Raw genomic sequence first — 57,671 nt, 5'->3', positions numbered from 1 at the left:
ATTGAAGCCGCGCCCGATAGTAATATTATTGAATCTGTTGATTATGAGGATTTTATTACCACCATTCATAACAATAATGATCCGGCTACGCTAACGGTGGTAAAATGTAACGGCTGCGGTTCACAAACCATTTTAGATGAATTTGTTACTGCCGAAAAATGCCCGTTTTGCACCGCGCCGCTGGTGCTTGAATCGGCAGCGGGGCAGCAATATCTTACGCCGCATTATATTTTACCCTTTGCAGTTACCCAGCAGCAGGCCATTAAATTTTTTGAACAATGGCTCAAGGGTTTGTGGTGGGCACCTAATAACCTGGCTAAAACGGCCAATAGTAATTCATCGGCATTAAAGGGAGTTTACATTCCGCATTGGACGTATGATACCGATACCTTAACTGATTATACCGGCGAACGTGGCGATTATTACTACACCACCGAAACCTACACCACTACGGTTGATGGTAAAACGCAAACTCAAACCCGGCAGGTAAGACACACGGCTTGGTCAAACGCGGGAGGAACGGTTCACGTTTCCTTTGAGGATTTGATGGTACCAGCCAGTAAATCGCTGCCCGACAAAACACTAAACACGCTTGGTCCCTGGGATTTTGAGATGCTGGTAAAGTTTGATGAGCGCTATATGAGCGGTTTCCGGTCCGAAACATACCAGGTAACCCCGCAGGATGGGCTTGTACTCGCCGAAGCACAAACAGTCGCTCCAATAAATGACGCCATAAGGAATGACATTGGAGGCGATGAACAAAGGATTGACAGCACTGATACCGAATACCGAAACAAGGCCATTAAATATATGATGCTGCCGGTATGGGTAAGCTCGTACAGTTATAACAACAAAATTTATCAGTTTACCATAAACGCCAGTACCGGCGAAGTTATTGGCCAGCGCCCTATAAGTGCCATAAAGATAATCCTGGCGGTGCTGTTGGTGCTGGTAATTATAGCGGCAATTATATTATACGCCCGTAGCGCCCATTAACACAATTGCCAATTATTTAACCGCCGATTTACTACGTACAGTCATCAATATTTTAGTTAATGCGAAGTATTCACTCAAGCCTTCATCAGACAGGCCGGGTGTGGCTTTCATCCGTGCTGTGCGAATAGCGTCAATATCTTCTTTACGTAACTGCGTGCAAGCGGCACAAATCGTCTCGTCGTTTCCGGCAAAGCCAAAATAATTTATGCGGCTGTCGGTTCGGGAGCGTTGTAAATCGCCAAGTATTTCTTCCCTGCTTATATTTCCTTTGCACGAGGCATTTTGGGTAAATGTTTTACGATCGTTTAAAATGAATGTTATAGTCGAGTCGGCAAGTTGTTTGCTTGCTATCAAGCTGTTCAACAAGCTATCTCCTTTGGTAGTGGCAATTATATTTAACGCCACTGCCCCATTATGCCTGGCGGTGGCGTTACCTTGTGTTACCGCCTTTATTAAATATCCTTCGGCTTTTTCGGTACTCATAGTATTGTACAAAAACAAACTGGCATCAATGGCGCTAAGGGTAACTACATGAATGGTTAAATAAACCGAAGCCTGGGGTTTGCTGATCAGTTTTTCTGCAAGGCTGCCTACATCTTTACCCATATGCCCAAGATAAAAACACATTTGAAGATAAGGCTCCAGTTGTAAATCGTCGATGTTGCTTTTTTGTACACCCGCTAAAGCAACATCTGTATACTGATGCCGGTTATCCATCTTCAATAGTAATGATGACGCATCAAAACAAAAATAAGAATCATTTTTCTCCGCCAGGATCATCTCCTTTAAACAAGGTGCAGCCTGTAAAGTATCGCTCATTGCCAGGTTCCAGAACCTGTCAAGCGCAGCAGACTTTGCCTCCCTCTGCTCATCAGTAAGTCCCTCTGGTTTAAATCCATAGCATTCCTGCTTTAACTGCGCCAGCTTATCACAAAGTGACTGGGCCGAGCATGAAACGGTAATTAACGACAGGAATAACAGCGTAATAATACGATACATGTGAAAGGTTTAAGCAGTAAATATAATATTATAAATTACGCTAAAGCCAATTAACACCAGCTATGGTTTAAAAGATATCGTAAACGTTGTGCCTTTATTGGGTTTGCTATCAATCACTATGTTGCCGCCTAAACTTGTTATATGGTTATACACTAAGTAAAGTCCTATCCCTTTGCTATCGGCGCTTCCATGAAAGCGTTGATTGAAGCCAAATACTTTATCTTTCACTTTATCCATATCAAAACCCAGCCCGCTATCGGTAAATATAAGCTGATCTATGCCGTTAGCTTTTCTGGAATAGATTGATATTGTTGGGATACTATCGGGGTTAGCGTATTTTATGGAATTGGTTAGCAGGTTAAGAAAAATGCTTTCCAGGTAAGCCTTATTAAACTTAACCGTTTTAACCTCACTAAAATCGGCAGTGATAATTGCCTGAGAATTTTTTACAAGCGAACTTAATGAATGCAATACCGAGTTCAGTGATTCCTCCATATCTAAATCACCAATCTCTACATTTAAGCCTCCTTTTCCACTTAAGGCATCTACATAATTATTTAGGGTATCCTGCAAATTTTCCGTGGCTTGCTTTAGCATATCTATAAACTCAAGCGTTTCTTCATCCTGAATTTTAGAAACATCTAACAGGCTGAAAACAGAAAGCAAGTTACTAACCGGCGACCGCAGATCATGCGAAGTGGTATAATTCAGCTGCTTTAAATCGTTATTTACATTGGTAAGATTGGCAATAAATGCTATCCTGTCCTCTTCCAGTTTCTTTTTATGGGTAATATTTTTTGCAATGGCAAAAACAAGTTTATCGGCATCCACGGGCATGGATGTCCATGAAAGCCAAACTATTTCTCCGCTTTTTGTTACGTACCTGTTCTCGAAGTTTAGCAGCGGGATGGAGTGTGTAAGATTCTCGCGACTTTTGGAGGTAACCTGCTGGTCATCAACATAAACAAAATCATTTATCGGCCTTGAAAACAGCTCTTCCATAGTGTAACCCAGCACCTTTGATACCGTTGGATTTATTCTTTTAAAATAACCATCGTATCCGGCAATGCATAGCAAGTCGGGCGATATTTCGAAGAAAAGCTCAAAGTTAAAGCCAGTATCCGAATTTACATTGTGGGGGTTAAATACGGTCCTCATAACTTTTGAACCACTGTTAGGGCGATCCATTATATGTTTAAACGCAAGATACTTAATAAAGATGCGTTTAAAACAACAATCATTTACATAACTGGAAAATATTTAACCCTTATATAACGGGTACCCCAGCCATATCATTGCCAAAGGCATCAGCAAAAACGGAATTTCTATTAGTGCAGCCTTCATATTACCTGCCCTCAATTGCAGGATAAGGATAAGCAATATCAAAGCCGCGTTTATAACACTACCCGCAACAAATGTGGCCGGAAATAACACCAGTACACCAACCGCCAGCGTTAATAAACCGATAACGTACAAAACAGGCCTGCTGATACCCAATGCCGTCATCATGTTTTCTTCACCAGGTTTTGGTTTCATGGTTAAAGCACCCCAACCATGTTTAAAACTAAAGAAAACGGTAATAAGGATAAGTACTGCGCTTATAATTTTCATGATTATTTTAATTTACTGGATTACTGGTTGGCTTTCGCCATTGATTTTTCAGTTACCTTACTCATTTGAGCCAGCATAAATTTAGGCGCAATGCGGCTCATAACTCTAATAACTTTGGCAATCCCCGGAAAAATTTCCCATTTATCATTCATCATACCGCTAATAGCCTCTGTTACCAGCTTATCCGGCTCCATCAGCATTTTGCTGTCAACATCACCGGCAAACTTATCATTCAGTGGTGTTTTTGCGCCGGGCGCTACCAGTTCAAATACTTTGATGCCGGTATGTTTAAGCTGTATCCGCAAAGCCTGTGTATAAGCCCTCAGCCCAGCCTTGGTTGCCCCATAAATTGGCGCCAATGGAAACGGGATTAAAGCCAAACCCGATGTTACATTCAAAATGGCGGCATTGGTTTTTGTAAGCAGATGGGGCAAAAACTGCTGTACCATACGTACCGGGCCCGATAGGTTAATGGCTATTTCGCGGTTAACATCATCCTGGTCAAGGGCGGCATCAAGCAGGTTAAGCTTGCGCATTTCACCCGCGTTGTTGATGAGGATATTTAGCGAAGGGAATTGTTTGGTTACCTCTTCAAAAAGCTGGCTAATGGCTTTAGGATCGCTCACATCACTTTGAAAAACGTGCAGCGCAGGTAAAAGATTTTTGGTTTGATGGAGCTTTGCCTCATTGCGCCCTGTTATAATTACCGTGTTGCCTAAAGCCAGTAACTGTGTGGCAAATTGCAAGCCGAAGCCACTGGTGCCACCGGTTATGAGTATAGTATTGTTGCTTAGTTTCATCTTTGTTTTTTTGATGATACAAAGATGCAGGGCAAAGCGAAGCCACTGTTTGCAAACATCAATCCAATGTTTGCAAAATTCAAACATCGGGCCTTACTCCCTGAATGCCACCGGGGCAAATGAGGTTTGTTTTCTGAAAAAGTTAGAGAAATGAGCTACCTGCTCAAAACCAAGACTATAAGCAATTTCCGAAATATTCCAATCGGTTTGTTTAAGCAAGATCTTGGCTTCCTGAATGATGCGGCCGCTGATGATATCGGTAGTGGTTTTACCCATGTTTTCCTTCAGCACCTTATTCAGGTGATTTACGTGTACAGCCAGTCGGTCGGCGTAGTCTTTGGCAGTGCGCATACTTAGTTTCTGGTGCGGCGATTCTATGGGGAACTGCCTTTCCAGCAGTTCGATAAACAAGGATGATACCCTTGCCGAAGCATTGTGACTGGAGTATAGCGTGGTTACCGGCTGCAGCTTTTGCCCATAGTGAATAAGCTCCAACAGATAATTGCGGATAAGATCATATTTATAGGCATAGGTGGATGGTAGCTCCTGGTGCATTTTCCTGAATATGAAATCAATATCCGCAGCCTCTTTATCCGTAAGCTGAAACACCGGATAGCCTCCGGGTTTAAAAATGGGCAGGTCATCAAGCACTACGCCGCTTTTACTGGGCAGCAAAAAATCGGCAGTAAAAATGCAGAAATGGCCCGATTGCTTATCATCCTGCGGCACCCAGTTATAAGGAATTTTAGGCGTGGCAAATAATAAGGCATTCCTTTCAATATCAATGTCCTTATCGGCATATTCGGCTTTATTACGACCGCTAACCAGGCTTATTTTATAATAAGCACGGCGATTGTAAGGCATAATTCCGGTGGCTTTAACCTTGGTCATCATATCGGCCACTTCAAAAACATTAAAATGGCCAATCTCTTTATGGATGCCCTCTGGTAAAAAGCTGTTAAGCCCCGCGGTTAAACCGCTTTCCCTGTAAAAATCCTCTAACGTTGTTATAGCCATGATTTGTAAAATTCAAATAACTAAACAAATATAAGAACTTTAGTCTATGGTAAAAAAACGCGGGTTCTTACGCATAAATGCCATATTTAATGCGAATTATAATTGCAAAAACAATCTAAAAATTGGCAAAAACACCAATATTTTACTTTATTTTTCATAGGAAACGTTTCTCAGCGTTTTTTAACCAGCCGTCCCTTTATCATCCAAACGGCATTACTGTCGCCATAGGCATTGGTTGATGTTAGGGCTATAATGGTATCATCATTAAGTACACAAAGGGAGTTCCAGAGGCCGTGCTTGCCAACGGGAACATTGAAGGGGGTAGGTACACTTATGAAATTTTCGGCATTGCTATTCCCTACGGTTACCTGCATACAGGCCTGCTCCCAGTTATGGCCACGACCCATAGTGCTTTGGTAAGATAAAATGGTTTCGCCGCTATGCAGCTGCCGCAGAAATGGCGCACCTGCGTAAATAGTATCGGGTAGTTTTGGGGTTAGGGCATACGTACGTCCGGCATCATTAGCACCTACGGTTTTTTGCCAGTTTTGGGCGAAGCTGTTACGGATTATAGATGGCTTGAACTGCCCGCCTGCATTGTCTTCTATAGAAAATGCGATCTCCTTTTTACCTTTCAGGATAATAGGTATCGGCATCCCATCCCGGTGACCGGGACGAAATGATACGATTTCGGGCTGTTTCGTCCACGTTAAGCCGTTATCTTTGGACCGGAAAACAGAAATATTTTGTTCGCCAGAATGGGTATAAACACCTTCGTTTGAAAAGTAAAGCTGCACCTCGCCCGATGGTAGTTGGATTTGCGTGGGTTCCCAGCAGCCATCATCAAATTTATAGCTGGCCTCATATATCAGCCGTTCATCCTGCCAGGTTTTGCCTTTGTCGTAGCTTTTTTTGGTAACTATGGCAAAGTGTTTGGTGGTATCCCAATCACCATTAATTTTATGCGGACGGGGATTGTAAGATGCCAGCAGGGAATGGTCTTTCAGTTCCAAAATATCCGGAACATTCATATTTACACCCGGTGCTTGTTGCGCTATTACTATGGGAGTTTGCCATGTATTGCCCAGGTCATTGCTGATGCTGCTAACTACCCCGCCGCTGCTTTCGTAAACACAAAACAAGTTGCCATCGCTCAGCTGAATCATGCGGGCATAGTTGCCATGGGGAGCTACCTGTTTTAAAGTGGATTGATCCCACTCAATGCTCACCAGTGACGGAGTAGTTTGTTGCTGGCCCTGCACAAAATGCGGGGCCAGTAAACAAACAAGACAGATCTTTAACAGCTTTATGGCCATTGTATTGGTTTATATATTGAGCCAATATACCAGCATCGTGCCGGTTTTACCGAAGGGAAATTGCTTTTAAAATTTCATTCGGCTAAAGCCGCCATCCTATTTCATATTATCCGCCCCATAAATGAGACGGCAATGAATTTTGACTTTATTTCGGCACATCCTTCTTTTATTCATTGCAGTTTGGCTTCAGCCAACGGTTAAATTTAAATACCTGCGGGGCTTTAGCCAAAAGTTTCAGAGCGCATTAAAACGATTTCCCTGATCTTTTACAGATAGATACTGCCCGTATAAGCATTGTTACTCAGCCACCGGAAACGCAGAGATCCTTAACCTTGCACCACCCATAGGCACCAGGGTTATGTTGGCAACCGGCTCGGCAGTTTTTACAGGACTTTGGGGTAATAAACCACAAAGGCCATACTGGTCAACTTTCCATTCGGGGATAAGCTTACCTTTTGCTTTTAGTTCAATAGGCGCGTTGGTATTGGTAAACGGATTATTATCCTTTGGCCACGCGCGATGAATGATTTCGATAGACTTCTCCGGGTGTTTTTCATCTATCACCAAACCGTAGTTCCATGCAGAGCCGGGATGAATTTCAAACGAAGGCCATTTCTCCGGATCGGCGGTAGCCTGCCAGTGCGAATCGCCCATGGCGGTGGTCTTGCTGTCTTCCTTGGTGTACTGTTCGTCTATCTTCAATGAATAAGTAAGCGGACCATAATTTACGCTCACGCTGTTTTTATTGGCATCCCACTGGCGTACTTTTAATTGCATAGGTAAATGCAGGGTTATTTTATCGCCGTTTTTCCAGGTTTTGTTCAGCTTTACATAGTCGCCGCCGGCGGTGGTTACTTTTACAGCAACGCCATTCACTTTTACTTCGGCATTTTTACACCAGGCGGGGATACGCAGGTAAAGTGGGAAGCTTACCGATTTTGCCGTAGTCAGCGTTAAATTCACCTGATCTTCAAAAGGATATTTGGTGGTTTCGGTTAACGTAACCGGCGTGCCGTTACCCACTTTGGCAGTGGCAGAGCCTTCTGTATACAGTTGTGCAACTATACCATTATCGGGTGTAGCCATCCAGCTGTTTTCGGCATAATATACCCAGCCTGCAGCGTGGTTATGCTGGCAGCAACGGCTGCTGAAAGGGTTCATCATTAAAAACGGACCAGAATTATCAATACCGGGGCTATGGTTTTTACTATCGTTGATAACCATGTTTGGCGCGGTTAAATAACGCAGCGTACGGTAATCGGGCATGAATGCTGCCGAGAACATATTTAACGCCACATCCTCGCAGTTTTCGGCCCAAAAGGTATCGCCGGTACTGCCCAGCAGCATTTGGTCTGATGTCATTTGCTCAACCATGCCGCAGGTTTCAACCGCCTGGCGCGGATCATCATATCCCTTACGGGCATTTTCATCGGCACCAAACATACCGCCCGGCACCTGGCCGTATAGTGTGCGGATCAGCTTAAAGTCGTTATAAGTAGCTGCCAGGTCTTTAGGATCATGGCTTTGCAGGTAATAGGTAGCCGGCTCGCGGAAGCATTGGGCAACATTCACGTTGTGCCAGTTGGGCAGGTTGTTGGTTTGACGCCAGTCGGCAGTGTTTTTATCAAGTTTGGTAGCCAGATCAAGCAGGAACTTGTCGCCGGTACGGTTATATAGCCAGTAAACGCTCAGCATGTTATCGCCGCCACGGCTGTTTTCCCAGTAATCTTCCAAAAATTTATCATCGGGTAATGATAGCTGCCATTTAAAATATTTGGTCATGAATGGGATAACCCGCGGATCTTTTGAATATTCGTAGTATGATTGCAGGCACCACAGCATAGGCATGTTTGTCCATAGGTCGCGGGCACCTTTGTGCTCTACCGCCGGACCAAAATCGCCGTTATCACGCTGATTGTTCAGCACCGCATCAATCCAGAATTTTGCTTCCGCGATCATTTTTTTGTCGCCCAGCATATAGCCTATGTTAGCATAACCTTTTAGCCAGTAAGGCAGTTCTTCCCAGCCGTATTCACCTTTACCCTCTTTATTAAGCCAGGCATTATTGGTTTTGGAAAGCCAAACGCTGATCTCGCCTAAATTACCGGTAAGGCCATCGCGCTGTAATTCCAGCGCTTTTTTCAGCCAACCACCAGCCTTGATGCTGCCAACCGGCAGTTTGGTAAAATATTGCGCCTGTAACGGGGCTTTATTGGCCACATAATTACCATTTTGCTGCTGGTTATTAATTTTTGCAACGGTAGTAGCCGTAACGCCGGTTTGGGCATTGGCAGCCAGCATACCCGAGCATGCCAAAAGCGCCGTTAAAAAGATTCCCTTTTTCATCCTGTGCAGGTTTTTCATCAGTGTAAATTGTTTTAATGGTGCTGATACTATAAATATTATCAGCTGTCTGTTATGGGTTCATCACAACCTGGTAATAGAAGCTTTTGTTACACTCCCCTCTTGAGAGGGGGCGCGAAGGAATTGTGTGGTAGCAGGGGTGTGTTATGCGGCATGAAACACACCCCTCCGCCCCTCTCAAGAGGGGAATCGCACGTTCCCCTTGCTTTTAAACCAAATTATCGATAGCCATTTAAATATTGTTATACTATTTTACTAATGCCGGGTTGTACAGCTTGACATTTTCCCGGTGCAGATCCTCAACCGGCATTTTAATTATTTTACGGTCATAGGTCATAAACCCGTTCACCTCGCCCTCCACATCGGTGGTTTGGGTATAAACGGCTGCAGATAGCCCAAGCCTAATCAGTTCCTGCATCCTGTCAGTAAAGGTGATGTATTTCTTGAGCAGATCGTCGCCATTTTTAAAAGTTTGATAGCCCCAGTTTTTGGCTTGCCAGGTATGGCCGTCAATTGCCCATCCAAGACCGCCAAATTCGCCCAGTACAACTGCTTTTGTTTTGCCGAATATTTCGGGACGCGGCATGGCAGGGTGTGGGTAATTATGCAGATCGACCATGTTGCCGGTATCAAAGTAGTTACCGCCGCTGGCGCTGTTCACCAAACGCGATGGATCTTTTTTCATTGTCCACTCGGTAATCTCCACGGTTTTAAACTGGCCCCATGCCTCGTTGAAAGGTGTCCAAACTACAATACACGGGTAGTTATAAAGCGAGTTGATAATGGCATCCCATTCCTTACGATAATAGCCTTCGCTTTCGGGCGTGCGTTGTTTTTCGGTACCATGATCCAGTACACCCGGGCGGTTTTCCCAATTGTTACCCAGATCGCCACTTGGCATATCCTGCCACATAAGCATCCCTGTTTCATCGCAATGGGCGTAGTAACGTGCAGGCTCCACCTTAATGTGCTTGCGGATCATGTTAAAGCCCATCGCCTTTAACTTATCAATATCAAAGTTCATGGCCTCGTAAGTGGGCGGGGTGTATAAACCATCGGGCCACCAGCCCTGATCAAGCGGGCCATATTCAAACACAAATTTGTTGTTGAGCAGCATACGCTGTATGCCATTGGCATCGGCACCAAGCGAAATTTTGCGCATGGCAAAGTAGCTTTGCACCGCGTCTATAGGTTTATTATTACGTATAACGGTTAACTGCAGCTGGTATAAAAAAGGATCATCCGTCGACCATAACTTCTGACCTTTAATATCCAGTACTGCAGTTCCGTTAACACCAATTATTCGTTCATCAACCTGGGTTTTGCCGTCCCAGGCAGTAATTTTAAGCTGATCGCCGGGCTGGCTGCCGGCAACGCTGGCCGTAACCGTAAGCGTGTGATCATCAATATTCGGGGTTTGTTTAGTGGCTTCGATATGTGTTTTGGCTACCCCTTCCAGCCAAACAGTTTGCCATATCCCCGTAACCGGCGTGTACCAGATGCCTTCGGGCTTTTTCATTTGCTTGCCATGCGGCTGCGGACCATCATCCGTAGGATCCCAAACGCTCACTTTTATCTCCTGCTTTGCGCCGCTTTTTAAATACGGGGTAATGTTGAAGGTAAACGGATCGTATCCGCCCTCGTGTTTACCCGCGCTTTTGCCGTTAACAAAAACTTCGGTACGCCAGTCAACCGCGCCAAAATGCAGCAGCACATCTTTACCTTTCAATGCTTTATTAAGACTGATGGTGGTTTTATACCACAGCATGCTATCCTTACCAACGGTTTTCCCAACCCCGGAAAGTGCCGATTCCACACAAAAAGGAACTAGGATCTGGCCGCTGTAGGCAGATGGCTCGCTTTGTTCTTTGGGTACTATAGCGTAACTCCATAATCCGTTTAAATTTTGCCAGTTACCCCTAACCATTTGCGGGCGCGGATATTCTGGCAGTGGTGCTTTAGGATCAACCTTTTCGGCCCAGGGGGTGGTAATTTTGTCTTTTATTAAATGCCAGCCGGTTTGCTGCGCACTGGCAGATAAGGTTGCCATAAAAAACAAGGACAAGCAAAAATTCAATTTCTTCACGCGTAATATCATTAAGGATTATTAGTATGCCGCCTTATAAAACCATGACCAACAAACAGTTGTATTTTGCAGGTAAAACTGCCCGTCATGTACATTTATAAATTGGCTCAACGCTGTTATAAAATGTATTGGCGACATGTTTTAACAACATTGTAAAGAAAAAGCATTTTACCGCCTGTTTATTAACCAAATAATCTCAATTATTAGTCAAAAAGTATCAATCTGTCAAGAACCGACAGGGGTTGCGTATAATGGCTATATTTGTTTTGAGAGAATGATTTTGAAACCGGCATACCTGATATTTTTATTGTTCCTGTTTCCGTTTAACTGGTGTAATGCGCAATCGTACTATTTTAAGCATTACCAGGTGGAGAACGGCCTGTCAAACAACACCGTTTTTTGTTCAATGCAGGACAGCCGTGGCTTCTTGTGGTTTGGCACCAAGGATGGCCTTAACCGGTTTGACGGTTATACATTTAAAGTTTACAGGCATGACCCCAAAGATAAAAACAGCATCGCCAACAGCATGGTACACGCCCTGTGCATGGATACCGATGGCAGCTTTTGGGTGGGTACCGACCAGGGCCTTGACAAGTACGACCCCAATACTGAAAAATTTACCCATGTTAACACACCAAATACTTTTGGCATAAGGGCCATTGCAAGGGATAAATACAACAACTGCTGGTTCATTGCGTGGTCTACCCTAATGAAGTATGATAGCCATACGGGTAAAACAACCGATTACTCCGCATCGCAATATTTCGATGCCACTTCGATTGCCATAAACAACGACGGCTCTATCTGGGTGTCATCCGGTAACGGAACTATAGCCAAACTGGATACCGTTTTGAACTCGTTTAAAAGCTACGGCTTGTTTGATAAATCGCCCTGGGTGGCATCAAACGTTATAGAAAAAATATATAGCGCGGGCAATAATAAAATATTTATAGGGACTACCAGCCAGGGCTTTAAAGAGTTTAACTGCCTTACGGGTACCTATAAAGATCTGTTAACTTATAATACCGATAAAACAGCTATTTACGTACGGGATTTCGCAAAATATTCCGACGAAGAATTTTGGATAGCTACCGAGTCGGGCGTGTTCATATATGATATGAATAAGGGCACCTTTACCAATTTAAAAAAGCGGTACAACGACCCCTACACCATATCCGACAATGCCGTTTATACCCTTTATAAAGATATTGAGGGCGGCATGTGGGCAGGCACATTTTTTGGCGGTTTAAATTATTACCCTAAGCAGTACTCCACATTTAATAAGTTTTATCCCGGCCAAGATAACAATTCCCTTATGGGTAACGTGGTACGCGAAATTTGCAAGGACCAGTATGGCAACCTGTGGCTGGGTACCGAAGACAATGGCCTCAACAAGCTAAGCCCCGATAAACATACCTGGACACATTATTATCCCGGTGTTAAAAACGGCATATCCAATACCAATATCCACGGCCTGCTGCCTAATGGTACCGAGCTGTTTATCGGCACATTTGAGCGCGGCCTTGATATTTTGAACATCAGCACGGGCAAGGTAGACCGCGTTTACCTGGCCGGCGAAGATGATAACGGCTTAAAAAGCAATTTTATAGTTACGTTTTGTAAAACGCGGGCCGGCGTTATTTTGTTGGGCAGCAGTCGCGGGCTTTACCGGTATAACGAGGCGGGGCATAACTTTACGCTGATTGATAAGGTGCCGCCGAATGAGTTTGTATACCACATTGTTGAAGATCATGCCGGCAAAATATGGGTAGCTACCATACATGATGGGGTTTATTGTTATGACCCCGTTAAGAACAAGGCGTTTAAATTAGGTACTAATGACGATGCCATAGCCCATACTACCGTTAACGGCATATTTGAGGACGACCACCGTATATTTTGGTTTGCTACCGAAGGCCTGGGCCTGTGCCGGTACAACCCTTTTGATAAAACCTATAAGTTTTACGACACAAATAACGGCTTCCCCAGCAACAGTGTTTTACGCATTCTGGAAGATAAGAACAATAACCTTTGGATAAGCACCACACGTGGCCTGGTGTGTTTAAATACCGCCAACAAAAGTTTTAAAATATACACCAAAGCAAACGGCCTGCTTAGCGATCAGTTTAACTACAACTCGGCATTTAAGGATGCTGATGGTACTATGTATTTTGGCTGCGTTAAGGGTATGGTGAGCTTTAACCCCGAGGAGTTTAAAAAGAATAATTTTGTAGCCCCGCTTTACATCACCGGTTTCCAGGTGTTTAACCAGGAAATTACCGTTGCCGAAAAGGGCTCACTGATCGATAAATCCATCATCAGTACAAAAAAGATCAGCCTTAATTATGATCAGTCATCTTTTAGTATCGATTTCGCGGCGCTAAGCTTTTCATCGCCCGAGATGACGCAGTACAAGTACATGATGAAGGGCCTTGATAAGGGGTGGACCAACCTTAACGCCAACAGGAAGGTTTATTTTACCCAACTGCTGCCTGGTCATTATACATTCACGGTTAAGGCGGCTAATAATAACGGCATCTGGTCGGCAAAGGAAACTACGCTGGAAATTAATATTGCCCCGCCATTCTGGAAAAGCGTTTGGGCCTACCTGCTATATGCCATGTGCATATTGCTGGGTATTTATTACCTGCTGCAACAATACCATAATAAAACCAAGCTGCGCAATAAGCGGATGATTGAGATTTTGGAAAGCGACAAAGAAAAGCAGATCTACAATGCTAAAATTGAATTTTTCACCAACGTTGCCCATGAAATAAGAACCCCGTTAACCCTTATAAAAGGGCCTATGGAAAAGGTGATAAAAAAGGCAGAGCATGTGCCCGAGATTCAGAATAACCTGCGGATAATGGAAAAAAACACCAACCGCCTGCTCGATCTTACCAACCAGCTGCTCGATTTCAGAAAAACCGAAACCAACGGCTTTAGCCTTAGCTTTGTTAAAACAGATATTACCGAGTTGCTGGCCGATATCTTTTTACGGTTTAAACCCATGGCCGAGCAAAAAGATATGGATTTTACCCTCATCCACCCGCAAAAAAACAGCTATGCTTATGTGGATATTGAGGCTTTTACCAAAATCATCAGCAACCTTATCAACAACGCCATAAAATACGGCAGGGCGATAGTTGAGGTTGAACTTTTAGGTGTTGAAACCAGCGACAGTACTTTTACCATAGATATCCGCAGCGACGGTTACCTCATTCCTTATGAAATGCGCGACAAGATCTTTGAGCCGTTTTTCAGGCTCAAGGAATCTGAAAAGCAAATTGGCACGGGCATTGGCCTTTCCTTATCGCGCTCATTGGCCGAGCTGCATAAGGGCATGCTCATTTTAAATAAATCAATAAATGAATTTAATATCTTTAGCCTCACATTGCCAATTCGCCAGGCAGAGGAGTTTGACCTGCAAAGCACGCCAGACGATTATGAACTAACCGATATTAATAAAGAAGATAATTTTGACTTTATGAAACCGATCATACTTTTAGTGGATGATAACCCCGAGATCCTTGATTTTATTTCGGATGACCTGAGCGAAAAATATTCAGTTATTAAAGCAGTTAACGGCCAGGAAGCACTGGATATGATAGCCATTGAAAACATCCAGCTTATTATAAGCGATGTAATGATGCCCGTGATGGATGGCTTTGAATTGTGCAAAACCATTAAAACTAATTTTGATTACAGCCATATCCCCATCATACTGCTTACCGCCAAAAACACGCTGCAAAGCAAAATAGAAGGTCTTGAAGTTGGTGCCGATGCCTATATTGAAAAACCATTTTCGCCGGAACATTTACAGGTACAGATTGCCAACCTGCTCATCAACCGTAATAAAATAAAAGATCATTTCGCCAGTTCGCCGCTGGCGCAGATGAAAAGCATGGCCTACTCCAAGCCCGATGAGAGCTTTTTGGATAAGTTGAATGCCGTTATAAACAGCAATATCCAAAACCCCGATCTGGATGTGGAGCACATTGCCAATTTAATGAACATGAGCAAACCCACGCTGTACCGCAAGGTAAAGATCATTTCAAACCTTACCATTAACGAGCTTATTAACATCACCCGCCTTAAAGCCGCCGCCCAACTGCTGGAAGACGGCGACTATAAGATTTACGAGGTAGCTAATTTGGTGGGCTACAGTTCGCAATCACACCTGGGGCGTAACTTTTTAAAGCAATTTGGCACTACGCCTACCGAGTATCAGCAAAACAAAAGGGGTAATAAAGTTAAACCCGTTTAGCAGCCTAATTGCCCAGATTGGCCGTTATGGAAAAGTAGCCAAACAAATTGGCGCTTTTAGGATCATACTTGATGGTTACCGGCAGCCATAACGATTTAAATACGTTTATCCGCAAGGTGCTGTTCAGGAAAAACGAACCGGTGTCTGGATCTTTGGGTGCCGAGCCAAACTGGTGATCGTAGGAGGTGAAAAATTTAAACTCCATTTTCGATTCCTTATCTTCATTCTCTATCAATATTTTGTTTACACCGATGCTGGCGGTAAAAGGTTTGTTGTTATAATTTACCGCGCTTACGGTTGTATCGCTGGCAAACTTAAACTGCGATTTTATTTCAATTTCCCAGGGCTTTTTTGCCGGGTCGGATGTTAAGCCTACCGTAAAGTTTGATGCCAGCACATATTCGCCCTGTTTGGTTACCCTGTTGTACACACCTGTTGGCGAAAACGTCCATAAGGGTTTATGGGCATATTTTGCGGCAATGTTTATATACAGCGTGTGAAAAAGGTCGGCACCCTTAAGCGTGCCACTTATAGCGGCCTGTAAATCTGCCTTATTTGTTGCGGGGACACTCCTTAAAATATCTGATACCAGGGCAGGATCTCCGAGGGCTTCCTTAATATACGGGTGCAAATTGGTAAAGTCATGTTTTTTTACTGCATCCGTCCAGCTTTTTGTAAACGCGCGGTTAGAGTCTATATTAAGATAATCGGCCTGGTGCTTTGCTGCTATATAGCTTAAAATACCTTTCTTCAAATCAAGGATCAGGGTTTGCATATCCACTAAATCCTTAACATCGGCGTTGGCAAATTTGGTATATTTTATATCGGTTTTATTAATGATGGTAAATGTAAAACCGCCTGCAATCTTGGTGATATTGTTACTGCTATCGCCGGTGAGCGCTATATTGAAGGTGCTTTGCCTAAGCCAGCGTTCCCTTTCATAAGAAACCTTCTCTCTTTTGTCCCTGAAAACAGAATCGATACCGTAAAAGGAGGAGTTTAACGCAAAGCTATGGGTATTGCCCAGGAGGTTGTTGATACCTGCCTGAAAAAAAGTGGTGATAAGGTCCTTGCTGTTGGCCGTTTTTTGAGCATTTATTAACGCCGCAACAGCCTTTACTTCCGCTTCTTTTTGATCCTCTGCCGACTGGGCAAAAACGCCTGCAACACCCACAATAACAAAAACCAGGGTTAATAAATATTTTTTCATGGTAAGGGTTTATTAATTGGTTTGAATAACATAACCCGGAGAAAACGCCTGCGCTGAAAAAGAATCGGTTATGGGGTTTGGAGCAGAAAACTCTCCCGAAATTTCCAGGTCGAATGTGCCGGTGGTAAATCCCGAAAAATCAATATTATAAATTGCGCCGTCTTCCAGATCGACGAAGTTTTCAGAAAAATCATCGAAGTATTTTTTCCTGAAATCGTAGGGATTGGGTAGTCCGTTGGGGCGGTACACCTCAACACTTACAGATTTGTTAACGCTGCCGGTAAATGTTCCTTTAATTGTGATTGTTTTCATGCGCTTGGGGTTATTGGGTTAGGTTTTAAAAAATTAAAAGTCAAACGCAAACCAATACCCGCCGGAAAACTATCGGTAATAATTAAGTTAGCTGTGTGATAAGGTTTGCAGCATAAAGTTCGCGAACATCCCCTTATCCTGCAAACGTATTTTTACGTTATTTATATGTGGAAAACACGGTGTTTTTCAGCATGTTTTCGTGCTTTTACCGGGTGGCTAATTGCGCATTAACCTTATTAACATTCCAGCCTTCAATATGCAATGTGGGTTGTGCCGTTAACTTAGCCTTGGGCGCGCTAACGGTTATGGTTACAGTTTCCTTTGGCGATAACGCGAAATAGCTGCTGCTCCAGTAAGCCGGCATAACCTCTTCGCCGTTTATCATTAGTTGCGGGCAAACGAAAAACGCAAGTTGGCTGCCTGGGTTGTTTAATGTTATAGTCCATTTACTTTCGGCTTTGCTAAATTTCGGTTTTACGGAAACGACCTTTACATCGGCCTTTTTCATAGCATTAAACGGCGTATAATCATTGCCCGGCGCTGTCCAGTAAATGCTTCGGGATACTACATTACCGCTGGCATCCTTTAGCCCCAATACCACAAAACATAATTGGTTAACAGTTCTTAATACTTGTTGTAATGGGATAACCTGCTGCGTTCCTTCTTCGGGTAAACCCGCGGTTGCTGTTTGATGGTAAAGTGAGCGTGAATCTATACTGTAAATATCTGCCTGCACCGTTAAATTACCGGTTGCCTTATGGGTGCGATTAATAACCGCCACTGTTGAATCGTTTTGATTGAATTGCACGTGTAGCGGTTCAACGGCGTTTTGCATACCGTAATAGCCGGCGTTGGGTTCCAGGTACCAGTCGTAAATTTGCCATACTACGCTGGGGAAAGCCGCGTTCAGTTTCCAAAGCATTACGCCGCCTGTTTCTGTTAGTTTATGACCGGCCGCCTCAAAGATCCCTTGGTAACCGGTACTGTTCATCAGCTGCATTTTGTTTGAAAAATCTTCGCGACTGGTGGGTTTGCCGTACCTGCTCACCATATTTTTATAATACTCGTCATATTGCGCCGCGCCTGTTGCGGCGTCATGATAACCCCAGCTGTTATTGAGCGGGTAAGGCAGGCTTTTATCCCAGGTAGTATCGGGAATGTTTTTTGCCAGTGTATTATATGGCGGCTGCGATGGGATACCGGTTTCGTCCTTGAACACCCAGTCCTTACCAGCATCTGCCAGGCGAAAATATTCCTTGGTGTCTTTCCAGGCATACGGCCCGCCGCTGTAAACACCCGACGGCTGATCGTCTGGCCATGAACCGGCCCATCCTGCGGGCAATTTCGCAAAACCCGATGAGCTTGGGATAAACGGCCGGGAACCATCAAGACTAATAATGCTGTTGCGCATTACATCATATAACTCTTTACGGGCATGACCCTCGTTACCGCCCGTCCACACCAATAGGCTGGGATGGTTGCGGATGCGGTATATGGTACTCACAACGTTTTTAACAAATACATTGCCTTCCAGCGGCCAATCCGGTGAACCTTTAAACTCGCCCTGCGTATCACCCGTGATCCAAAAATCCGACCATACCATTAAGCCATACATGTCGGCCGCATTCCAGAAAGCATCGGGCGGGGTAATGCCGCCGCCCCAGATCCGCACCAGGTTTACATTGGCATTGCGGCAAAGATGCAGCTCGTAATCATAACGTGCCGAATCGCGGTTTACCATCATATCGGGCACCCAGGCGCCGCCATTAAGGTGCACCCGTTTACCGTTCACAAAAAACTCACGGCGGGTAAAGCCGTTTATCATGGTAGCCTTTGTGCCCACGGTACGAATACCGAATACAAAGCTGGTATCATCAGTAATACGACTGCCATTGGCATATTTCAAACGGATGCGGTAGAGGTTGGCCTTACCGTAACCATTGGGCCACCAAAGGGCAGGCTTATCAATTAAAAGCTGGTTAACCTTATCGGCATCTAATTCAAGTAATTTAGTTTCGCTGGCTTTCAAAGCCACGCTTTGGGTAAAGGAAATAGCCGAACCCTTAAAATTTTCGGGGGAGATATTTACGATGAGTTTGCCGTTTGTTAGCGCAGCGCTGTAGTTAGCCAGTGTTAATTGCAGGCCAATTTTAGCCTTGCTGGTATCTGTTTCCGATAAAAAAGTGGTGGTAAGTTTTGGTTTGGCAATGGTTACCGCACCTGTTGTACGCAGAAAAACCGGCTGCCAGATCCCCATGTTACGATCACGCACGGGCGGAATCCAGTCCCAGCCGCTGGAGCAAAGCATGGTTACGTTTTTGCCGATATCCCCGGTAGGGCCGCCATTTTCATAAAAAGGCCCCAGCGCTGCCAGCTGTTCCTTTGCCGGTAAACCCGGGTAATCCAGCGGATAAATTTTGATGGCGAGTCGGTTTTGGCCGCCTACATTAATTTCATTACTTACCGCAAGGCTATATTCGGCAAACATACCGGCCATTTGCGATGAATCGGCAACACGCTTGCCATTCAGCCAAACTTCCGCCCGGTAATTGATGCCTTTAAATATCAGTTGGAAAACTTTGCCCTTATCGATTGCAGGCACCATAAATGTGGTTTTATACCAATACGGCTTTTCCCAGGGATTGCGGCCCGGCAGGTGACTGTATTTTAACAGATCATACTGCTTATTAAACTCGTCAGATGCATCGGGGATCTGCATATTGTTGAGTGCCTGGTAGGGGTCTGGGTAAACGTGGTTGGCCACTAACCCTGTAAGTACGGTTGATGGTACTTTTACGGCATACCATTTAGTTTGATCTTTATAATTTTTAGCCGAGATTGTTTCCCCACCATCTTTAATCAAAAATGCCGATTGCAGCTGAAAGTTTACCAATTGCACTTGTTTTACCTCTTGGGCTTTTAAACCGGCAGCAAAAAAAGTAAACAATAAAGCCCATGCAAACAACCGCGCAGTTTTCATATCGATATTCATTTTTAACATTACCATATAACAGGATTGTTATTTATACCATACAAAACTATTGTTTAAGTGCTATATGAAGGTACACTACTCCGTGCGTTTTATTGTACTATTATAACATTCGTTGCCCTTTTTGGTAAAAACCGGGCCTGCTTTAACTGGTCGCGCAGCCAATTTCAGTCTGCAAACTGGTGCTAATGTTCAATTAAGGTAATATTTTAAGCTATTTGCTTTAAATTAATGAAAGCTTAACATGCCTGTGGTATTTTTGCACCGCATGAATATGAAACCACATATTGAGCCGATAACAAAACCGGTATTTAAATTGGGACAGCCCGATGATAACTACAAATACCGGGCATTGCCATCGCCCACCGGCAAATACCCGTACCACTTAAATATACAGGATGTAGTTGCCGGGGTTAATACCGAAAAAATGGTTTTTCATATGGGCGGCGATACCGGCAGTATTACCGGCTCTGTAGGCACAAAACAGGTGGTTAGCGAAATGGCGGGGCAGTACAAAGCATCCCGACCAGAAGATCGTCCGCAATTTTTTTATCACCTCGGCGATATTGTTTATCATCATGGTGAGGCCGACCGCTTCGACAAGCAGTTTTTTGAACCATTTGCACCATACCCCGGCCCCATATTTGCCATCGCCGGTAATCATGACAGCGACGTAAACCCGGATAGCCCGGTTGTTTACCAAAGCCTTGATTCGTTTAAGGCAGTTTTTTGCGATACAGTTTCGCGCAAGGTCAGCTTCAGCGCGCAATCGGCCAGGAAAAGCATGGTACAGCCCAATGTTTACTGGACGCTGGAAACCCCGCTGGCCAATATCATAGGTTTGCATAGCAACATCCCCAAATACGGTGTAATTACCAATGAGCAGCGCGAATGGTTTATAGCCGAGCTTAAAACCGCCGATGCCGAACGGGGCGATAAAGCTTTATTGATCTGCGTTCATCACGCGCCTTATTCGGCCGATACTAATCATGGCTCGAGCCAGCCAATGATCAATTTTCTGGAAGGTGTATTTGAAGAAACAGGTATTAAGCCCGATATGGTGCTCAGCGGCCATGTGCACAATTACCAGCGTTTCAGCAAGCAATATGCCGATGGGAAAACCGTACCCTACATTGTAGCAGGCTCGGGCGGGTTCGATGAACTTAACGCTTTAGCCAACGCAACAGACAAAGGATATACCAATAAGAGCAGCTTATTTGATGATGTACAACTGGAAGCTTATTGCGACAACAAACACGGCTTTTTAAAAATAAGCATCGAAAAAACCACATCGGGATTATCCATCACCGGCAAATACTACGCCTTGTCGTCAACTAACGAAACAAACGGCAAAGCAATCACCACCCTGGCCGATCATTTCACCATTCCCCTGGCCGAGTTAGCTTATTAATCCTAAACCGGCCTCCCTAAAGTACCTATATTAACAACAATTGAACTTTGTGTGTATTTTTTAAAGTTAAGTTCAAATTATTTTAATGCACTGGTAACCATATCATAACCTAAACTTAGCACTATCTACAACTTACAGCCATACTTTTAATTCATCATAAAATCTTGCAAACACTTTGTAAAACTTTAGTTGACTTATTAGTAAATGCAGAAAATATTGTTCATTACCGGTTCTGTAAATCAAACGCTGCAAATGCACCAGATTGCCGCAGAACTGCCCGAGTTTGATTGCTGGTTTAGTCAAGTATTTACCGATAGCCCTTTCTTAAATTTTCTTGTTGAGCGTACGCCCTTGCTTAACGGTACAGTAATGGCCGGTCAGTTCAGGGAAAATTCTGAACGCTACCTTAAAAACCATGGCTTGCAGATTGACTACAAAGCGCAGCTAAACACTTACGACCTGGTAGTTTTTTGTTCGGACTTGATAGTGCCCAAACGCCTGCGCGTAAAGAAAACTGTATGGGTACAGGAAGGCATGGTTGATAAATTTACCCTACTGAGTAAATTGGTAAAAGCCTTTAAACTCCCTCCGTTTCTTTGTGGTAATACGTCGTTAAATGGGTCATCAAATATATGTGATGTTTTTTGTGCCGCATCTGCCGGTTACAAACAATACTTCGCCAAAACCGGCACCGAAAACCGTAAGATAGCCGTTACCGGCATCCCCAATTATGATAACCTGCGCCAGTTTTTAAACAATGATTTCCCGCATCGCAACTACGTAATGGTAGCCACCACCGATATGCGCGAAACTTATCGTTTTGAAAACCGCCCGGCCTTTATAAAAGAAGCAGTAAAAATAGCGGCAGGTCGCCCCTTGCTTTTTAAGCTGCACCCCAATGAAGATGTAAAACGCGCCGAAAGGGAGATCCGCAAATATGCGCCCGCGGGTACGCTCATCTATAATTCGGGCAACACCAACCACATGATAGCCAACTGCTGCGAACTGATAACCCAATACTCAACCGTAGTGTATACCGGCATCATCTTAGGTAAAAAAGTTCATTCGTGGTTTAATGTAGATGAGCTTAAAAGATTGGCCCCCGTTCAAAACAACGGTGGTTCTGCCAAAAAAATAGCCCAGATCTGTCGCGCATACATAAACCACCGGGGCACCAGAGATAGCTTCGATGTGCAAAAAGCACTGAGTAAAAAGGCGCCGCAGTTTTTTACGGCGCAGCTTATGGTAAACTATTAAGCACATAAAAATGGCAAATAAAATAGTGATCGTAGTGCAGGCCCGCATGGCGTCAACCCGTTTACCCGGCAAGGTGATGCTGCCTATATTAGGCAAAAGCATCCTCGCGCTTATGACCGAAAGGTTACAGATGATCAGTCATGAAGCCACCATTGTAATAGCCACTTCAGAAAATGCCGAAGACGATGTGCTGGTTCGTGAGGCCCAATCACTGGGCTTACCTTGTTATCGCGGCGATCAGCATAACCTGCTTGACAGGCATTACCAGGCCGCTTTAAAATACGGGGCCGATGTTGTGCTCAAGATCCCGTCTGATTGCCCTTTGATAGATCCGCGCATTATAGATGGGGTACTGGATTACTTTTTTGAGAACGACACTTTTGATTACGTGAGTAATCTGCACCCGGCCACCTGGCCCGATGGGAACGACGTAGAGATCATGACCATGCCCTGCCTTAAAAAAGCCTGGCAAAATGCATATAAACCATTGGAGCTGGAGCACACCACCCCTTATATATGGGAAAACCCGCAGCTTTTTAACATAGGTAATGTAAGCTGGCAAACGGGGTTGGATTATTCCATGTCGCACCGTTTTACAATTGATTACCGGGAAGATTACCTGTTCATTAAAACCGTTTTTGAAGCGCTTTATCAGGTTAATAAAAACTTTTCCTGCAATGATATCATCAACCTGCTGAACACCGAGCCAGGCATCTACCAAATTAATGCGCAATACGCCGGCGTTAACTGGTACCGCCACCACCTTAACGAATTAAAGACCATACAGCCCGGGCAAACCAAACAGGCACCCGAAGTACTGGCAACATCCAATTTAAAATAACACCACTTGTGAAAAATATAAACTACAACAACGAAGAACTTAGCGTTATGGCCCTCAGGGTACGGGAGCATATCATACGCATGTCTACAGCGGGTGGCTGCTTTACGGGTGCATCCCTTTCCGCGGTCGACCTGATCGTTTACCTGTACACCAATTTTTTGAACGTTAACCCATCAAACCTTAACGACCCCAACCGCGATTACCTGTTCCTATCCAAAGGGCATGATGTACCCGCCTTATACGGCACTTTAGCCGAGCTTGGGTTTATTGAAAAAGAACGCCTGGCCAATCACCTTTCCATTAACGACAATATTTACTGGCACCCAAATACAAAGATTCCCGCTATTGAATTTCACTCCGGCTCGCTGGGGCATTTGCCATCCGTGGCAATTGGTGTGGCAATGGACATTAAAATAAGCGGCGGCAGCAACAAGGTTGTCTGCATTATGGGCGATGGCGAGCTGAACGAAGGCACTTGCTGGGAAGCAGTACTGGTGGCCAATGCCTACAAGCTGGATAATCTCATTTTCGTAATAGACCGCAACCAGTTTCAGGCCAATATGCGTACCGAAGATCTTATCCCGCTGGAGCCGCTTGCACAGAAATTTGAATCGTTCGGCGCGGCGGTTAAACGGATAGATGGTCATGATTTTTATGAGCTCAACAACGCATTCAGCGCCTTTCCTTTTCAGGAGGGAAAACTCAATGTGGTAATCGCCGATACCGTTAGGGGTCGCGGTTTGCCAAGCATTGAAGAGCGGGCCGACAGGTGGTTCTGCAATTTTTCTGCCGATGAGATAGACCAGCTTTTATTAGAGCTGCATGGCCAGCACGATACCTTATTAACATCCGAAACCCTAATAGTTAGATAAGCCATGACCTACGAAGAATTATTGACCGAAACGGCTTTAAACAACGAACAGGTAATAGTAATGACTGCCGAAAACCGCGCGTTGGTACGTAACCTGCCCGCTGTTTTAGGCAAACGCTTTATTGATACCGGCATTACTGAGCAAACCATGATTGGTGCCTCGGCCGGCTTGGCCTTGCGCGGCCGCATTCCGGTGGTACATGCGCTGGCTGCCTTTTTAACCATGCGCGCCTATGAATTTGTACGTACCGATTTGGGCATTGCCAACCTGCCGGTAAAACTGAGCGGTTTTATCCCCGGCCTGTTATCTGATGCTAACGGACCAACGCACCAGGCCATTGAAGATATTTCAATTATGCGCGGCATCCCCAACGTTACCGTATTTGCCCCGGCAGATGAGGACGACCTGGTAAAAATGCTGCCGCAGATCTGGCAATCGCCAAACCCGGCTTATACCCGCATCAACACCCGTAAAACCGGTTATGAGCACGAACCTTTTGAATTAGGTAAAGCCGAGGTTGTTGCCGTTGGCAGCGATGTAACCATTTTAACCTACGGCCTGTTGTTTGAACAGGCGCTGATAGCAATGGAGATCCTTATCAACGAAGGCTTGTCTGTAGGCCTGGTAAATATGCGCAGCCTTAAACCGGTTGATGAAGCTATTATTTTACAAGTCGCAGCCGGCAGCAATTTGATTGTTACCCTCGAAGATCATTTTTTAACCGGTGGTTTGTACACCATTGTTGCCGAAGTATTGCTGCAATACCAAACCACGGCCAAAGTATTACCTATCTCGCTTAACCAAAAATGGTTCAGACCAGCGCTTTTGCCCGATGTGCTGCAGCATGAAGGCCTTACCGGCAAGCAAATAGCCGAGCGCATACTGGGCTACCAAACCAACCATTTTCAACCATCCATATTAACACAGGAATTTTCAGAATAAACAGCATTGTTATGGCTAATAAAATACAGCTCACCAATAATTTCCCCGATATCACGCAGTCAAATGAGCTTTATGAGCGCGCTTTAAAAGTTCAGAAACCGGTTACACAAACCTTGGCTAAAGGCCCGGGCCAGTTTACCAAAGGCGTTGCGCCAAAGTATTTGGTAAAAGGTAAAGGATCGCACGTTTGGGATGCGGATGGTAATGAATATATAGATTTTAACGCGGCCATCGGCCCTGTATCATTGGGCTATGCTTATCCTGCTGTTGATGATGCTATCCGCAGGCAACTGGAAGATGGGATCACCTTTTCGCTGATGCACCCCCTGGAGGTTGAACTGGCCGAGCTGGTACAACAGGTTGTGCCCAACGCCGAAGCGGTAAAAATCGCTAAAACCGGTGCCGATGTTTGCTCGGCCGCTATCCGTGTGGCACGTGCCTTTACCGGTCGCGATAAGGTGTTTTGCTGTGGTTATCATGGCTGGCATGACTGGTACATCGGTATCACCAGTCGCAATGCGGGTGTACCCCAGGCTACGCAGGATCTTACCTACACTTTTGAATACAATGATATTGACGCCATAAAGGCGGCGCTTGATGAAACCGTGGCAGCCTTAATATTAGAGCCATTTATTTTTGAAGCACCCAAACCCGGCTTTTTACAGCAACTGGCCGAGGTATGCCGCGAAAACGGTACCCTGCTCATTTTTGATGAAATGTGGACCGGCTTCCGCGTAGCATTGGGCGGCGCGCAGGAATATTTTAACGTAAAGGCCGATCTGGCTGTATTTTCAAAAGCATGTGCCAATGGCATGCCTATAGCATTGCTAACTGGTCGTGCCGATGTAATGGAGTTGTTTAATTCCGAAGTGTTCAGTTATACCACCTTTGGCGGCGAGGCTTTATCGCTGGCGGCTTGTATTGCTACTATTAATGAACTAAAGGATAAGAAAGTACCTGAATACCTTGATCAAAACGGCGCGCTTTTAAAGGACGGCTACAACCAATTGGCCATTGCAATGGGGATGGATCAGTACACCCGCTGCATCGGCTTTAACTGCCGCAGTATGGTAACTTTTACACCTGAAGCCGGTAACCCTTTAGAGCTAAAAACGCTGATGCAGCAGGAAATGATAAAACGCGGTATTCTTTGGGCCGGTTTCCATAATATGTGCTACAGCCATACCTCCGAAGATATTGACTACACACTGCTGGCATACCAGGATGTGCTGCAAATTATAAAGGAAGCCATTTTAAGCGGCGATGTTAAAAGCTACCTGAAAGGCGAAATACTGGAAGCAGTTTTCCGCAAAGTGAGCAATTATAATATTAAGCCTAAAAGTGCAGCGCTGTAGTATGGAATTATTTTCATTAAAAGGCAAAACGGCTATTGTAACCGGCGCATTGGGCCTCATAGGTAAAAAGCATTGCGAAGCACTGGCACTTGCGGGTGCCAACGTGGTTGCTGCTGATATGGATGAGAAAAAGGTGGAGGCCTTTGCCGAAAGCCTGGGCGAACAACACGGCGGCCTGCAGATTGACGTAACCAGCAAACAATCACTGGAAATTGCCCGCGACAAGATCCTGACCCGCTATGGCAGCATAGATATCCTGGTGAATAACGCGGCTATAAATGACATGTTCGAGAACCCGGCTTTGGCTAAGGAACTTTCGGCATTTGAAAACTATCCGCTTAGCGCGTTCCAGCAGTCGCTTAACGTGAATGTAACCGGTGTGTTCTTGTGCTCGCAGGTTTTTGGTACGGTGATGGCCGCGCAGCAATCGGGCAGTATCATCAACATCGCATCCACCTACGGCATGGTTGGGCCCGATCAGTCCATCTACAAAAATGAACTGGGCGAGCAGGACTTTTATAAATCGGCTGCGTACCCGGTAACTAAAGGCGCTGTTATCAATTTCACCCGCTTTTTGGCCGCTTACTGGGGGCATAAAGGCGTACGGGTAAATACCCTTTCGCCGGGTGGCGTTGAGAACAATCAAAACGAATTTTTTATAGAAAACTACGCTGTAAAAACGCTGCTGGGCCGCATGGCAAAGGCAAGCGATTACCAGGGCGCACTTATTTTCCTGGCAAGCGAGGCATCAGCATATATGACCGGCGCCAACCTGGTGGTTGACGGCGGGTGGACAGCAATATAAAACCCATTAATTATGAACGATATTTTAAAGCAAAAAGCAGCCGGTATTAAACTGGTACTTACAGATTGTGATGGCGTACTTACTGATGCCGGTGTATACTTTGGCGATGATGGCGAATACCTGAAAAAATTTAACATGCGCGATGGCATGGGCGTTGAACGCCTGCGCCGTTATGCGGGCGTTGAAACCGGCATTGTTACCGGCGAGCGCTCGCCATCGGTAATTAAACGGGCCGAAAAGCTAAGGATTACCGAACTGCATTTAGGCATAAAAGATAAGGCGACCGTTTTTAAAGAGATCTGTAACAGGTTGGAATTACAACCATCGGAAATTGCTTACATAGGCGATGATTATAATGATATGGAGATCATGCAGCTGGCCGGCCTGAGCGCCTGCCCGGCCGATGCCATGCCATTTTTAAAGGCCCATGCCGATATTATTTGCAGCCTGACAGGTGGCGCGGGTTGCTTCCGCGAGTTTGCCGAGTTTATTATCGACTCAAAAGTAGCCACGTCTGTAAAGGATGGCATTGTTACCTTAAGCAACGGCCGCAAAATTGGTAAGGGCCACCCAAGCTATATTATTGCCGAAATTGGTATTAACCACAACGGCTCGTTAGAGATAGCTAAAAAACTAATCGATGAAGCCGTGGCCGCAAAGGTTGATGCTGTTAAATTTCAAAAACGCACGCCCGAAATTTGTGTACCAAAAGACCAATGGGAAGTGATGCGCGATACCCCCTGGGGCCGCATGAGCTATATTGATTACAAACGCAAAACCGAATTTGGCATTTCCGAATATGCAACTATCGACCAATATTGTAAAAAAGTGGGTATCGATTGGTTCGTATCTGCCTGGGATGCGCCATCTGTTGATTTTATGGAGCAGTTTGATATGGTTTTGTATAAACTGGCATCGGCATCGTTAACTGATTTTGATCTTATTCAACGCATCCTGGAAACGGGCAAACCACTGATGCTTTCAACCGGCATGTCTACCATAAAAGAGATTGAAAACACAATGGCGTTTGTGAAGAGTTTTGATGAGGATTACCCGCTGTTTATTGCCCACTCTACCTCCGCATATCCTTGTCCGCCGCAGGAGCTGAACCTTAAAATGATCCAAACGCTGGAGAATAAATATCCTGGCATGCCGGTTGGTTACTCGGGCCACGAAACCGGCTTGGCAACTACCGTAGCCGCCGTTGCAATGGGGGCAACGTTTGTTGAAAGGCATTTTACGCTTGACAGGGCCATGTGGGGATCTGACCACGCCGCATCGGTAGAGCCGCAGGGCCTGCAACGCCTGGTACGCGACATCAGGGATATTGAACTCGCTGCCGGCGACGGTTTTAAACGGGTTTATGAATCGGAGCTTGCACCTATGAAAAGACTGCGCGTTAATATCAGCGACGAGTATAAAGAAAAACCACTTATTTAAACATGCCCCAGGATAAACTGCTTACCATAACCACTACCATACTTGTTTGCTGGATAATACTCATTATTGCCTGGGAACGCCTGCGGCCTTACCGCAAAGGCCTGGCTTTTTTCAGGGATGGTTTTTGGGTTGATCTGGTTTGGTATACACTTATCCAAAGCTATTTTTTAAAGATCCTGATATTTGATTATATCATAGCGCCTGTTCAGCATAATTTCAACTGGTCGTCCGTTCAGTTTGTGAAGGATTGGCCGGTGGCTGTACAGGTGCTTTTTTTCCTGGTGATGCATGACCTGTACATTTACCTGTTCCACAGGCTGCAGCACAGCAATAAAATATTGTGGCGTATTCATGAAGCGCACCACTCGGGCAAGGAGGTTGATTTTTTAGCGGGCTCGCGCTCGCATATACTGGAGATAGTTATCAATCAAACCATTGAGTTTGCGCCCATTATTTTACTAGGTGCCGATCCGGCAGTGATACCTATTAAGGCCATGTTAGATGCCATGTTCGGCATGTTTATCCATGCTAATGTTAACGTAAAACTGGGCAAGCTTAAATATTTTATCAATTCGCCAACGCTGCATTTGTGGCACCACGCCAATTACCAGGAAGTTTTTCACGCTAATTTCGCTACCAAATTTGCCTTTTGGGATTACTTGTTCGGCACCGCTTATGACCCCGGTCATGCCCCCGGTAACCTGCCCGAAAACTGGGGACTTGGCTATCATTACCCAAAAGATTACTTTTTACAGCATGCCTTTTCGGTAAAAAGGTTTCACGAACCCGATCTGCTGAAATACAAATGGTTTAAGCGTTACTATAATTTGCGGCCTGCCATACTTTCGGCATTGCCTAAGCCCGGCAGAAAAAAGGTTGCGGAAATCAATACCTATCATCCCGAAACATTAACCAACACTTTAGCACATCAGCCGCAGGAATAAGCCTGCATTAAAACCACAAAAAATTGGCCTGGATCTATCTCCTAATAGCAGCAGTATTTGAAACTGCCTGGACATTTTCGGTAAAGTTTTTTAAACTAAGCGACTTGAAACTTCTCCGCTGGAATAATTTTTATATTGTTACCGAAAGTTTTCCCTTGCTGGCTCCATTACTGGGTTACATCATTTTTGGTGTATGTAATGTGTACTTTTTTTCGCTGGCCATAAAGGAACTTTCCACCGCTACGGCCTATGGTATTTGGATGGCGGTAACCCTTGTGCTGATAAAGATCTGCGAAATTACGCTGTTCGGAAAATCTGTTTCATGGACGGAAATCTTCTTTATGCTTTTGATCATGACGGGCATCCTCGGCCTCAAATTTTATGTACCGGAAGTAAGTACGCCTATTAAACCTTAGCCATCAGTTAGGCGTAACACATGATATAACAGGAGGTATCAAGCTAATTTTCGAACTCCGTAGGAGTACCGTGTTTATAGAGCATTGACGAAATCAATAGCTCCATAGGAGCTTCCTATAAATGAGGAGGCACCTACGGAGCCAGGGCGCCCTTAATTTAGTCTATAAACACGCCGCCCCTATGGGGCCAGTCAATGATATATAAAGTTACTTACCAACACCCGCCCAAAGCGGGCCGGTTTTCAGCACTTGTTTGTAAATGGCGCAATCGGCGGTATGGGCGCCGGACAGGTAGCCTATACTCATCAAAAACTCGTTAACAATTTCGCCGCCGGTAAAGCGGAATGTTTTCTTGAAAAGCTTTACCCACTCATCCTTGGTTTTTGGGTGATTTAGCTCCAGCCATTTTTCAAATGAACCATGTTCTGCCTGTAGCTGCACTATGGTTTTGGCGTTTTCAATGGCCGCGTTTATTTTTAGCCTGTTGCGGATGATGCCCGGGTCGGCCATTAAACGTAATCGGTCGGCTTCGGTGTAGGATGCTACCACTTCAACGTTAAAATTATCATACGCCTTTCTGAAGGTTTGTTCCTTTTTCAGGATGGTTTCCCAGCTAAGTCCGGCCTGGTTAATTTCAAGTACCAACCGGCAAAACAGTTCATCATCATTATGGATAGGAAAACCATAATGCAAATCATGATAGGCTTTGTGTATGGCCTTTTTCTCGTCTGTCATGTATTCAATTGCGCTGCAGTATGACATGTTGTATGTTGATTTATAAGTGCGGTTATTTTGATGCTAATCTACTCAAATTATAAAACCGGGGCTATACACCAACTGTCAGGATTCGGCCATTTCGTTAAACGTACGGTTTTTTAATAAAGGTTACTGCGCTGCCAAAAACTCGTTGATCATGGCCACAAAAAACTCGGGCACTTTGCTGTTTGCATCCGGCGACATAATCTCGCCCATGTAACTGCCGTGGGTGCCGGGCAATATAGCCAATCTTCCATTAGGTAACAGCTGACTCATTTCAACCGCATGTGCGGGGGTGGGCAAGTCATGATCGCCTATCACTACCAGCGCCGGTGCAGTTATCGATCTGAGGTCTGCTTCTGTCCAATCTTTAAATGTTTGCATCCGTTGGGCATCTTTATTAAACATGTTCAACAGCGCTGCCTGGTCGTTATTTATCTTCAGGTATTCGTCTTTATAAACCTGCGGCATGTCGCTAAATTTGGCGTGTTTCATCCCCTCCCAAAAACCTGCCGGGGCACCATCCCGCTTATAAAATGCCGATGCAATAATGAGCTTGTCTACTTGTTGCGGGTGCCTCATGGCTATTTCCATAGTGGTTTGGCCGCCGTTGCTAAAACCAAAAACATTGGCTTTGGTAATGTTAAGCTGGCGCAGCAATTCGGCCACGTCATCTGCATCCTGTTTGAATGTTTCGGGAGCATCCCTGTCGCCGGTGTGGCCGTGTGCCTGTAGTTCAACGGCAATTATCCGGTGCGTTTTTGCCAGCGCGGGTATTATCCGGCCGAAGGTTGTTTCGAGTGTTGATCCGCCACCGTGTATTAGCACCAGGGGCTTGCCGGCACCATGAATTTCATAATACATTTTTACGCCATTTACATTGGCATACTTACCTGCTGTTTGCGCTTGTGTTGGCTGAGTTGTCATAATAATTATTCAGTTAAAAATAATTGTCTTTACCATTCTCACAACAAGTATAACGGTTATTAGCGGCTGTAAACGAAATAGGAGTGAAATTATTTCCCCGACATATAAATATATTCAATTGCCTTATAATAAGATAGTTAAAATTAAAACGAGTTGCAGTATTAATTTTTCGTTATTGCTTTGTGACGTATTTGTTACACAAACACTTCATTTAAGCCGCCGCCTGCTGTTTTGATTAGAATAGCATAATACAGGGTTGGTTTGCTGCTAATAATCAACATTTAGTATTGCCCGATGAAAAACGCAATACTATCACCCTCAAAATTTAGCAGATGAATAAGATTTACAAAAAATTAAAACTTGTATTATCGGTGCTGTTATTATGCATTGTTCCGGCCATTGTGTTTGGGCAAAGCAAAATAACCGGTAAAGTTACCGACGAATCTCAACAACCTCTACCGGGGGTAAGCGTATCAGTTAGCGGCACAAAAACCGTTTCAGTAACTGATGCAAATGGTAATTACAGTATCGCCGCGCAATCTGGCCAGGTACTTATCTTTAAGTTTATTGGTTACTCGCAGCAATCGCTAACCATTGGCGACAGCCCGGTTTATAACCTGAGCTTTAAGGTTGAAAACAAAGTACTTAACGAAGTGGTGGTAACCGCCTTGGGTGTAAAAAAAGAAACCAAAAGACTTGGTTATTCGGTACAGGAAATTAAAGGCGCCGAACTAACAAAAGCGCGCGAAGCAAATGCCATTAATGGCTTAACCGGTAAAATTGCCGGTTTAAACGTTGGTATAAACCAGGAGATATTAGCGTCGCCTACGGTATTGCTGCGTGGTTCGCCGCTTAACTTTTATGTAGTTGATGGTATTCCTATTAATACCGATACGCAAAATATCTCCCCTGATGATATTGACAGCTACACCGTACTAAAGGGCCCAACAGCAGCAGCCCTTTACGGTAGCCGCGGTATTAATGGTGCTATATTAATAACTACAAAAAGAGGCAAAGCCGATAACAAGGGTTTTGTTATTGAGCTTAACTCCAGCACCCAGTTTAACAGGGGCTTTATTGCCATTCCTAAAGTGCAGAACAACTATGGCGGTGGCGATAACGATAAATATGCCTTTGGCGATGGTGCCGGTGGTGGTGTTAATGATGGTGATTATGACGTTTGGGGGCCGCGTTTAAACGCTGGCTTAATGCTGCCGCAATATGATGGCGCTTATGACCCAACCCAAACTTATACTACCACTTTTAAAGATGGCTCAACCTTTAAGGGCCATATTAAACCAACCCCATGGGTTGCAAGAGGTGTAAACAATTTGGAAGGCTTTTTGCAAACAGGCTTGCTTACCAGCAATAACGTCAGCATTTCTTCATCTACAGAAAAAGCTAACGTGCGTATGTCTGTAACCAATGGTTATCAGCGTGGTATTACGCCAAATACGGGTTTAAATACCATTAACTTTAACTTATTGGGTAGCCTTAACTTATCTAAACAGTTTAAGGTTGAAGGTAATATCAACTACAACCGCCAGTTTTCAAAAAACATTCCTGATGTTACCTACGGCCCAAACAGTATCATTTATGACGTTGATCTGTGGACCGGTGCCGACTGGAACATAGACGATATGCGTAACTACTGGCAGCCTGGTAAAGAGGGTATCCAATCGGTATTTGTGGAGTACAAACGTTACCAAAACCCATGGTTCCAGAGCTATGAGTGGTTAAGAGGTCATTATAAAAATGATGTTTATGCCTGGGGTGCTTTTACTTACAGCCCGGATAAAAACCTGGATATCACCTTACGTTCAAACATAACTACCAACAACGTTTTACGTACCGAAAAAGAACCATTCTCGGCCCACCCTTATGGCGATGAGCATAACCACGGGAACTATCGTGAAGACCGTCGTGACTTGTTTGAAAACAACACCGACCTGTTGGTAAAATACAACCTCAACAACATCAGCAACAGCGGCGTAAGCATCAGCGCTTTAGCCGGCGGAACCCTTCGTACAATGAAATACACATCGAGCTTTGTTACTACAGATCAGTTGCTTATTCATGACGTATACACTTTCCAGAACTCTATAAACCCTGTAAAGTCATATAATTTCGATTCGGATCTGATAACAACAAGTGCTTACGCATCGGCCGATATCACGTACAAAAATTACTTTACTATTTCGGCAACCGGCCGTACAGAAAAATCATCGGCCTTGTTGAACCAGTCTTATTTTTATCCTTCGGTAAGCATAAGTTCACCAATATCTGATTATGTAAAACTGCCCGAAGCCATATCATTCTTAAAAGTACGCGCAAGTTATGCCAACGTTAAAGATGGCGGTACTTCGGCATTTGTTGGCCCTGCAGGATACCCGCTTGGTTATGGCAACTCCTACCAAACTACTTATGGCGGTCCAAGCTACCAGGTGTCTACACCGGCGTATATTATAGGCCCGTCATACGGTAATATTACATCCGCATCGGCACCAACATATACTGTCGATCCTAAAATTAAGCCAAGCAGCAGGAGTAACTATGAAGGTGGTATCGACCTTCGTTTCCTGAAAGATCGCTTAGGATTTAGCGGAACTTATTTTATTTACAAGGATGGTCCGCAGATATACTCTCAGCCGCAATCTGAAACCAATGGCAGCGATCAAAGCTTTTTAACCAATGGCTACGCAACCAAAAGAACCGGTTACGAGGTTTCTGTTAACGGCAGTGCTATAGCAACCAGAAACTTTAAGTGGGATGTTTTAATGAACGTGAGTACCTACAAAGAAGTTTATGACGCTTTCCCTGGTCAGCAAAAAATTAAAGACCAGTTTTTTAAGGTTGGCGATCGTGTAGATAAGTTATATGGTGCTAAAGAAGCCCAAACTGTAGATGGCAAGGTAATTCACGATAAAGATGGTATACCAGTATACTTGCCGGTAGCGCAATACTTAGGTAACGCCGATCCTGACTTTACATGGGCCATAAACAATAAATTCAGGTATAAAGAATTTACGCTTTCGTTCCAGTTTGATGGTGGCGTGGGCGGTAAAATACGCGATTATGTTTACCGTAAGCTTATTGAAGGTGGTCGCGGTGCCGCAACAGATGAGGGCATTATTGGCCAGGCACGCGCTTACGAATCTGAGCACTGGGGCGATCCGGGCTTTAAAGGAGCCGTATTTGCAGATGGTACACCAATGCTGGGCCATGATGGGGTAACCGTTGCCCCAGGCAGCCCCGCAATTCAGTTTGACCCTATTACCGGTGTTATCACCAATATGGACCAAGTTAAATTTGCAGCCAATACTACCCCGGTTAAATATGTACAGGATTACGTGAACAAGTTTTATAACGATCCGCAGCATACCGTTATCAGCAGAACTTATGCTAAACTAAGGGAAGTTGTTGTTGGTTACTCGTTACCAAAACCATTTGTTCAAAAATTGAGACTGAGCAAGGTTGAGTTTTCTCTCGTAGGCCGCAACCTGTTATACTTTTTCAAGAAAGGCTATAAGGATATCGATGTGGATCAATACCCAGGTCGTAACCAGTTGGGTCAAACCAGCCTTGAATCGGGCTTACAAACGCCTACTACCAGAAGTTATGGGTTTAACATAAACGTTGTTTATTAAGCGCAGATCAATTAACAACCAAAAATTTAAAAATGAAATCATTAAAATTAACAATAGCAGCCTCATTGATCATCCTTGCTTCGGCATCGGGTTGTAAAAAGGCTTTTGACGATGCCGTTATCAATAAAAACAAGCCAACATCGGGTTTGTCGCCGGCATTGTTGCTGCCCGGCATTGAATCAGATATGCTGGTACCTCCATTTAGCGATGAAGAAAGACAAAACCAGTTTACTGCCTGTAACTACGTTTATTATGGCAATAACAAATACTGGACAGGTAGCGCATCATTAAACTACACCACGCTTAATAACGTGGCCGCAATGGAAACCGAATCAAACAAACTGGCGGCTACTTTGGCAAAACCATATTTAACGTTAGCCAAATTTTTCAGGGCGTATTATTTTGTGGGCATGACCTTAAAAGTTGGCGATTTGCCCATGTCACAAGCCTTACAGGGTATAAAGAACCCAACACCGGTTTATGACAGCCAAAAGCAAATATTTATAAGCTCGCTGGCTTTGTTAGAAGATGCCAATAAGGATATCATAGATATGCTTGCTATTAATAAATTAACCCAGGGAACCTATGTGATTGATAGTAAGTATGACTTTTATTTTAAAGGCGATTTTACAAAATGGCAAAAGATCATAAACACTTTCAGACTAAGGGTACTTATAGCGCTGAGCAAAAAAACCGGCGATACAGACCTGAACGTAAAAGCTCAGTTTGCCGCTATCCTGGCCGATAACGTTAAATATCCGTTATTAAACAGCATGGAAGACAACCTCCAATATGTATGGGATGGTGTATTCAGTATTTACCCAAATAGCCCGCGTAACTTTGGTAACGATGCAACACGTTACAACACGGCTGCTACCTATATCAACACCTTAGCATCCCTGAAAGATTTACGTGTAATGCGTGCTGCCGAACCTGCAAGGGGCTTAAAGTTTGATGATACCGATTTCAGATCATTCGTTGGTGCCGAATCTGGCCAGGGCCAGAGCGATATGGCCAGCCTGGTGCAGGCAGGTAAAATATCATTAATTGGCCGTCACCGTTATTATGAAACCCTTACCGGCGAAAACACCTTTATTATTGGTTATCCCGAAATGTGTTTCAACATAGCCGAAGCCATAAACCAGGGCTGGGTACCGGGTAATGCCGAAGATTGGTATAAAAAAGGTATCTACGCCGATTTTGCTTTCTATGGCATTAATGATGGCGACAATACCGTAACCTTTCAAAAAAGCGGCGGCTTATTGGGCGATGATGTATCATACCCTATAACCTTTAAGTACGACGATTATTACAAACAGGCTGCTGTTAAATATGCCGGTAATAATGCCGATGGCTGGAAACAGATACTAACCCAAAAGTACCTTGCATTTGCACGTAACTCTGGCTTAGAAGCATACTACCAATGGCGCAGAACAGGCATCCCGGTATTAAGCATTGGCGCGGGTAATACCAACAATGGTACTACCATCCCAACCAGGTATCAGTATCCTATTAATGAAAGAAGCGCCAATACCACAAACTATAATGCGGCTGTACAAAGCCAGTTTGGTGGTAAAGATGATATTTACCAAACCCTTTGGTTATTAAAATAACAACTCCTTTTTTAATTTAAAAGAGCCGGGCAACGTTGTTGCCCGGCTCTTTTTGTTTACAGCAAATGGGTGCCGTAATTACTTGTTAATGATGTTATATACCATACTGTTCGTCGGTTACCTGTTCCAGCCAGTCAACGGGCGAGCCATTGAGTTTTTCCTGTATGGCAATATGGCTCATGGCGGTAGTTGCGGTGGCGCCGTGCCAGTGTTTTTCGCCTGCCGCAAACCAAACAATATCGCCCTGGCGAATATCTTCTATAGGGCCGCCTTCACGCTGCACCCAACCGGCACCGGCTGTAACAATTAAGGTTTGCCCCAGCGGATGCGTGTGCCATGCCGTACGTGCCCCAGGCTCAAAGGTAACCAGCGCCATTGCCACACGGGCCGGATCTGGCGGTGAAAAAAGCGGATCGATACGTACCGTTCCTGTAAAATATTCTGCCGGACCTTTTCCCGAAGGTTGCGAGCCGCTCCGTTTTATTTCCATAAACTATTTGCTTAAATGTATTTTGCAATGATGCACTTAGGTTTCAATAATCTAAACCTAAGTTATACGTTTTAGTTAAGATACAATTCTTCCCGGTGAGATAACCCGGCAAAATAAAATTTATCTTTACGTAATCTCACTAATTAACAGCAACAATGGAATCCTTAATTACTTTATTTACCGAAAAGTTAGGATTGGATATCGATCATTTCGAAACGTTTGCCGCGCAGTTAAAGGTAAAGAGCCTAAAGAAAAAAGAGCATTTGATTAGTGAAGGTTCGGTTTGCAATTTTATTGGTTTTGTATCGTCGGGAACCCTGCGGTCGTACGTTAAAAATAACGAGGGTGAGTTTAATAACGATTTTTACTTTGATAATGATTTTGTGAGCGCCTACACCAGCTTTTTAACGCAAATGCCCACCAATTGCAATATAGAAGCACTAACCGACAGCACCATACATTACATCAGTTACGATAAGCTCAATAAGCTAATTGCGCAGGACAACGCATTTCTTAAGCTAAGCAAATACATTTCTGACACCTATTTCATAAGGAAGTGCAAGCGGGAAACGTCTTTTCTAAAACATTCGGCCACGGAAAGGCTGGAAGGCCTTTCTGCCTTATATCCGGGGATAGGGCAGCGGGTTTCGCAATACCATATTGCATCATATTTAGGTGTTAAGCCCGAATCACTGAGCAGAATCAAACTCTTAACATACATCAATAAATAAGCGCGCCATTAAGCTGAACTTCGTACTTCATTAATATTAAATATTGAAGTATGCCAATAATCCATTTAAAAGTTAGCGGGCAGGAGGATGCCGTTTTAGCGCAGGAACTCGTAAACGAGATAGGTCGACTTACAAAAGAGGTTTTAAATAAAAAGCCTGAAGTTACGGTGGTTATCGTATCATTTGTGCCCGATGACCTGTGGTTTGTTAATTCTGTATCCCTGGCCGGATTAAAAACTAAAAGCTTCCATCTCGAGATTAAAATATCCGATTCAACAAACCTCAAGGTTGATAAAGCCGATTATATCAAAGCTGTACATAACTCATTAACCTCCCTGCTTGGAAGTATCCACCCGGTAAGTTATACCGCCATCCAGGAAATGAAAGCAGATGCTTACGGCTATGACGGATTAACGATAGAGTACAAATACATTAACAACCAAAAAATAGCGGCTAATTCAAAATGAAAACCATAAAACTACTCCCGGTAATACTCTTGCTGAGCATACCGCACGCATTTGCGCAGCAAGCAACAGCAAATAAAAAAGAAATAACTACACTGATAGATAAGTATACAAAAAGCGTTATTGAAAAGGATTCTACCACGTTTTATGATTTATTTAACGATGGCCCCGTTACCTGGTGTGCTGCGCTTAAGGATAGGTCGCAAGCCCTGGAAATAGAAAAGAAGGGCGCAAAAGCAGCAGGCAGTAATTACTTTTTGGGAAGTTATAAAGGATTTTTCAGATCGCTATACAGGTATAAATCAACCGAAGATAAGTTTGATAACATCAGGATAACTGAAGACGGCACCGTTGCATTGGTAGCCATGGATTACAGTTTTTGGGCCGATAACAAAATGACCAATTGGGGCGGCAAATACCTTTCCTTAATAAAGAGGGACGGTAAGTGGAAGATCACCAGTGTCATCTTTTCTTTAGAACTCACCGACTACTTTAAACAACCACCGCTTAAAGCACGGCAAAAACTTTCTTAACATGTTGTAGTGCAATAACAAGGCCTTATTATTGCACTACAACAATTTTTCGCCCAAAACTATTATTCATCTAAAACCAATTTTCGGCCTTCGCCGGAGGTTATTAAACTTGCTAAACTTTGATTCACACGCTGCACCCAGCCGGCACCCGCGGTAACAATTAAAGTTTGCCCAAGCGGATGCGTGTGCCATGCCGTACGCGCCCCTGGCTCAAAGGTAACCAGCGCCATTGCTACCCGGGCCGGATCTGGCGGTGAAAAAAGCGGATCGATACGTACCGTTCCTGTAAAATATTCTGCCGGACCTTTTCCCGAAGGTTGCGAGCCGCTCCGTTTTATTTCCATAAACTATTTGCTTAAAAGTAATTTGATATAGTGCCAACGCCGGGGTTGTAGCTTTGTTTGGGTTTGGTGAACTAAGGTACAAGGGTTTTTTCGGCAACTTATAATGATTAGTGGCTGTTTCTGAAAATTATCGCAATTGATATTATATTTATAAATAATATCAATCACAACTAACATCATGAGATTTTACTTAGCCGCTATTTGCATAACTGTAATTTTGGCAGCTTCATCCTGCGCTAAACCAGTAAAAATACATATCTCGGGCACCATACCCGAAGGGAATGGCATTTTAGTTAAGTTAATGGGAACAGATGCTATAACAAAATATGATTCTGTTTACGTAAAAAACGGCAGGTTTGAAATTAATACCACTGTTCCCGAAACGGGCATCTATGGATTAGACCTTTCAAGCACCATACCATTTGAGAATAAGGAGGGTGGTAAATACGCGTGGGGTACTTGGATTAAAATTTACGCAGAAGACAAAGGTACCTACCAGGTAGAAATTAAAAGTTTAAAGAGCTTATTATGGTACAATAAATATGCTGTATCGTCATCATCCTTTACAGAGAATAAATTAAACGAATACGATCGGCTTTATAATAAATACAAAGACTTGTTAACCGAAAAGAGGGATAAATACCTAAATATCTACAACGAATCGTTAGATAAGCCCGAAAAATTGAGAGCCCTATCAGATACGATAAGCAATCTTGAAGGGCAACTAAACAATGTATGGAGGGCGACCTTGCATGAGTTTGCCAAAACCAATAACAACACTATTATTATTCCTTATCAAATAACGCAGGTACCTGATCTTTTTGATGAATATGCCTTTTACCAAAAAACCTTAAATAACCTTACGCCAGAAGTTAAACAGTCGGCGTATTACGAGGCTGCAATTAACCTGTTAAAATCCGTTGGCAATATAAAAAAGGGAGGAAATGCGCCCCCATTAGCCGGGAATGATGAAAAAGGGGTGCCATTTGATAATAATTACAAAAAAGACAAATTAACGCTCATCAATTTTTGGGCATCGTGGTGCATCCCATGCCGGGAAGAAATACCTGCCCTGAAAGAAATTTACAATACCTATAATGGAAAAGGCTTCAATATAGTTTCTGTATCTATTGATGAACATGCCGACCAATGGAAAACAGCACTGGACAAAGAAAAGATGCCCTGGAAAAACATAGGCGAGGTTGTAGATCAGTTTAAGTCAAAAAACATTGAAAACTTTGTAGTTAAGTCGGTTCCTACAAGCTATCTGCTCAACAGCAAAGGCGAGATCGTTACCCGCGATATAAAAATTGATAGTTTAAAAACGTTGCTGAAGAAAGAGCTGCTATAAAACAAAAGCGAACTGCACAAGATTTGATAGCCCGAAAGCAGTGCCGGGGCCGGGTTTAGGATTTTAATCCCAAATACCGTTTTGTTCAGTCAGAATAATAGGAAGTCCGTCAGTTACCATTATCGTATGCTCGTGCTGCACACTAAAGCCACCTTTATCACCAACTAAGGTAAAGCCATCCGGAAGCTCTACCGCCCAGGAAGAATCAGTTGTTATAAACGTTTCGATAGCCACAACGGTATTCTTCCGGAACCGTCGTTGATCCAGTCGATCCCGATAATTCAAAACCCCATCGGGTTGTTCATGCAGGGATCTGCCTATTCCATGACCGCCCAGGTTCTTAATAACTTTATACCCGTTTTTTTTAGCTTCATTTTCAATCAACCCACCAATTTCATTTATTTTAACCCCTCCTTTGATCGCGTTGATCGCTTTTTTAAGTATCTCCCGGGAAGTATCAACAAGGTTAGCTTGCTTATGGATATCCTGGCCAACAATAAATGAACCGCCATTGTCTGACCAAAAGCCTGCCAATTCAGCAGAAACGTCGATATTCAACAAATCGCCTTCCTGAATAATGTTATCAGTTGAAGGTATACCATGGCACACTTCATTATTTATGCTGATACAGGTATGGCCGGGAAACTTATAGGTTAAATAAGGTGCCGACTTTGCACCAAATTTTTCCAGTAATAAGCCTCCATAATTATCCAATTCTTTAGTACTCATTCCCGGACGGGCATATGCGCGCATTTCCTTTAAAGTTAATGCTACAGCATCACTAACTTTTTTCATTCCGGCAAGGTCTGCCTCATTCGCTATTATCATAAATCTTAATGTTGGCCCCAAAACTATGGGATATGGAGCATCCCCCGATAGTATAAGTTAGACATTTAAAGTTTTTCAGCAACAATATTGAATATATTTGCCTTAATGCCCATCAATTTTTTCAAACATTTAGCTGATCAAAACAGCGCTCATATTCTCAGAATTATTCCTCCCGAACATTTAAAGGAGGTGGTGGAAGGCTTTTACGTATTTAAAGCAGGCAACCCCGCGGAAAGAGAACTGTTTTTTAACGATGGTTACCCGGTGATAGCGCTTATGCAAAACGAAAACGTTAGCGTAAGTATAGATGGGCATACAAAATGTGTAGGCAATACTTGGGTTTGCGGCGGTGTGCTAAGAAATATTTATTGTGAATCTGAGCTTCATTTCGAGGATTGCCTGGTCATCAGGTTTCACGCCGTAACTTTCTTCAAGTTATTTGGTATTAATGAAGATTGTTTTCAAAAAGAACAGGTTTTTGATTTTTCTGAGATAGCCGGCTATGGTTTTGAAACGTTTAAAGAAACTTATTATCATTGTTCTTCCCTTGAAGAAAGAATGAAAGTGGTGGTAAATTTTCTTTCAGAAAAGATGAGCAACTACTCTTATCCAAGGGTACTAATTGATATACAAAATCACATTAACAGGCAAGGTAACCTCACGGTTAGGGATCTTTTGGATAGCTATAAAAAAGTTCGCCTGAACTATAAATGGCTGGAAAGAAACTTTAAAAAACATTTAGGAATTTCTCCTCAAAGCTACCTCTTAATAAGGCGTTTTCTGAACGCTTACATAGATTTGGATGCCCTGACCTCTAAAGATCTTTTACAAATTGCTATAGATAACGGGTATTATGATGATAATCATTTTATAAAAGACTTCAGACGGTTTTCTGGGGTGCCACCAAAAACCTATTTTAACAGAACTATAAAGGCGCTTAAAACAGTAAAGGACGATTGCTCGTTATAATTGATTGATTAGATACACGAGATGGTAATTTATTAGCAATAAGCGACTATTTTAATAGCTGGATATCCTTCTTAGATTTATTTATTCTTTTCAAAAATATCGGCGATGAGCAAGCATATCCCTACTTACGCGTTGAATAACCTTTCTGACCGGCAGGATATATCACCTGATGTGCTGTTGCTGTCAGATCCGATTAACCAGGTAAAAGAGCCATTGATCATTCCGCATCGTACCAATTATTATGGTATAGGCATCTGCATCGGCGGGGAAGCAAAATTAACGGCCAACCTGGAAACCTATGACATCATACCGGGATGCCTTATCGCTATGTCGCCGCACATTATCAAACAGTGGCAATATAAGTCGGATGATTTTCAATCATTTGCTATTCTTTTTACCAAGGATTTTTTAAATGTAACGGGTGGCACAGCTCTCGAGCGGTTTCCGTTTTTTGAAAGCGTTGCCAGGCATATTTTTATGTTAACACCGGCACACTCTGCCAATTTAAAAGACTCAATACAGCTTATTAAGGGCAAACTGGAAGATGAGCATAAATACCGGGGCGAAGTATTGAGATCATTTATCAATGGCCTATTGTACGAAGTTTCATCATTGTATGAAGACTACAGTCGGTCCCTGGCCTCTGTACAAACCAGAAGCCAGCTCCTTGCCGCTGATTTTAAGAAATTGGTGAACCTGCATGTTCTGCAGGAGCGCAGCGTTAGCTTTTACGCAAATAAATTGTATATCACCCCTGGGCATCTTACCGAAACGGTAAGAGAGGTAACCGGCAAAACGCCCGGCGAATGGATTACCGAGGCGGTTATCCTGGAAGCCAGTGTATTATTACAAAACCCTGCTTTAACGGTAGCGCAGATTGCCTATACCCTTCATTTCCCCGACCAGTCTGCATTTGGCAAATACTTTAAAAACGTAAAAGGCCTTTCCCCGGCCGCCTATCGCCGTAGCTAAATAGTTTCTTTTCCACCTTTCTTACCAATCTCCCCATATTCCTGACCTGTTTTTGCATGATGTTTCCACGCAACTTTGCTGTATAATTTTAAGTTATGAAAACACCAAAAAAATGGAAAATGGCATTGCTCACCTGGATCTGCATATATCCGCTTATCAATATAATTTTTATTACAGTGATGCCGGTGATTGGCAGCTGGCATCCACTCCTTAAAACACTATTAACCACCATTATACTCGTTCCGCTGATGGGTTTATCAATTGAATTATTAAGAAAACAGGTAGGGGACTGGCTATATAAATAACGATTATTATGGAAAACATAAAAGAACATTTAAACTGGCGCTATGGCGTAAAGCGCTATGACAGCACAAAAAAGGTACAACAACAGGATATGGACAAATTGCAGGATGCAATCAGGCTGGCACCATCATCATATGGCTTGCAACCCTATAAGGTGTTATTTATTGAAGATCCTGATGTGCGCGCCAAGCTTAGCGTCGCTTCGTTCCATCAGCCGCAGGTAACGGAAGCATCCTGTCTTATAGTTTTCGCTATCGAAACCACAATCGACGAAACATTTATAGACAACTATTTTTCAAAAATGTGCAGCACCCGCGGTATTAAACTGGAAGGTATTCTGGAGAAGCACCGGAACTCTGTTGTAAACGCCATCAGTCGTAAACAGAATGATGAAAAACTTTCCTGGGCAACCCATCAGGCTTATCTCGCCCTTGGGTTTCTATTAATGGCCGCTGCTGAAATGAAGATAGATGCCAATGCGATGGAGGGCTTTATGCCTTACCAGTATGATGAAATATTGGGTTTAAAACAAAAAGGCTTGCATGCAGTGGTAATAGCCGCCGTAGGTTATCGCCACCCTGAAGACTTTTATCAGCACATGATAAAAGTCAGGAAACCTAACAATGAACTATTTATAAAGATTTGATTAAAAAATGAAAAAGCAAAAAATCTCAATCGGCCTGGTACTGATCACACTGGTAGCCTTATGGTCGACCGGCGGCTCTTACATTTTTGACTGGAACCATACACATATCTACAATCCGCATTGGCCGCCGCACGCAAAGTTTCATAATGCACAAACTATGCTTCTGGGCAGTTTTTTAGGTTGCTTTGCATTATGGATGCTTTGGGTAGCCAAGTTAAAGGAAATTGACAAATTGCGCTTTGCCGTTGTTTTGGCAAGTTTCTACTGGCTTACCCAGGTTGGTGCCTCCCTCTTTCCCGGAACAGCCCTTAGCGATCCCGAATTCTCCTATCCGGGCGAACCACCGCATCAGCTCATTGTGGACGTTGTCATGCTGCTGCTTTTGGCAATTGCATGGCCGCTTGAAATACGCAGGATCAAAAAAATGGAAAGCGATGATAGTAAATTATAAGCTGTAGAGCTCAAATTTTACCGATTACACGCTATGGATAACCGTTGTTTTATATTTCAATGGATGACCATTCCTTTCTGAAAACACCGCTTTTATCTCGGCAACAATTGATAGCGCGATCTCCTCAGCAGTTTCTGAGCCAATATCCAGCCCAACCGGACCGTGGATCGCCTCCAGGCTTTTTTCCGTTATCGTCGAACACCTAAAACACTGATTAAATAACCTCAGGGCACTTTTTTTTAAAGCGAGAAAAATCAGAAAAATTTTCGTTAAAACATCGAACACCTTTTTCGGGCTTGAAAGAAGGTTCTAATTTTCTCACAGTCAAAAAGTTAACCGTATAAAAAAAGGAAACACCAATAATATGGTGTTTCCTCAAGTAGCCCGTAGGGGAATCGAACACGATTCTTAACCAATTGACTTACAATATTTTATATGGTTTAAAATTGGCTACGCACCGAATTACCAACCATTTTTTGATGCAGATTATTTTTATTTGCAAATCTTACTTTACGAAGATACAAAATATTGAAAACCCTAACAATTTTAACATCACAAAAAAGGCCGTACCATGATTCATTATTCAGCGTTTTTAATTTCACTTGTAACAAGCTCAAATTATAGATCGAAAAAAGCAAAGTAGTTACCATTGTGAATGTTTGTGATAGTAAGAAGCTTTTTTAACTATGGTCAGAAAGCGCTGAGATGTTGGGCATGTTTGGGAATCCATCAACGCACGTTCCGATAAATAAATTCACGAATTTTAATATCAGGTCGCATATTACTTATGTCATTTTATGCCGGTAGTTGCTACGATCTGTTCCTGATGCCCAAAGATAGCGCATCATCGTTTTATTAACTACGTATCTCACGCCGCATGAAAAAGTAATAAGCAAATGCAAAACATCCTACTGTTGATGCCATTAAACCGCTTACCTGAGGCCATACGATCATGACACTTTCCTTAAACGGCAGCGGAGCCGGTATAGCGCCCGCCATTTGCTCCATGGTTACGGGACCAAGACTGCGAACCGACGGCATCAGCAAGGTGGTAACGGCATCTGAGTAAAGCTGATTCGGGGCAATGCGTTGCAGATTCAAAATAAGATCGTTATACCTAATGATTTCGGCCTGGCTAAGATAAGCCGGATCAGGTAAGAAGGACTTGACAATAAGGTTAATGACAATCTGGTAAAATATCGTAAAGAACAACCAGATCCCGATAGCCGTAAGCGCGGAAGTTGCCGCTTGCTTAAACAGGATGGAAAGCATGATAGATAAACTCAACCAAAAAGCTACATAAGCAATAGTGATCACAATAAACCCCAGTATGCGAAGCAGTTCCTGCGGCTCCATACGCACACCGGTCAGTACTAATCCGCCGCCTATCATCAGCAAAGCCAATGCAAAAAACAAACCGCTGACGATCACCAGGGCGCTTACAAATTTGGCCAGCAGCAAATTATCCCGGTAGATGGGCTGCGCCATCAGGCGGGTCAAGGTACCGCTGTTCTGTTCGGAATTAACCGCGTCAAATCCTAAGCTGATACCTAGCAACGGTGCCAGAAAACTCAGGAACACATGAAATGGCGGGATGGAATTATCGGTTGTGGTTAACAACTTCAGGTATAAAAAAAGATGATCCGGATCTTTGGTATTTCCAATTGCTGATTTAATATTCGCCAGCGATACATACATCGCGGCGATAAAAGTAAGAACAATAAGCGCAATCAGTATGCTGAAGCGCCAGCTGCGTATATGATCTGCTATTTCCTTGTGAACCATAACGCCGAAAGGCCCCGGATCAGGAGATTGACTTTTCATAGCTTGTTTTTTTAGTACTATTTGATTCAAAATATTTCTGATAGATATCGTCGAGTCCATAATTTTTTTGATTGACACCAATCACGTCATAGCCTTTTTCAACCAGGAAACGAACCAGCGCGGACGTTACGTCGCGACTGCTGGTAAATTCCAGTTCATTTTCGTGGATGCGAATCTGGGTAATGGCTTCCCATGCCTGGAGTTCTGCCTCCAGCTGCCAGGGCTGCGGAACGGGTTGTGCTGTCTTAATGGACGTGACATGACTATCGGTGCCGAATAACTGGGCAGACAAAGCACCGATATCTCCCTGTGCCAGCAATTGTCCGTTTACGAAAATCCCTACGCGGTCGCACACCTGCTGAACATGGTGTAAATGGTGCGATGAGAGTAAAACGGTGAGCCCCTGCTGCCGGCTCAACTGTTTGATGAGCGCCAGGAAATCTCTAACCCCGGTGGGGTCGATGCCAAGTGTCGGCTCATCCAGGATAATAACATCTGGATTTTTGATCAACACATCGGCCAGGCCCAGCCGCTGTTTCATGCCGCGCGAAAAAGCTGAGGTTTTTTTATGTTGGTCTGCAGCAAGGCCCACAATCTCCAGCACTTCGGCCGAACGTTTTTTTAGTTCATTTTCCGGTACGCCGTTTAGCCTGCCAATATACACCAGGTTTTCCAGCGCGGTCATGTTATCATAAAAACCAACACTATCAGGCATATAACCCACTTTTCGCTTCACATGTATCGGACTGCTGGTAGCGTTATGCCCGCAAACAAAAGCGGTACCACTTGTCGGGTCGGTAAGCCCGAGCATCATCAATATGGTCGTGGTTTTGCCGGCTCCGTTAGGCCCCAGTAATCCGAAGATCTCGCCCTTGTCTATATCAAGGTTTAAACCATCTACCGCTTTAACAGCGCCATACTGTTTGGTTAAACCCTTTAATTGTATAATAGGATCTTTCATTGGTAAAAAATCGATTGGCTGTTTTATCTTCTGCCATATTTACGAATGAGGTAATAAACGATGCCGACGGCCAGCAGGATGACCAAAACGCCGATCCAGCCGGAAAGCAGGGATGTTTTGACCGCCAGACGGAAAGCGACCTGTGAGTTGGTATTGCTGTTCGTGGCCGTAAAGTTGGCAGCATAATCACCGGCTATGGTTTTGTCCGGCACTTTTACAGTCGCTTTAACATCGATGGTTTTCCCGGCTTCCAGTTGTTTGATACTGGCGGGTTCAAAAGTAGATTCCCAGCCGGTAGGCAACTGTGCGGTAACCTGGAGGTCGTTCAACGGCAGCGTGCCGGTGTTTTTGACGGTCAGCTGCAACTCTTTTTGGCTGCCCGAGGTTACTTCGTCGCTTAATCTTCCGGTAGGTGTGCTTAGTGCCAGGCTGTACGAGCCTTTAACTACGGCTTCCAGGTTCAGCGATAGGGTGTCCGAACCGGATACGGCTTTGATCGGAACCTTGTATTTTTTCGGGGAGGCGGTAGCCGTGGCATTGATCTCGATGGCGATGTCCTGTGTTTTGCCTGCGTCCATGTTGATGGAAGTAACCTGGCTGCCGTCCACCTTGTAGGCAATTGTCCAGCCAAACGGAAGGTCAGTTTTAAATTCGTAGATGCGAGCACTCGCCGAACCGTTATGCAGCGTTGTACTATAACGGAAGGTTTCGCTGGTCGCAGCCTCGATATTGATCAGTTTGGCGATAAAGCCTGATTTGCCGGCCGGCCAGGTGACCGGCTGCTGTTGCGCTTGTGATGCGAAGGCGGATGTCAGAAATAATAAGAGAAATGCAAAGCTGCGCGCTGCGCTGAAACGGGGGATAGTGATTTGGGATAACATGATCTAACAACTAAAACGGTTAATGATAGCTTTCAAAAAATGCTTTTTTCGATAATTGGTTCAATATTTAAAAATAGACGGTCCAAAGAAAAAAAGTCGCCTCAAATTTTCAAACAGCTTTAACATTTTTTAACAATTAGCTATTTGCCTGGACGAGTAAGGCCTGACATCCATTGTTGCCGGGTTATAAAAGATCGGGTGTATGAGCGGATTTGTTTGATAAATAGGTAAACTATTGCCAAACAGAGTGATGTTGATTTTTGTAATAGAATTATGGGAAAGACAACGAATACCGTATTGGCGCGTGACGGAGCACAGCGGGCTCCCTGGCAGTATGGCGCAGCGACTATAATTTCGAAAGCTTTATTTGATACCACCGCCGTTTATGATGCGCTGATCGTAGGTGCTGGCATTACCGGTATCACAACGGCACTGTTTCTTCAGAAAGCAGGAAAAAAAGTATTTGATACCACCGCCGTTTATGATGCGCTGATCGTAGGTGCTGGCATTACCGGTATCACAACGGCACTGTTTCTTCAGAAAGCAGGAAAAAAAGTAGTGATCGCCGAAGCGCATAACCCGGGATTTGGAACTACCGGCGGGACCAGCGCCCACATCAATACCTTCGCGGATACTACTTATGCGGAAGCAGCGAACGCTTTCGGCGAAGAAGGAGCGCAACTTTTCGCGAATGCGATCAACGAAGGTTTCACGACCATTAAATCCAACATTGATACTTACCAGATTGATTGCGATTACGAAATCAATCCTGGCTACCTGTATGCAGAAACCGGGGACGAGGCCAAACAACTCGACGAGATCTACAATGGTGCCTTAAAAGTAGGCGTGCCTGTAAACTATACAGAAGAAGTGCCGACACCGGTAGAATATTTAAATGCCCTGGCTTTCGATGGGCAGGCACAGTTTCATCCTTTAAAATATCTGCGGGGTTTACAAAAAGCTTACCTGGAAGCAGGCGGCGTGATTTTGGGAAATACGTTGATAACCGGTATTGAAACGGATAATGGCATACATACCGCGCATTCGCTCACAAATGTTATCAGGGCTAAAACGGTGATTTACGCCACGCATATGCCGCCCAATATCAACCTGTTCAATTTCGAGTGCGCCCCTTACCGCAGTTATGTACTGGGCCTGAAATTAAAAACGGATACTTATCCGGATGCCCTGGTTTACGATATGCAGGAACCTTATCATTATTTCCGGACACAGGTAATTGACGGGGAAAAACTCTTGATCGCCGGTGGTAATGATCATAAAACGGGTCATGCCGACCCGGAAAAAGCCTTTGCCGATCTGGAAAAATACATCCGGAAATATTATAACGTGTCGTCGGTTAAATACCGCTGGTCATCACAATATTATGTACCTGTGGACGGCCTTCCTTATATCGGACAGATGCCGCTGGCGGCGGATGGTATTTACTGCGCAACCGGCTATAACGGTAACGGGATGATGCTGGGCAGTATCGCCGGCAAAATACTCAGCGACCTGGTCAGGAGACGGCCCAATAGATATCAGGACTTGTTCAGTCCTTCACGGATCAAACCAGTGGATAGCTTCAGCGAATTTGTTAAAGAAAATGCGGATGTAGCTTACCACTTTGTAGCAGACAGGTTTCATATCCACGAAACGGATTCATTAAAACGGCTTCAGCGAGGAACCGGCAAGGTGCTGGAAGTAGACGGTGAGAAGATAGCGGCATACCGGGATGAAAAAGGAGCCGTCCACGCGCTCAGTCCGGTTTGTACGCACGCGGGCTGTATCGTGAACTGGAACGGTGAAGAAAAAAGCTGGGACTGCCCCTGCCACGGTGCACGTTATGATATTGACGGAAATGTATTGACAGGACCGGCAACCAAAAACCTACTCAAGATCAGCAGCGATGAAAACTAAGGAAATATTAGCCGGCGGAATTACCGGTACAACTTTCATGACCCTGTTCAGCTACCTCATTTCGCTGGCCGATGGCGAAAACTTCAGCGAACCGGAGCGCCTCGGACAACTGGCTGGCCGTCTCATTCCGAAACTGGACAAGCAGCAGAGCCAGGCTTTAGGCTGGCTCGGTCACTATGGGGTAGGCCTGCTTTTTGCACTAGTCTATGTGGAGCTTTGGCGGCGCGGAAAATTAAAACCTGATCTGAAAACGAACCTTTGGCTGGGTGGCTTAAGTGGCTTGCTGGCGGTCGTGGTCTGGAAAGCCACATTTAAAATGCACCCGCTGCCACCTTCGTTAAGTTTTAATAAATATTACCTGCAACTCGTTCCGGCTCATCTGGTCTTTGCAGTCTTCGCCGGGATCGGTTATCAAATCTTAAAAAGAACAAATCATGTTACGGATCATCAATGAGTCGGAAAAAAGCAGGACGGATCTGGCCCAACGTTTCCCGGAAAATCCTTTGTTATTACCTAAAGACCTTGCGCCCAGCGCCGGTGGTTTACAAATCATTAGTCTGCTGAATCCGGGCGTATTCCGTTACGGGGGGAAAATATGGCTTCTGGTCAGGGTAGCGGAAGGTGCTGTGCAAAAGGAAGGCGTACTATTTTTCCCCGCCCTGAACGCGACTGGGAATACCGAGATCATCGAAGTACCATTAAACGATCCCGACCTGATCGCCATCGATGCCCGGGTAATCAGTTATAAAGGCCTGGATTACCTGACCACAATCTCACATTTACGCTTATTATCCAGTGATGATGGTGTGCATTTCACCGAGCCAGGAGACTATGCTCACATATTTGGACAGGGCTACCTGGAACGATTCGGCATTGAAGATTGCCGGGTGAGCCAGATAGGTGATACTTATTATCTGACCTATACCGCCGCATCTGATAGTGGTGTTGGCGTAGGTTTGCAAACCACCAAAGATTGGCAACACTTTGAAAATGCTGGCATGATCCTGCCGCCGCATAATAAAGACTGCGCCATCTTTGAAGAAACCATCAACGGTAAGTATTATTGCCTGCACCGGCCGAGCAGCAAAGAGATCGGCGGCAATTATATCTGGCTGGCCGAATCTTCCGACGGCAGACAATGGGGGAACCATCAATGCCTGATCAAGACCAGGCCTGGCCTTTGGGACAGTGCACGCGTCGGTGCCGGGGCGGCACCCATCCGTACCGGGCGGGGTTGGCTGGCGATTTATCACGGTGCAAATACGGAGCACCAGTATTGCCTGGGCGCTTTCCTGATGGATTTGGATAATCCTTCGAAGATCATTTCACGTACCGTTGAACCCATTATGGTACCTACGGAACCATATGAATTAAGCGGCTTTTTTGGGCACGTAGTTTTTACCAACGGGCACCTGATTGATGGTGACCGCTTGACGATGTACTATGGCGCGGCAGATGAGTTCGTGTGCGGCGCGCATTTTTCCATCAGTGCAATACTGGAACAATTGGTTTCTTATTAGCATATCGAAAGTTCTTCAGCAACGCTGCAAACCATCGAACTATCGCAGGAAAATAAAAAAGGCCGCCCTGGCAAAGGCGGCCGCTTCATAAGCTTATGCTTTATTTCATGCTGTCATGAATCTTTTGGATCGCGTCGAGGTGCATTTTTAAGGTTGGTAATGTCTTCACCGCGAATGCTTTCAAATCCGGGTCCTTTAGGTTTTTAGTGGCATCCTCAAATTCTTTGATGTCGTTTTTGTGATCTTCGATCATATTATCAACATAGGCTTTATCAAAGTCCGCGCCTGATTTTGAAGAAAGATTGTCTTTCACCTTTTGTTCGTCACTATCTATCGTTGCTGGCAAGATGATCCCTTTGGATTTTGCAAGGGCCTTCATTTCCTCGTTGGCTTTGCTATGGTCACTGACCATCATGCCACCGAAATCTTTAACTTTTTGGTTGGCAGCTTTTTGCTGGGCGAGCGTGCCGAGCTCGACTTCTGCCATACCGCCATTAGCTGCCGCCACGGCAAATTTCGCATCGTCCTTGTCGACTGCTGATGCGGATGAATCCTTTTTAGCCGTATCAGCTTTTGCTGTATTCGCGCTGTCTGCGCTGGCTTTGCTGTCCTTGTTGCCGCTGCAGGCCTGTACCATACAGGCGACACCTGCGATCAGGCTGATGTACATGAGCTTTTTCATGGTGGGTGTTTTTTTGATTTGTATCTCTTTTATCGTCAAGCTATTTTATACCAAGTATTTCCAGCGTCCTTTCATCGCGTTCGCCATGATAGAACTTGTCCAGTACACGGCTAAAAACCGGGAAGGTCGCGGGCACAGCATCAAATAGGGTCATTGACGACTTAAGCTTGAGGTCGTCGGGGCTACCGAAAACAGCATGCGGGTCATTTGTTTCCAATTCCAGCAGCGCTTTACAGATAGTCGTCAGCCGCAGCCCGAGTTCCGGGTCCATCAGCAGGTCTCCCGCCTCCTTGATATCTTTTATGGCATAAAAGCGTGACATTTCGGTCATGCCCAAACCTGCGATCTGCGGGAAGATATACCACATCCAGTGGCCTTGCTTGCGGCCGTCTTTGATTTCCGCCAGCGCGGTATCATAATCACGGTCCTGCGCAGTTTTAAAACGTTGTAAGTGCTCTTTCATTTTTTTACTTAGTTGCTTTTCCTTTTGAACAGCGAGATGATCCATATGATAATGGCGATCACGATCACGACTGCTATAATGCCACCACCGCGCCGGCTTTGAAAATACCTGCAATGGCGGTACAGCTTGTAAATAAGGCAGCCATCATGAGGATGGCCACCGGCGCAATGATTTTTTCCATGGTTATGTTTTTATGGTTCAGCCTGCGCTGCTATTATCCTGTATGTCGTCCGAGGGATAAGTTTCTGTTGATCCGGTATCCAGCTTGACGACGATCTTATCGCCAATAGCGTCAACGACCTCGCCTTCACCTGAAGGGGTGATCACACGCTGTCCTTTCAAAAATACCGGATGCAGCAGAACCGACCACTGCTTATCACTTATCGTCCTTACCGAATAACTCCCTCAACTTATCCTTTGCTTCTTCCAGCGTGTCTTTTTCATCTGCGTTTAAGTTCTTTCCGGCCCGGTTCTCATAAAAGGTTAGCATGGACATCGCGCTTTGATAAGGCGAAGATTTTCGCCGTTTGCTTGTCTCAGCGGAATGTTTTACCGATGCAGCGATTTTATCCGGATCTCCGGATTTAAAAATATCTTTCTCCAAATCCATCGCATCGCTGTGCTCTGTAACATCTGCAGACCATTTGTTTACTGTTTTTTTTGTTTTCGTAGTCATAGAAGTATAGTTTATCAGTAAATGATTTTAGTATCAGTTGATACTAACCTTCTTGCTTGTCGCTTTCTCCTTTCGCTTTTTTATCCTCTTTCCAGTAGATTGGTACAGATATGGCTAGCGGCTTAATAGTTTGGCAAACCAGGCCAGGTCTCTAATGCTTTTGCCTCCATTATACTTTTTGTTTTACCGCCTGCTGCGAAGACAGGTGTTACTGCCGCGACAACTAAAGTGGCACCTAACCCGGCGACCGCTTGCCGCCGGGTGATTTTATATTCTTCGTTCATGGTAGTGTAGGATGTATTTTGTTACGATTTCTTTTTTGGAACCTTAGCGCCTTCCTTGCGGGCTTCCGACAATCCGATTGCCACAGCTTGTTTTCTGGACGTTACTTTTTTACCGCTTTTGCCACTTTTTAGCGTTCCTTCTTTTTCCTCATGCAAGGCTTTGTGGACCTTGTCCTGTACATTTTCTGAATACTTTGCATTTTTTTGATTTAATTGTTATTCATAGTATAAACGATTCCGTTGATTATATAACCTTATCCGTTGACTACTTCACCACCGTTTACGTGGATGACCTGGCCCGTTATAAAAGAAGCATCATCCGAAGCCAGAAAAACATAGGCAGGTCCAAGCTCCGAAGGCTGTCCAGCCCGTTTCATGGCTGTTTCACTCCCAAAACTTTTGATCTTTTCCTCATCGAACGTGGATACGATCAGGGGTGTCCATACCGGCCCGGGAGCAACAGCATTTACACGGATCTTTTTTTCAACGAGATTTGTTGCGAGTGAGCGCGTAAAGGTTGTAATAGCTCCTTTAGTCGAAGAGTAATCGATCAGCGAAGGAGACGAACGATAAGCGGTTACCGAAGTGGTATTGATAATGCTATCACCTTCATGCATATGCACCACTGCTGCCTCAGCGAAGTAGAAATAAGCAAATATATTGGTCCGAAAAGTGATATCCAACTGTTCGGGGTCAATCGCCTTGACATCTTTTTGTGGAAATTGCATTCCTGCATTATTGACAAGGATGTTCAGCTTTCCATATTTCTTAACGGTCCTTTCGACCGCGTTTTTGCAAAAGGCGGCATCCTTTATATCTCCTTTGATAAGCAGGCAATTTTTGCCTGCGGCTTCCACCAAATTTTTGGTGGTTTCGGCGTCATTATCTTCATCGAGGTAAACGATGGCTATGTCCGCACCTTCTTCGGCGAAATGAATGCTGACAGCCCGGCCGATGCCGCTGTCACCACCTGTGATCAGGGCTATCTTGCCCTGGAGTTTGCCGGCGGCTTTGTAACTATCCTTAATATATTCCGGTTTCGGATCCATCTCCGCTTCAATACCCGGCTGGCGATCCTGTTTTTGTGGCTTTTTTGTTTTCGTTTCCATATTGGTCAAATGTTTTTTCCTTCAAATTACTTTTTCAATTTTAGCCCGGAATGGCTGATCAACTATTTGCATAAACTCTCTTTATTGGCAATGCTGCCTGATTTGTGAAAAATTACTGCTTGCATCATACAGATTCATTCCTTGATAAATGAGTAAAATTGGCGGCGGCTGAAAGCGGGCGGGAGCGGCAAAATAATCTGAATAAATCACCTCCAATATTATTCCAGTAGTGGATATATGGATAAAAATATTTTATATTTTAGCTATCTATACTTAAAATTATTCCTTTTTAATTTAATAATTGTACTAAAATCAACTATATGTGTCATTAATTTAGAACAGAGGTGTTTAATGAAGTTAGAGGCTGACGAGCTGATCTCTGAATTTCATTTTCAGCTTTAAAGAATATCAAGAAGGCTGATTGTTTAAAACCCAATGCGGTAACTGGTGTTATCACATTGGAGAAATTTAAATAAATTACTGGAAAATGTGACTCATTCACAGAAATAGAAGCATTCAAGGTACCACACGCTTTGAGAGAGAAATGGACGTAGTAACATGTTAGCGGCTGTCTTCTGAAGGTTGCATCGCTATACAAATATTAGCCTTTCCGTATTTTGCGCGTTTTATCCGGCCAGACTTGCCTAAATCTCTCCTGCCCAATCGTCGTCATTACTGCCCTGGTTAGTAATTACGGAAACGATCCATAATAAAATCCCGGTCAGTAATAGCTTTTTATGCTCGGGAAAGGCATCAGCCGAATGGCTCATTATCCGCAGCACGTCAAAGATCAACAGGCAGATCATCATGGAGATGATCAGTGTTCTAAGTAAAAATAACTTATCCATCATTCCATTTCCTCCAGGTTCTTTAAGCGAAAAACCTCTCTTGCGATCAATTTACAATTGTAAGCCAATTCCTCCAGCGTACAGCAGATGGTTTTGACCTTTACCGGTAGTTCATCGACGGTTTCCATCAGGTCAATATGTAAAAGGCAAGAATCTTTTAAATTTTGGTGACCTTTTAACTGCCCGAATAACTCATAGGCGGTACCGCGGTCGTCACCGAAGAAGTACTGTCCGTAGTCGACAAAGCCGCGCGGCGTCTTCAGGCTTAATAAAATATAGAATTGTGTTTTCATAGCAGTTATAAATGAAAGAGCCATTGCAAGAGGAGTACCAGTATTTTTTAACGCCGGCGCATATCAGATGCTGTCCTGTTAAAAGCAGCCATCCTGCCGCCTGTTTGGGCGTCAGCAAAGGCGGTTAACCGAATAACTTTAAATTTAAAGTCCCACTATAATTAAACTGACTTCTTGGTACATCCTGAAAAAGGCCGCCATGACGGCAGCCTTTCCGGATATATGATGGAATCGATTATTTTATCTCGATCTGCCTGCGTACACTTTTCGCTTCTTCACGTTTGGCAATATCGATGCGGAGGATACCATCGGTATAGCTCGCGTTGATCTGGCTATCATCCGCGCTTTCCGGCAGCGTAAAGGAACGCACGAAAGCGTTGTAGCTATATTCGCGCTTGCTGTAATTTTTCTGATTGTCTTCCTGACTGGCGGTTTGCTCAACAGCAATGTTCAGCACGTTACGTTCCAGGTTCAGTTTGAAATCTTCTTTCTTCAGACCCGGCGCAGCCAGTTCCACATGATAGTTGTTTTCCGTTTCGCTGATATTGACAGCAGGTACGCGGGTTACCATACGGTCATTGAAAAAAGTGTCATTAAAAATAGAATCGAAAACGTCACTAAAACCTGGTAATAGTGAACTGTTTCTTTTGTCGGGATTAAATTTAACCAATGTCATAATTTTTTCTTTTAATTGTTTTAAAGGATCAAACCATTATCTATTAAACTTAAAGAACGATTGTTCGACAGCAATACTACAAGCGAAATGCCAAAGCCGGAAATGGAATTAAACCTGAAATTTTTGCAGCGGGCATCTGAAAAATTTACAGATTCGCTGCCAGATTTTCATCGGCCTGGCCTCTTTTAAGGGCTTAAAACCTTTCTGTGTTTTTAAGGTTATTATTAGATTAAATCAAACAAAAGAGCCACTGAACAGACAT

The 57,671-nt window shown here is 44.1% G+C and carries 55 protein-coding genes and 1 pseudogene (1 of these 56 cut by a window edge); 26 read left to right on the top strand and 30 right to left on the bottom strand.

Annotation, left to right across the window (positions count from 1 at the left end; genetic code table 11):
* Positions 1 to 996, top strand: the 3' portion of a protein-coding gene (locus BLS59_RS22105; protein ID WP_091152658.1) for a zinc finger domain-containing protein. It extends 126 nt beyond the left edge of the window; only the last 996 of its 1,122 coding nucleotides appear in the window; the start codon falls outside the window, past its left edge; the stop codon is at positions 994 to 996.
* 12 nt (positions 997 to 1,008) lie between these two features.
* Here the strand turns inward: BLS59_RS22105 and BLS59_RS22100 are convergent, their stop codons facing one another.
* From BLS59_RS22100 to BLS59_RS22065, 8 genes are all read right to left on the bottom strand, one after another.
* The gene (locus BLS59_RS22100) at positions 1,009 to 1,995 is read right to left on the bottom strand and encodes a hypothetical protein (RefSeq protein ID WP_091152656.1); all 987 of its coding nucleotides are present in this window, start codon (positions 1,993 to 1,995) and stop codon (positions 1,009 to 1,011) included.
* Between the two features lie 60 nt (positions 1,996 to 2,055).
* On the bottom strand, positions 2,056 to 3,153 hold the full coding sequence (locus BLS59_RS22095; RefSeq protein ID WP_091152708.1) for a PAS domain-containing sensor histidine kinase: 1,098 nt from the start codon (positions 3,151 to 3,153) through the stop codon (positions 2,056 to 2,058).
* Positions 3,154 to 3,255: 102 nt separating this feature from the next.
* On the bottom strand, positions 3,256 to 3,606 hold the full coding sequence (locus BLS59_RS22090; RefSeq protein WP_240315313.1) for a hypothetical protein: 351 nt from the start codon (positions 3,604 to 3,606) through the stop codon (positions 3,256 to 3,258).
* A gap of 20 nt (positions 3,607 to 3,626) precedes the next feature.
* Positions 3,627 to 4,406 carry an SDR family oxidoreductase gene (locus tag BLS59_RS22085; protein WP_091152707.1) on the bottom strand — a complete coding sequence of 260 codons (780 nt, stop codon included), beginning with the start codon at positions 4,404 to 4,406 and terminating at the stop codon, positions 3,627 to 3,629.
* A gap of 93 nt (positions 4,407 to 4,499) precedes the next feature.
* Entirely contained in the window at positions 4,500 to 5,423 is a 924-nt protein-coding gene (locus tag BLS59_RS22080; protein ID WP_091152652.1) for a helix-turn-helix domain-containing protein, read from the bottom strand.
* 170 nt (positions 5,424 to 5,593) lie between these two features.
* Positions 5,594 to 6,739 (bottom strand): sialidase family protein, encoded by a 1,146-nt coding sequence (locus tag BLS59_RS22075; protein ID WP_091152649.1) that lies wholly within the window; start codon positions 6,737 to 6,739, stop codon positions 5,594 to 5,596.
* Between the two features lie 297 nt (positions 6,740 to 7,036).
* Complete coding sequence (locus BLS59_RS22070; protein WP_162842740.1) at positions 7,037 to 9,103, bottom strand: beta-L-arabinofuranosidase domain-containing protein; 2,067 nt, start codon at positions 9,101 to 9,103, stop codon at positions 7,037 to 7,039.
* A 247-nt stretch (positions 9,104 to 9,350) separates the two neighbouring features.
* Entirely contained in the window at positions 9,351 to 11,153 is a 1,803-nt protein-coding gene (locus BLS59_RS22065) for a glycoside hydrolase family 2 protein (RefSeq protein WP_091152647.1), read from the bottom strand.
* 316 nt (positions 11,154 to 11,469) lie between these two features.
* Here BLS59_RS22065 and BLS59_RS22060 point away from each other — a divergent pair, with 316 nt between their 5' ends.
* A complete protein-coding gene (locus BLS59_RS22060) occupies positions 11,470 to 15,456 on the top strand; it encodes a hybrid sensor histidine kinase/response regulator transcription factor (RefSeq protein WP_162842739.1) in 3,987 nt (1,328 codons plus the stop codon).
* Between the two features lie 4 nt (positions 15,457 to 15,460).
* Here BLS59_RS22060 and BLS59_RS22055 read toward each other — a convergent pair whose 3' ends face one another.
* From BLS59_RS22055 to BLS59_RS22045, 3 genes are all read right to left on the bottom strand, one after another.
* Positions 15,461 to 16,666 (bottom strand): hypothetical protein, encoded by a 1,206-nt coding sequence (locus BLS59_RS22055; protein ID WP_091152643.1) that lies wholly within the window; start codon positions 16,664 to 16,666, stop codon positions 15,461 to 15,463.
* Positions 16,667 to 16,678: 12 nt separating this feature from the next.
* Complete coding sequence (locus tag BLS59_RS22050; protein ID WP_091152641.1) at positions 16,679 to 16,978, bottom strand: hypothetical protein; 300 nt, start codon at positions 16,976 to 16,978, stop codon at positions 16,679 to 16,681.
* 205 nt (positions 16,979 to 17,183) lie between these two features.
* Positions 17,184 to 19,970 carry a glycoside hydrolase family 2 protein gene (locus tag BLS59_RS22045; protein WP_205411328.1) on the bottom strand — a complete coding sequence of 929 codons (2,787 nt, stop codon included), beginning with the start codon at positions 19,968 to 19,970 and terminating at the stop codon, positions 17,184 to 17,186.
* Positions 19,971 to 20,241: 271 nt separating this feature from the next.
* Here BLS59_RS22045 and BLS59_RS22040 point away from each other — a divergent pair, with 271 nt between their 5' ends.
* The 10 genes from BLS59_RS22040 (at position 20,242) to BLS59_RS21995 (ending at position 30,250) form a co-directional block, all read left to right on the top strand.
* Positions 20,242 to 21,378 (top strand): metallophosphoesterase family protein, encoded by a 1,137-nt coding sequence (locus BLS59_RS22040; RefSeq protein ID WP_091152703.1) that lies wholly within the window; start codon positions 20,242 to 20,244, stop codon positions 21,376 to 21,378.
* 204 nt (positions 21,379 to 21,582) lie between these two features.
* Positions 21,583 to 22,635 carry a hypothetical protein gene (locus tag BLS59_RS22035; RefSeq protein ID WP_091152637.1) on the top strand — a complete coding sequence of 351 codons (1,053 nt, stop codon included), beginning with the start codon at positions 21,583 to 21,585 and terminating at the stop codon, positions 22,633 to 22,635.
* A 10-nt stretch (positions 22,636 to 22,645) separates the two neighbouring features.
* On the top strand, positions 22,646 to 23,476 hold the full coding sequence (locus BLS59_RS22030) for a cytidylyltransferase domain-containing protein (RefSeq protein ID WP_091152635.1): 831 nt from the start codon (positions 22,646 to 22,648) through the stop codon (positions 23,474 to 23,476).
* Positions 23,477 to 23,484: 8 nt separating this feature from the next.
* On the top strand, positions 23,485 to 24,348 hold the full coding sequence (locus BLS59_RS22025; protein WP_240315312.1) for a transketolase: 864 nt from the start codon (positions 23,485 to 23,487) through the stop codon (positions 24,346 to 24,348).
* A 3-nt stretch (positions 24,349 to 24,351) separates the two neighbouring features.
* Positions 24,352 to 25,290, top strand: a complete 939-nt coding sequence (locus BLS59_RS22020) for a transketolase family protein (RefSeq protein WP_091152633.1) — start codon at positions 24,352 to 24,354, stop codon at positions 25,288 to 25,290.
* Positions 25,291 to 25,301: 11 nt separating this feature from the next.
* Positions 25,302 to 26,645 carry an aminotransferase class III-fold pyridoxal phosphate-dependent enzyme gene (locus BLS59_RS22015; protein ID WP_091152631.1) on the top strand — a complete coding sequence of 448 codons (1,344 nt, stop codon included), beginning with the start codon at positions 25,302 to 25,304 and terminating at the stop codon, positions 26,643 to 26,645.
* A gap of 1 nt (position 26,646) precedes the next feature.
* The gene (locus tag BLS59_RS22010; RefSeq protein ID WP_091152629.1) at positions 26,647 to 27,450 is read left to right on the top strand and encodes an SDR family oxidoreductase; all 804 of its coding nucleotides are present in this window, start codon (positions 26,647 to 26,649) and stop codon (positions 27,448 to 27,450) included.
* 12 nt (positions 27,451 to 27,462) lie between these two features.
* Positions 27,463 to 28,890, top strand: coding sequence for an N-acetylneuraminate synthase family protein (locus BLS59_RS22005; protein ID WP_240315311.1), 1,428 nt, complete (start codon positions 27,463 to 27,465; stop codon positions 28,888 to 28,890).
* Positions 28,891 to 28,892: 2 nt separating this feature from the next.
* Positions 28,893 to 29,834 (top strand): sterol desaturase family protein, encoded by a 942-nt coding sequence (locus BLS59_RS22000; RefSeq protein WP_091152626.1) that lies wholly within the window; start codon positions 28,893 to 28,895, stop codon positions 29,832 to 29,834.
* 23 nt (positions 29,835 to 29,857) lie between these two features.
* Complete coding sequence (locus tag BLS59_RS21995) at positions 29,858 to 30,250, top strand: DMT family transporter (protein ID WP_091152625.1); 393 nt, start codon at positions 29,858 to 29,860, stop codon at positions 30,248 to 30,250.
* 207 nt (positions 30,251 to 30,457) lie between these two features.
* On the opposite strand, the gene BLS59_RS21990 is transcribed toward BLS59_RS21995, so the two are convergent.
* The gene (locus BLS59_RS21990; protein WP_091152623.1) at positions 30,458 to 31,012 is read right to left on the bottom strand and encodes a DNA-3-methyladenine glycosylase I; all 555 of its coding nucleotides are present in this window, start codon (positions 31,010 to 31,012) and stop codon (positions 30,458 to 30,460) included.
* Positions 31,013 to 31,135: 123 nt separating this feature from the next.
* A complete protein-coding gene (locus BLS59_RS21985) occupies positions 31,136 to 31,933 on the bottom strand; it encodes an alpha/beta fold hydrolase (RefSeq protein WP_091152621.1) in 798 nt (265 codons plus the stop codon).
* A 332-nt stretch (positions 31,934 to 32,265) separates the two neighbouring features.
* Between BLS59_RS21985 and BLS59_RS21980 the strand changes: the two genes are divergently transcribed.
* Both BLS59_RS21980 and BLS59_RS21975 read left to right on the top strand, forming a co-directional pair.
* A complete protein-coding gene (locus tag BLS59_RS21980) occupies positions 32,266 to 35,580 on the top strand; it encodes a SusC/RagA family TonB-linked outer membrane protein (RefSeq protein ID WP_091152619.1) in 3,315 nt (1,104 codons plus the stop codon).
* 32 nt (positions 35,581 to 35,612) lie between these two features.
* Positions 35,613 to 37,193 carry a SusD/RagB family nutrient-binding outer membrane lipoprotein gene (locus BLS59_RS21975; RefSeq protein WP_091152617.1) on the top strand — a complete coding sequence of 527 codons (1,581 nt, stop codon included), beginning with the start codon at positions 35,613 to 35,615 and terminating at the stop codon, positions 37,191 to 37,193.
* A 94-nt stretch (positions 37,194 to 37,287) separates the two neighbouring features.
* Here the strand turns inward: BLS59_RS21975 and BLS59_RS21970 are convergent, their stop codons facing one another.
* Positions 37,288 to 37,683, bottom strand: a complete 396-nt coding sequence (locus tag BLS59_RS21970; protein WP_091152615.1) for a (R)-mandelonitrile lyase — start codon at positions 37,681 to 37,683, stop codon at positions 37,288 to 37,290.
* A 155-nt stretch (positions 37,684 to 37,838) separates the two neighbouring features.
* Here BLS59_RS21970 and BLS59_RS21965 point away from each other — a divergent pair, with 155 nt between their 5' ends.
* From BLS59_RS21965 to BLS59_RS21955, 3 genes are read left to right on the top strand one after another with little or no spacing between them, the layout of a single operon-like run.
* Entirely contained in the window at positions 37,839 to 38,414 is a 576-nt protein-coding gene (locus tag BLS59_RS21965; protein WP_091152612.1) for a Crp/Fnr family transcriptional regulator, read from the top strand.
* Positions 38,415 to 38,464: 50 nt separating this feature from the next.
* A complete protein-coding gene (locus BLS59_RS21960) occupies positions 38,465 to 38,881 on the top strand; it encodes a tautomerase family protein (protein WP_091152610.1) in 417 nt (138 codons plus the stop codon).
* Positions 38,878 to 39,411, top strand: a complete 534-nt coding sequence (locus BLS59_RS21955; RefSeq protein ID WP_091152607.1) for a Cif family virulence factor — start codon at positions 38,878 to 38,880, stop codon at positions 39,409 to 39,411. Before BLS59_RS21960 ends, BLS59_RS21955 begins: the two co-directional genes overlap by 4 nt.
* A gap of 62 nt (positions 39,412 to 39,473) precedes the next feature.
* Here BLS59_RS21955 and BLS59_RS21950 read toward each other — a convergent pair whose 3' ends face one another.
* Positions 39,474 to 39,755: a cupin domain-containing protein gene (locus BLS59_RS21950; RefSeq protein WP_205411327.1), complete on the bottom strand. Its 282-nt coding sequence runs from the start codon at positions 39,753 to 39,755 to the stop codon at positions 39,474 to 39,476.
* Between the two features lie 178 nt (positions 39,756 to 39,933).
* Between BLS59_RS21950 and BLS59_RS21945 the strand changes: the two genes are divergently transcribed.
* Positions 39,934 to 41,106: a TlpA disulfide reductase family protein gene (locus BLS59_RS21945; RefSeq protein WP_091152605.1), complete on the top strand. Its 1,173-nt coding sequence runs from the start codon at positions 39,934 to 39,936 to the stop codon at positions 41,104 to 41,106.
* Positions 41,107 to 41,169: 63 nt separating this feature from the next.
* On the opposite strand, the gene map is transcribed toward BLS59_RS21945, so the two are convergent.
* Positions 41,170 to 41,934 (bottom strand): type I methionyl aminopeptidase, encoded by a 765-nt coding sequence (gene map / locus BLS59_RS21940; protein WP_091152604.1) that lies wholly within the window; start codon positions 41,932 to 41,934, stop codon positions 41,170 to 41,172.
* A gap of 105 nt (positions 41,935 to 42,039) precedes the next feature.
* Here map and BLS59_RS21935 point away from each other — a divergent pair, with 105 nt between their 5' ends.
* The 5 genes from BLS59_RS21935 (at position 42,040) to BLS59_RS21915 (ending at position 45,275) form a co-directional block, all read left to right on the top strand.
* Entirely contained in the window at positions 42,040 to 42,903 is an 864-nt protein-coding gene (locus BLS59_RS21935; RefSeq protein WP_091152602.1) for a helix-turn-helix domain-containing protein, read from the top strand.
* A gap of 105 nt (positions 42,904 to 43,008) precedes the next feature.
* Entirely contained in the window at positions 43,009 to 43,875 is an 867-nt protein-coding gene (locus BLS59_RS21930; RefSeq protein WP_091152600.1) for an AraC family transcriptional regulator, read from the top strand.
* 95 nt (positions 43,876 to 43,970) lie between these two features.
* On the top strand, positions 43,971 to 44,180 hold the full coding sequence (locus BLS59_RS21925) for a putative antibiotic biosynthesis monooxygenase (RefSeq protein WP_091152598.1): 210 nt from the start codon (positions 43,971 to 43,973) through the stop codon (positions 44,178 to 44,180).
* An 8-nt stretch (positions 44,181 to 44,188) separates the two neighbouring features.
* Positions 44,189 to 44,824 (top strand): NAD(P)H-dependent oxidoreductase, encoded by a 636-nt coding sequence (locus BLS59_RS21920; protein ID WP_091152596.1) that lies wholly within the window; start codon positions 44,189 to 44,191, stop codon positions 44,822 to 44,824.
* 7 nt (positions 44,825 to 44,831) lie between these two features.
* Positions 44,832 to 45,275, top strand: a complete 444-nt coding sequence (locus BLS59_RS21915) for a DUF6640 family protein (protein ID WP_091152594.1) — start codon at positions 44,832 to 44,834, stop codon at positions 45,273 to 45,275.
* A 24-nt stretch (positions 45,276 to 45,299) separates the two neighbouring features.
* Here BLS59_RS21915 and BLS59_RS21910 read toward each other — a convergent pair whose 3' ends face one another.
* The 4 genes from BLS59_RS21910 to BLS59_RS21890 form a co-directional block, all read right to left on the bottom strand.
* On the bottom strand, positions 45,300 to 45,560 hold the full coding sequence (locus tag BLS59_RS21910) for an XdhC family protein (RefSeq protein WP_091152592.1): 261 nt from the start codon (positions 45,558 to 45,560) through the stop codon (positions 45,300 to 45,302).
* Positions 45,561 to 46,130: 570 nt separating this feature from the next.
* Positions 46,131 to 47,099: an ABC transporter permease gene (locus tag BLS59_RS21900; protein WP_091152589.1), complete on the bottom strand. Its 969-nt coding sequence runs from the start codon at positions 47,097 to 47,099 to the stop codon at positions 46,131 to 46,133.
* On the bottom strand, positions 47,080 to 48,060 hold the full coding sequence (locus tag BLS59_RS21895) for an ABC transporter ATP-binding protein (RefSeq protein ID WP_091152587.1): 981 nt from the start codon (positions 48,058 to 48,060) through the stop codon (positions 47,080 to 47,082). The genes BLS59_RS21900 and BLS59_RS21895 overlap by 20 nt, the downstream gene beginning before the upstream one ends.
* A 23-nt stretch (positions 48,061 to 48,083) precedes the next feature.
* Complete coding sequence (locus BLS59_RS21890) at positions 48,084 to 48,941, bottom strand: COG1470 family protein (protein WP_091152585.1); 858 nt, start codon at positions 48,939 to 48,941, stop codon at positions 48,084 to 48,086.
* Between the two features lie 273 nt (positions 48,942 to 49,214).
* On the opposite strand from BLS59_RS21890, the gene BLS59_RS21885 reads away from it, so the two are divergent.
* The 3 genes from BLS59_RS21885 to BLS59_RS21875 are packed head-to-tail and all read left to right on the top strand — an operon-like array spanning position 49,215 to position 52,378.
* Entirely contained in the window at positions 49,215 to 50,858 is a 1,644-nt protein-coding gene (locus BLS59_RS21885) for an FAD-dependent oxidoreductase (protein ID WP_091152583.1), read from the top strand.
* Complete coding sequence (locus BLS59_RS21880) at positions 50,848 to 51,312, top strand: hypothetical protein (protein ID WP_090463167.1); 465 nt, start codon at positions 50,848 to 50,850, stop codon at positions 51,310 to 51,312. Before BLS59_RS21885 ends, BLS59_RS21880 begins: the two co-directional genes overlap by 11 nt.
* Entirely contained in the window at positions 51,293 to 52,378 is a 1,086-nt protein-coding gene (locus BLS59_RS21875; RefSeq protein WP_091152582.1) for a glycoside hydrolase family 130 protein, read from the top strand. The genes BLS59_RS21880 and BLS59_RS21875 overlap by 20 nt, the downstream gene beginning before the upstream one ends.
* Positions 52,379 to 52,478: 100 nt before the next feature.
* On the opposite strand, the gene BLS59_RS21870 is transcribed toward BLS59_RS21875, so the two are convergent.
* From BLS59_RS21870 to BLS59_RS21845, 10 genes and pseudogenes are all read right to left on the bottom strand, one after another.
* A complete protein-coding gene (locus BLS59_RS21870; RefSeq protein WP_091152579.1) occupies positions 52,479 to 53,060 on the bottom strand; it encodes a DUF4142 domain-containing protein in 582 nt (193 codons plus the stop codon).
* A 40-nt stretch (positions 53,061 to 53,100) separates the two neighbouring features.
* Positions 53,101 to 53,568, bottom strand: coding sequence for a DUF1810 domain-containing protein (locus tag BLS59_RS21865; RefSeq protein WP_240315310.1), 468 nt, complete (start codon positions 53,566 to 53,568; stop codon positions 53,101 to 53,103).
* Positions 53,569 to 53,721: 153 nt separating this feature from the next.
* A complete protein-coding gene (locus BLS59_RS32560; protein ID WP_262492971.1) occupies positions 53,722 to 53,850 on the bottom strand; it encodes a hypothetical protein in 129 nt (42 codons plus the stop codon).
* Between the two features lie 49 nt (positions 53,851 to 53,899).
* Positions 53,900 to 54,199, bottom strand: a complete 300-nt coding sequence (locus BLS59_RS21860; protein WP_091152578.1) for a DUF3175 domain-containing protein — start codon at positions 54,197 to 54,199, stop codon at positions 53,900 to 53,902.
* 122 nt (positions 54,200 to 54,321) lie between these two features.
* Positions 54,322 to 54,483 (bottom strand): hypothetical protein, encoded by a 162-nt coding sequence (locus tag BLS59_RS31760; protein WP_162842738.1) that lies wholly within the window; start codon positions 54,481 to 54,483, stop codon positions 54,322 to 54,324.
* A gap of 21 nt (positions 54,484 to 54,504) precedes the next feature.
* Positions 54,505 to 54,666 (bottom strand): annotated as a pseudogene (locus BLS59_RS32315) (DUF6496 domain-containing protein); the annotation flags it as partial.
* 71 nt (positions 54,667 to 54,737) lie between these two features.
* Complete coding sequence (locus BLS59_RS21855) at positions 54,738 to 55,592, bottom strand: SDR family oxidoreductase (protein WP_091152576.1); 855 nt, start codon at positions 55,590 to 55,592, stop codon at positions 54,738 to 54,740.
* A gap of 644 nt (positions 55,593 to 56,236) precedes the next feature.
* Positions 56,237 to 56,443, bottom strand: coding sequence for a hypothetical protein (locus BLS59_RS31325; protein WP_143014212.1), 207 nt, complete (start codon positions 56,441 to 56,443; stop codon positions 56,237 to 56,239).
* Entirely contained in the window at positions 56,440 to 56,733 is a 294-nt protein-coding gene (locus BLS59_RS21850) for a hypothetical protein (RefSeq protein WP_091152574.1), read from the bottom strand. Before BLS59_RS21850 ends, BLS59_RS31325 begins: the two co-directional genes overlap by 4 nt.
* A gap of 235 nt (positions 56,734 to 56,968) precedes the next feature.
* A complete protein-coding gene (locus BLS59_RS21845; protein ID WP_090463220.1) occupies positions 56,969 to 57,409 on the bottom strand; it encodes an Hsp20/alpha crystallin family protein in 441 nt (146 codons plus the stop codon).
* Positions 57,410 to 57,671 lie beyond the last annotated feature (262 nt).

Source organism: Mucilaginibacter pineti (assembly GCF_900101875.1).
Classification (GTDB): domain Bacteria; phylum Bacteroidota; class Bacteroidia; order Sphingobacteriales; family Sphingobacteriaceae; genus Mucilaginibacter; species Mucilaginibacter pineti.
The sequence above is the reverse complement of the archived record's forward strand: the minus strand, read 5'-3'. Positions and strand labels throughout refer to the sequence as shown.

Excerpts from the sequence above, each read along its gene's own strand:
- BLS59_RS21860 (WP_091152578.1), bottom strand. The coding sequence starts at position 54,199 with ATGACTACGAAAACAAAAAAAACAGTAAACAAATGGTCTGCAGATGTT.
- BLS59_RS22010 (WP_091152629.1), top strand. The coding sequence starts at position 26,647 with ATGGAATTATTTTCATTAAAAGGCAAAACGGCTATTGTAACCGGCGCA.
- BLS59_RS21935 (WP_091152602.1), top strand. The coding sequence starts at position 42,040 with ATGCCCATCAATTTTTTCAAACATTTAGCTGATCAAAACAGCGCTCAT.
- BLS59_RS22065 (WP_091152647.1), bottom strand. The coding sequence starts at position 11,153 with ATGGCAACCTTATCTGCCAGTGCGCAGCAAACCGGCTGGCATTTAATA.
- BLS59_RS21850 (WP_091152574.1), bottom strand. The coding sequence starts at position 56,733 with ATGAAAACACAATTCTATATTTTATTAAGCCTGAAGACGCCGCGCGGC.
- BLS59_RS21975 (WP_091152617.1), top strand. The coding sequence starts at position 35,613 with ATGAAATCATTAAAATTAACAATAGCAGCCTCATTGATCATCCTTGCT.
- BLS59_RS21900 (WP_091152589.1), bottom strand. The coding sequence starts at position 47,099 with ATGAAAAGTCAATCTCCTGATCCGGGGCCTTTCGGCGTTATGGTTCAC.
- BLS59_RS22050 (WP_091152641.1), bottom strand. The coding sequence starts at position 16,978 with ATGAAAACAATCACAATTAAAGGAACATTTACCGGCAGCGTTAACAAA.
- BLS59_RS21895 (WP_091152587.1), bottom strand. The coding sequence starts at position 48,060 with ATGAAAGATCCTATTATACAATTAAAGGGTTTAACCAAACAGTATGGC.
- BLS59_RS31760 (WP_162842738.1), bottom strand. The coding sequence starts at position 54,483 with ATGAACGAAGAATATAAAATCACCCGGCGGCAAGCGGTCGCCGGGTTA.
- BLS59_RS22035 (WP_091152637.1), top strand. The coding sequence starts at position 21,583 with ATGCAGAAAATATTGTTCATTACCGGTTCTGTAAATCAAACGCTGCAA.
- BLS59_RS21855 (WP_091152576.1), bottom strand. The coding sequence starts at position 55,592 with ATGGAAACGAAAACAAAAAAGCCACAAAAACAGGATCGCCAGCCGGGT.
- BLS59_RS22030 (WP_091152635.1), top strand. The coding sequence starts at position 22,646 with ATGGCAAATAAAATAGTGATCGTAGTGCAGGCCCGCATGGCGTCAACC.
- BLS59_RS21925 (WP_091152598.1), top strand. The coding sequence starts at position 43,971 with ATGAAAACACCAAAAAAATGGAAAATGGCATTGCTCACCTGGATCTGC.
- BLS59_RS21945 (WP_091152605.1), top strand. The coding sequence starts at position 39,934 with ATGAGATTTTACTTAGCCGCTATTTGCATAACTGTAATTTTGGCAGCT.
- BLS59_RS22090 (WP_240315313.1), bottom strand. The coding sequence starts at position 3,606 with ATGAAAATTATAAGCGCAGTACTTATCCTTATTACCGTTTTCTTTAGT.
- BLS59_RS21870 (WP_091152579.1), bottom strand. The coding sequence starts at position 53,060 with ATGAAAAAGCTCATGTACATCAGCCTGATCGCAGGTGTCGCCTGTATG.
- BLS59_RS22075 (WP_091152649.1), bottom strand. The coding sequence starts at position 6,739 with ATGGCCATAAAGCTGTTAAAGATCTGTCTTGTTTGTTTACTGGCCCCG.
- BLS59_RS22070 (WP_162842740.1), bottom strand. The coding sequence starts at position 9,103 with ATGAAAAACCTGCACAGGATGAAAAAGGGAATCTTTTTAACGGCGCTT.
- BLS59_RS21915 (WP_091152594.1), top strand. The coding sequence starts at position 44,832 with ATGAAAAAGCAAAAAATCTCAATCGGCCTGGTACTGATCACACTGGTA.
- BLS59_RS21890 (WP_091152585.1), bottom strand. The coding sequence starts at position 48,941 with ATGTTATCCCAAATCACTATCCCCCGTTTCAGCGCAGCGCGCAGCTTT.
- BLS59_RS21920 (WP_091152596.1), top strand. The coding sequence starts at position 44,189 with ATGGAAAACATAAAAGAACATTTAAACTGGCGCTATGGCGTAAAGCGC.
- BLS59_RS21980 (WP_091152619.1), top strand. The coding sequence starts at position 32,266 with ATGAATAAGATTTACAAAAAATTAAAACTTGTATTATCGGTGCTGTTA.
- BLS59_RS22055 (WP_091152643.1), bottom strand. The coding sequence starts at position 16,666 with ATGAAAAAATATTTATTAACCCTGGTTTTTGTTATTGTGGGTGTTGCA.
- BLS59_RS22085 (WP_091152707.1), bottom strand. The coding sequence starts at position 4,406 with ATGAAACTAAGCAACAATACTATACTCATAACCGGTGGCACCAGTGGC.
- BLS59_RS21845 (WP_090463220.1), bottom strand. The coding sequence starts at position 57,409 with ATGACATTGGTTAAATTTAATCCCGACAAAAGAAACAGTTCACTATTA.
- BLS59_RS21985 (WP_091152621.1), bottom strand. The coding sequence starts at position 31,933 with ATGACAACTCAGCCAACACAAGCGCAAACAGCAGGTAAGTATGCCAAT.
- BLS59_RS21955 (WP_091152607.1), top strand. The coding sequence starts at position 38,878 with ATGAAAACCATAAAACTACTCCCGGTAATACTCTTGCTGAGCATACCG.
- BLS59_RS22080 (WP_091152652.1), bottom strand. The coding sequence starts at position 5,423 with ATGGCTATAACAACGTTAGAGGATTTTTACAGGGAAAGCGGTTTAACC.
- BLS59_RS21930 (WP_091152600.1), top strand. The coding sequence starts at position 43,009 with ATGAGCAAGCATATCCCTACTTACGCGTTGAATAACCTTTCTGACCGG.
- BLS59_RS22005 (WP_240315311.1), top strand. The coding sequence starts at position 27,463 with ATGAACGATATTTTAAAGCAAAAAGCAGCCGGTATTAAACTGGTACTT.
- map (WP_091152604.1), bottom strand. The coding sequence starts at position 41,934 with ATGATAATAGCGAATGAGGCAGACCTTGCCGGAATGAAAAAAGTTAGT.
- BLS59_RS22045 (WP_205411328.1), bottom strand. The coding sequence starts at position 19,970 with ATGAATATCGATATGAAAACTGCGCGGTTGTTTGCATGGGCTTTATTG.
- BLS59_RS22095 (WP_091152708.1), bottom strand. The coding sequence starts at position 3,153 with ATGAGGACCGTATTTAACCCCCACAATGTAAATTCGGATACTGGCTTT.
- BLS59_RS21865 (WP_240315310.1), bottom strand. The coding sequence starts at position 53,568 with ATGGATCATCTCGCTGTTCAAAAGGAAAAGCAACTAAGTAAAAAAATG.
- BLS59_RS21965 (WP_091152612.1), top strand. The coding sequence starts at position 37,839 with ATGGAATCCTTAATTACTTTATTTACCGAAAAGTTAGGATTGGATATC.
- BLS59_RS22100 (WP_091152656.1), bottom strand. The coding sequence starts at position 1,995 with ATGTATCGTATTATTACGCTGTTATTCCTGTCGTTAATTACCGTTTCA.
- BLS59_RS21885 (WP_091152583.1), top strand. The coding sequence starts at position 49,215 with ATGGGAAAGACAACGAATACCGTATTGGCGCGTGACGGAGCACAGCGG.
- BLS59_RS22015 (WP_091152631.1), top strand. The coding sequence starts at position 25,302 with ATGGCTAATAAAATACAGCTCACCAATAATTTCCCCGATATCACGCAG.
- BLS59_RS31325 (WP_143014212.1), bottom strand. The coding sequence starts at position 56,443 with ATGATGGATAAGTTATTTTTACTTAGAACACTGATCATCTCCATGATG.
- BLS59_RS21950 (WP_205411327.1), bottom strand. The coding sequence starts at position 39,755 with ATGGAAATAAAACGGAGCGGCTCGCAACCTTCGGGAAAAGGTCCGGCA.
- BLS59_RS21960 (WP_091152610.1), top strand. The coding sequence starts at position 38,465 with ATGCCAATAATCCATTTAAAAGTTAGCGGGCAGGAGGATGCCGTTTTA.
- BLS59_RS22040 (WP_091152703.1), top strand. The coding sequence starts at position 20,242 with ATGAAACCACATATTGAGCCGATAACAAAACCGGTATTTAAATTGGGA.
- BLS59_RS22000 (WP_091152626.1), top strand. The coding sequence starts at position 28,893 with ATGCCCCAGGATAAACTGCTTACCATAACCACTACCATACTTGTTTGC.
- BLS59_RS21990 (WP_091152623.1), bottom strand. The coding sequence starts at position 31,012 with ATGTCATACTGCAGCGCAATTGAATACATGACAGACGAGAAAAAGGCC.
- BLS59_RS22020 (WP_091152633.1), top strand. The coding sequence starts at position 24,352 with ATGACCTACGAAGAATTATTGACCGAAACGGCTTTAAACAACGAACAG.
- BLS59_RS21875 (WP_091152582.1), top strand. The coding sequence starts at position 51,293 with ATGTTACGGATCATCAATGAGTCGGAAAAAAGCAGGACGGATCTGGCC.
- BLS59_RS21880 (WP_090463167.1), top strand. The coding sequence starts at position 50,848 with ATGAAAACTAAGGAAATATTAGCCGGCGGAATTACCGGTACAACTTTC.
- BLS59_RS21970 (WP_091152615.1), bottom strand. The coding sequence starts at position 37,683 with ATGGAAATAAAACGGAGCGGCTCGCAACCTTCGGGAAAAGGTCCGGCA.